This is a genomic window from Nocardioides jejuensis (genome assembly GCF_004337475.1).
Classification (GTDB): Bacteria; Actinomycetota; Actinomycetes; order Propionibacteriales; family Nocardioidaceae; genus Nocardioides; species Nocardioides jejuensis.
On sequence record NZ_SJZJ01000002.1, the window covers coordinates 164425 to 219634 of the forward strand.

Annotated in this window: 55 protein-coding genes (2 of these 55 running past the window's edge); 17 read left to right on the plus strand and 38 right to left on the minus strand. The window is 70.6% G+C overall.

Features of this window, described 5'->3' with window-relative positions; all coding sequences use genetic code 11:
* The 4 genes from EPD65_RS02255 to EPD65_RS02270 form a co-directional block, all read left to right on the plus strand.
* Positions 1-338 carry the final stretch of a DNA gyrase/topoisomerase IV subunit A gene (locus EPD65_RS02255; RefSeq protein ID WP_131581528.1) on the plus strand. 2143 nt of this gene lie to the left of the window's left edge, so the window shows 338 of its 2481 coding nt (coding positions 2144-2481); the start codon falls outside the window, past its left edge; its stop codon occupies positions 336-338.
* 4 nt (positions 339-342) lie between these two features.
* Positions 343-1038: an LppX_LprAFG lipoprotein gene (locus EPD65_RS02260; RefSeq protein WP_131581529.1), complete on the plus strand. Its 696-nt coding sequence runs from the start codon at positions 343-345 to the stop codon at positions 1036-1038.
* Positions 1035-2726, plus strand: a complete 1692-nt coding sequence (locus EPD65_RS02265) for an MFS transporter (RefSeq protein WP_131581530.1) — start codon at positions 1035-1037, stop codon at positions 2724-2726. The genes EPD65_RS02260 and EPD65_RS02265 overlap by 4 nt, the downstream gene beginning before the upstream one ends.
* A 94-nt stretch (positions 2727-2820) precedes the next feature.
* Complete coding sequence (locus EPD65_RS02270) at positions 2821-3984, plus strand: hypothetical protein (protein ID WP_131581531.1); 1164 nt, start codon at positions 2821-2823, stop codon at positions 3982-3984.
* 16 nt (positions 3985-4000) lie between these two features.
* Here EPD65_RS02270 and EPD65_RS02275 read toward each other — a convergent pair whose 3' ends face one another.
* The 3 genes from EPD65_RS02275 to EPD65_RS02285 are packed head-to-tail and all read right to left on the minus strand — an operon-like array spanning position 4001 to position 8273.
* The gene (locus EPD65_RS02275) at positions 4001-4792 is read right to left on the minus strand and encodes an alpha/beta hydrolase-fold protein (RefSeq protein WP_131581532.1); all 792 of its coding nucleotides are present in this window, start codon (positions 4790-4792) and stop codon (positions 4001-4003) included.
* Positions 4789-7029: a glycosyltransferase family 4 protein gene (locus tag EPD65_RS02280; RefSeq protein ID WP_131581533.1), complete on the minus strand. Its 2241-nt coding sequence runs from the start codon at positions 7027-7029 to the stop codon at positions 4789-4791. The genes EPD65_RS02275 and EPD65_RS02280 overlap by 4 nt, the downstream gene beginning before the upstream one ends.
* Positions 7026-8273 (minus strand): lipopolysaccharide biosynthesis protein, encoded by a 1248-nt coding sequence (locus tag EPD65_RS02285; RefSeq protein ID WP_131581534.1) that lies wholly within the window; start codon positions 8271-8273, stop codon positions 7026-7028. Before EPD65_RS02285 ends, EPD65_RS02280 begins: the two co-directional genes overlap by 4 nt.
* 248 nt (positions 8274-8521) lie before the next feature.
* Here EPD65_RS02285 and EPD65_RS02290 point away from each other — a divergent pair, with 248 nt between their 5' ends.
* Both EPD65_RS02290 and EPD65_RS02295 read left to right on the plus strand, forming a co-directional pair.
* Positions 8522-10456 (plus strand): LamG-like jellyroll fold domain-containing protein, encoded by a 1935-nt coding sequence (locus tag EPD65_RS02290; RefSeq protein ID WP_131581535.1) that lies wholly within the window; start codon positions 8522-8524, stop codon positions 10454-10456.
* 95 nt (positions 10457-10551) lie between these two features.
* A complete protein-coding gene (locus EPD65_RS02295; protein WP_131581536.1) occupies positions 10552-11691 on the plus strand; it encodes a glycoside hydrolase 5 family protein in 1140 nt (379 codons plus the stop codon).
* Positions 11692-11709: 18 nt separating this feature from the next.
* On the opposite strand, the gene EPD65_RS02300 is transcribed toward EPD65_RS02295, so the two are convergent.
* Genes EPD65_RS02300 through EPD65_RS02315 form a run of 4 tightly spaced genes read right to left on the minus strand, consistent with a single transcriptional unit; the run spans position 11710 to position 16791 of the window.
* Complete coding sequence (locus tag EPD65_RS02300) at positions 11710-14094, minus strand: DUF2206 domain-containing protein (RefSeq protein ID WP_131581537.1); 2385 nt, start codon at positions 14092-14094, stop codon at positions 11710-11712.
* Complete coding sequence (locus EPD65_RS02305) at positions 14091-15290, minus strand: hypothetical protein (protein WP_131581538.1); 1200 nt, start codon at positions 15288-15290, stop codon at positions 14091-14093. The genes EPD65_RS02300 and EPD65_RS02305 overlap by 4 nt, the downstream gene beginning before the upstream one ends.
* Entirely contained in the window at positions 15287-15775 is a 489-nt protein-coding gene (locus EPD65_RS02310; protein WP_131581539.1) for a hypothetical protein, read from the minus strand. The genes EPD65_RS02305 and EPD65_RS02310 overlap by 4 nt, the downstream gene beginning before the upstream one ends.
* Positions 15772-16791, minus strand: a complete 1020-nt coding sequence (locus tag EPD65_RS02315) for a glycosyltransferase (RefSeq protein WP_131581540.1) — start codon at positions 16789-16791, stop codon at positions 15772-15774. Before EPD65_RS02315 ends, EPD65_RS02310 begins: the two co-directional genes overlap by 4 nt.
* Before the next feature lie 340 nt (positions 16792-17131).
* On the opposite strand from EPD65_RS02315, the gene EPD65_RS02320 reads away from it, so the two are divergent.
* A complete protein-coding gene (locus EPD65_RS02320) occupies positions 17132-17626 on the plus strand; it encodes a beta-class carbonic anhydrase (RefSeq protein ID WP_131581541.1) in 495 nt (164 codons plus the stop codon).
* Positions 17627-17705: 79 nt separating this feature from the next.
* Here the strand turns inward: EPD65_RS02320 and EPD65_RS02325 are convergent, their stop codons facing one another.
* The 4 genes from EPD65_RS02325 to EPD65_RS02340 all read right to left on the minus strand — a co-directional run bounded on the left by EPD65_RS02325 (position 17706) and on the right by EPD65_RS02340 (position 20664).
* Entirely contained in the window at positions 17706-18875 is a 1170-nt protein-coding gene (locus tag EPD65_RS02325) for an RtcB family protein (protein WP_131581542.1), read from the minus strand.
* 95 nt (positions 18876-18970) lie between these two features.
* On the minus strand, positions 18971-19207 hold the full coding sequence (locus tag EPD65_RS02330; protein WP_131581543.1) for a hypothetical protein: 237 nt from the start codon (positions 19205-19207) through the stop codon (positions 18971-18973).
* 15 nt (positions 19208-19222) lie between these two features.
* Positions 19223-20431 carry a formate-dependent phosphoribosylglycinamide formyltransferase gene (gene purT, locus EPD65_RS02335; RefSeq protein ID WP_131581544.1) on the minus strand — a complete coding sequence of 403 codons (1209 nt, stop codon included), beginning with the start codon at positions 20429-20431 and terminating at the stop codon, positions 19223-19225.
* Positions 20428-20664 (minus strand): hypothetical protein, encoded by a 237-nt coding sequence (locus EPD65_RS02340; protein WP_131581545.1) that lies wholly within the window; start codon positions 20662-20664, stop codon positions 20428-20430. Before EPD65_RS02340 ends, purT begins: the two co-directional genes overlap by 4 nt.
* Positions 20665-20699: 35 nt before the next feature.
* Here EPD65_RS02340 and EPD65_RS02345 point away from each other — a divergent pair, with 35 nt between their 5' ends.
* Positions 20700-21245, plus strand: a complete 546-nt coding sequence (locus EPD65_RS02345; RefSeq protein WP_131581546.1) for a DUF1697 domain-containing protein — start codon at positions 20700-20702, stop codon at positions 21243-21245.
* On the opposite strand, the gene EPD65_RS02350 is transcribed toward EPD65_RS02345, so the two are convergent.
* From EPD65_RS02350 to EPD65_RS02365, 4 genes are read right to left on the minus strand one after another with little or no spacing between them, the layout of a single operon-like run.
* Complete coding sequence (locus tag EPD65_RS02350; RefSeq protein ID WP_131581547.1) at positions 21232-21468, minus strand: hypothetical protein; 237 nt, start codon at positions 21466-21468, stop codon at positions 21232-21234. The two genes, EPD65_RS02345 and EPD65_RS02350, sit on opposite strands and share 14 nt — an antisense overlap.
* A gap of 47 nt (positions 21469-21515) precedes the next feature.
* Positions 21516-21977, minus strand: a complete 462-nt coding sequence (locus tag EPD65_RS02355; protein WP_131581548.1) for a PaaI family thioesterase — start codon at positions 21975-21977, stop codon at positions 21516-21518.
* Complete coding sequence (locus EPD65_RS02360; protein ID WP_131581549.1) at positions 21974-22333, minus strand: hypothetical protein; 360 nt, start codon at positions 22331-22333, stop codon at positions 21974-21976. The genes EPD65_RS02355 and EPD65_RS02360 overlap by 4 nt, the downstream gene beginning before the upstream one ends.
* Entirely contained in the window at positions 22330-24414 is a 2085-nt protein-coding gene (locus EPD65_RS02365) for a DNA gyrase/topoisomerase IV subunit B (RefSeq protein WP_131581550.1), read from the minus strand. The genes EPD65_RS02360 and EPD65_RS02365 overlap by 4 nt, the downstream gene beginning before the upstream one ends.
* Before the next feature lie 220 nt (positions 24415-24634).
* Between EPD65_RS02365 and EPD65_RS02370 the strand changes: the two genes are divergently transcribed.
* The 3 genes from EPD65_RS02370 to EPD65_RS02380 all read left to right on the plus strand — a co-directional run bounded on the left by EPD65_RS02370 (position 24635) and on the right by EPD65_RS02380 (position 26229).
* On the plus strand, positions 24635-24835 hold the full coding sequence (locus EPD65_RS02370) for a DUF7455 domain-containing protein (protein WP_131581551.1): 201 nt from the start codon (positions 24635-24637) through the stop codon (positions 24833-24835).
* 78 nt (positions 24836-24913) lie between these two features.
* Entirely contained in the window at positions 24914-25393 is a 480-nt protein-coding gene (locus EPD65_RS02375; RefSeq protein WP_131581552.1) for a DUF456 domain-containing protein, read from the plus strand.
* Positions 25393-26229, plus strand: coding sequence for an EamA family transporter (locus tag EPD65_RS02380; protein ID WP_131581553.1), 837 nt, complete (start codon positions 25393-25395; stop codon positions 26227-26229). The genes EPD65_RS02375 and EPD65_RS02380 overlap by 1 nt, the downstream gene beginning before the upstream one ends.
* Positions 26230-26231: 2 nt before the next feature.
* On the opposite strand, the gene EPD65_RS02385 is transcribed toward EPD65_RS02380, so the two are convergent.
* The 8 genes from EPD65_RS02385 to EPD65_RS02420 all read right to left on the minus strand — a co-directional run bounded on the left by EPD65_RS02385 (position 26232) and on the right by EPD65_RS02420 (position 35800).
* Entirely contained in the window at positions 26232-28241 is a 2010-nt protein-coding gene (locus EPD65_RS02385) for a hypothetical protein (RefSeq protein ID WP_131581554.1), read from the minus strand.
* Positions 28242-28465: 224 nt separating this feature from the next.
* Positions 28466-28849 (minus strand): DUF1304 domain-containing protein, encoded by a 384-nt coding sequence (locus tag EPD65_RS02390; protein WP_131581555.1) that lies wholly within the window; start codon positions 28847-28849, stop codon positions 28466-28468.
* A gap of 90 nt (positions 28850-28939) precedes the next feature.
* Positions 28940-30235, minus strand: a complete 1296-nt coding sequence (locus EPD65_RS02395; protein WP_424450232.1) for an RNA polymerase sigma factor — start codon at positions 30233-30235, stop codon at positions 28940-28942.
* Positions 30236-30643: 408 nt separating this feature from the next.
* On the minus strand, positions 30644-31198 hold the full coding sequence (locus EPD65_RS02400) for an HhH-GPD-type base excision DNA repair protein (RefSeq protein WP_131581557.1): 555 nt from the start codon (positions 31196-31198) through the stop codon (positions 30644-30646).
* A gap of 60 nt (positions 31199-31258) precedes the next feature.
* Positions 31259-31672 (minus strand): hypothetical protein, encoded by a 414-nt coding sequence (locus EPD65_RS02405; protein ID WP_131581558.1) that lies wholly within the window; start codon positions 31670-31672, stop codon positions 31259-31261.
* Between the two features lie 169 nt (positions 31673-31841).
* Positions 31842-32579: a PIG-L family deacetylase gene (locus EPD65_RS02410; protein WP_131581559.1), complete on the minus strand. Its 738-nt coding sequence runs from the start codon at positions 32577-32579 to the stop codon at positions 31842-31844.
* Between the two features lie 6 nt (positions 32580-32585).
* Positions 32586-34766: a glycosyltransferase gene (locus EPD65_RS02415; protein ID WP_131581560.1), complete on the minus strand. Its 2181-nt coding sequence runs from the start codon at positions 34764-34766 to the stop codon at positions 32586-32588.
* Positions 34763-35800, minus strand: a complete 1038-nt coding sequence (locus tag EPD65_RS02420; protein WP_243640397.1) for a phosphatase PAP2 family protein — start codon at positions 35798-35800, stop codon at positions 34763-34765. Before EPD65_RS02420 ends, EPD65_RS02415 begins: the two co-directional genes overlap by 4 nt.
* Positions 35801-35929: 129 nt before the next feature.
* Here EPD65_RS02420 and EPD65_RS02425 point away from each other — a divergent pair, with 129 nt between their 5' ends.
* On the plus strand, positions 35930-36361 hold the full coding sequence (locus EPD65_RS02425) for a hypothetical protein (protein ID WP_131581561.1): 432 nt from the start codon (positions 35930-35932) through the stop codon (positions 36359-36361).
* On the opposite strand, the gene EPD65_RS02430 is transcribed toward EPD65_RS02425, so the two are convergent.
* Positions 36323-37288 carry a DUF4192 domain-containing protein gene (locus tag EPD65_RS02430; RefSeq protein ID WP_165872852.1) on the minus strand — a complete coding sequence of 322 codons (966 nt, stop codon included), beginning with the start codon at positions 37286-37288 and terminating at the stop codon, positions 36323-36325. The genes EPD65_RS02425 and EPD65_RS02430 overlap by 39 nt on opposite strands.
* 129 nt (positions 37289-37417) lie before the next feature.
* On the opposite strand from EPD65_RS02430, the gene EPD65_RS02435 reads away from it, so the two are divergent.
* Positions 37418-38713: a DNA polymerase IV gene (locus tag EPD65_RS02435; protein ID WP_131581563.1), complete on the plus strand. Its 1296-nt coding sequence runs from the start codon at positions 37418-37420 to the stop codon at positions 38711-38713.
* Here the strand turns inward: EPD65_RS02435 and EPD65_RS02440 are convergent.
* The 6 genes from EPD65_RS02440 to EPD65_RS02465 all read right to left on the minus strand — a co-directional run bounded on the left by EPD65_RS02440 (position 38706) and on the right by EPD65_RS02465 (position 42846).
* Entirely contained in the window at positions 38706-39632 is a 927-nt protein-coding gene (locus EPD65_RS02440) for an alkaline phosphatase family protein (protein WP_243640398.1), read from the minus strand. The genes EPD65_RS02435 and EPD65_RS02440 overlap by 8 nt on opposite strands.
* 83 nt (positions 39633-39715) lie before the next feature.
* Positions 39716-40072 (minus strand): DoxX family protein, encoded by a 357-nt coding sequence (locus EPD65_RS02445; RefSeq protein WP_131581564.1) that lies wholly within the window; start codon positions 40070-40072, stop codon positions 39716-39718.
* Positions 40069-40668: a TetR/AcrR family transcriptional regulator gene (locus tag EPD65_RS02450; protein ID WP_131581565.1), complete on the minus strand. Its 600-nt coding sequence runs from the start codon at positions 40666-40668 to the stop codon at positions 40069-40071. Before EPD65_RS02450 ends, EPD65_RS02445 begins: the two co-directional genes overlap by 4 nt.
* A gap of 23 nt (positions 40669-40691) precedes the next feature.
* Positions 40692-41543, minus strand: a complete 852-nt coding sequence (locus EPD65_RS02455) for a 5-oxoprolinase subunit C family protein (RefSeq protein WP_131581566.1) — start codon at positions 41541-41543, stop codon at positions 40692-40694.
* Positions 41540-42154, minus strand: a complete 615-nt coding sequence (locus EPD65_RS02460) for a 5-oxoprolinase subunit B family protein (protein ID WP_131581567.1) — start codon at positions 42152-42154, stop codon at positions 41540-41542. The genes EPD65_RS02455 and EPD65_RS02460 overlap by 4 nt, the downstream gene beginning before the upstream one ends.
* Positions 42151-42846, minus strand: coding sequence for a 5-oxoprolinase subunit PxpA (locus tag EPD65_RS02465; RefSeq protein ID WP_131581568.1), 696 nt, complete (start codon positions 42844-42846; stop codon positions 42151-42153). The genes EPD65_RS02460 and EPD65_RS02465 overlap by 4 nt, the downstream gene beginning before the upstream one ends.
* 32 nt (positions 42847-42878) lie before the next feature.
* Here EPD65_RS02465 and EPD65_RS02470 point away from each other — a divergent pair, with 32 nt between their 5' ends.
* On the plus strand, positions 42879-45020 hold the full coding sequence (locus tag EPD65_RS02470; protein WP_131581569.1) for a S9 family peptidase: 2142 nt from the start codon (positions 42879-42881) through the stop codon (positions 45018-45020).
* Here EPD65_RS02470 and EPD65_RS02475 read toward each other — a convergent pair.
* Both EPD65_RS02475 and EPD65_RS02480 read right to left on the minus strand, forming a co-directional pair.
* Positions 45017-46288, minus strand: coding sequence for a Kelch repeat-containing protein (locus tag EPD65_RS02475; RefSeq protein ID WP_131581570.1), 1272 nt, complete (start codon positions 46286-46288; stop codon positions 45017-45019). The genes EPD65_RS02470 and EPD65_RS02475 overlap by 4 nt on opposite strands.
* Complete coding sequence (locus EPD65_RS02480; RefSeq protein ID WP_131581571.1) at positions 46285-46788, minus strand: SigE family RNA polymerase sigma factor; 504 nt, start codon at positions 46786-46788, stop codon at positions 46285-46287. The genes EPD65_RS02475 and EPD65_RS02480 overlap by 4 nt, the downstream gene beginning before the upstream one ends.
* Before the next feature lie 300 nt (positions 46789-47088).
* On the opposite strand from EPD65_RS02480, the gene EPD65_RS02485 reads away from it, so the two are divergent.
* The gene (locus EPD65_RS02485) at positions 47089-48033 is read left to right on the plus strand and encodes a sigma-70 family RNA polymerase sigma factor (protein WP_131581572.1); all 945 of its coding nucleotides are present in this window, start codon (positions 47089-47091) and stop codon (positions 48031-48033) included.
* A gap of 43 nt (positions 48034-48076) precedes the next feature.
* Here the strand turns inward: EPD65_RS02485 and EPD65_RS02490 are convergent, their stop codons facing one another.
* From EPD65_RS02490 to EPD65_RS02500, 3 genes are read right to left on the minus strand one after another with little or no spacing between them, the layout of a single operon-like run.
* Positions 48077-49414 (minus strand): glycoside hydrolase family 3 N-terminal domain-containing protein, encoded by a 1338-nt coding sequence (locus tag EPD65_RS02490; protein ID WP_131581573.1) that lies wholly within the window; start codon positions 49412-49414, stop codon positions 48077-48079.
* Positions 49415-49419: 5 nt separating this feature from the next.
* Positions 49420-50016 carry a dephospho-CoA kinase gene (gene coaE / locus EPD65_RS02495; protein ID WP_131581574.1) on the minus strand — a complete coding sequence of 199 codons (597 nt, stop codon included), beginning with the start codon at positions 50014-50016 and terminating at the stop codon, positions 49420-49422.
* Between the two features lie 17 nt (positions 50017-50033).
* Entirely contained in the window at positions 50034-50693 is a 660-nt protein-coding gene (locus EPD65_RS02500) for an SIMPL domain-containing protein (protein ID WP_131581575.1), read from the minus strand.
* Between the two features lie 49 nt (positions 50694-50742).
* Here EPD65_RS02500 and EPD65_RS02505 point away from each other — a divergent pair, with 49 nt between their 5' ends.
* Positions 50743-51996, plus strand: coding sequence for a class I adenylate-forming enzyme family protein (locus tag EPD65_RS02505; RefSeq protein WP_131581576.1), 1254 nt, complete (start codon positions 50743-50745; stop codon positions 51994-51996).
* A 3-nt stretch (positions 51997-51999) separates the two neighbouring features.
* On the opposite strand, the gene EPD65_RS02510 is transcribed toward EPD65_RS02505, so the two are convergent.
* Together EPD65_RS02510 and EPD65_RS02515 are read right to left on the minus strand one after the other, a co-directional pair.
* Positions 52000-52893 (minus strand): prolyl oligopeptidase family serine peptidase, encoded by an 894-nt coding sequence (locus tag EPD65_RS02510; RefSeq protein WP_131581577.1) that lies wholly within the window; start codon positions 52891-52893, stop codon positions 52000-52002.
* 22 nt (positions 52894-52915) lie between these two features.
* Positions 52916-53875, minus strand: a complete 960-nt coding sequence (locus EPD65_RS02515; RefSeq protein WP_131581578.1) for a helix-turn-helix domain-containing protein — start codon at positions 53873-53875, stop codon at positions 52916-52918.
* A 93-nt stretch (positions 53876-53968) separates the two neighbouring features.
* Here EPD65_RS02515 and EPD65_RS16150 point away from each other — a divergent pair, with 93 nt between their 5' ends.
* Positions 53969-54127 (plus strand): hypothetical protein, encoded by a 159-nt coding sequence (locus tag EPD65_RS16150; protein WP_165872853.1) that lies wholly within the window; start codon positions 53969-53971, stop codon positions 54125-54127.
* A gap of 60 nt (positions 54128-54187) precedes the next feature.
* Here EPD65_RS16150 and rpsA read toward each other — a convergent pair whose 3' ends face one another.
* Positions 54188-55210 carry the 3' portion of a 30S ribosomal protein S1 gene (gene rpsA, locus EPD65_RS02520; RefSeq protein ID WP_131581579.1) on the minus strand. The gene runs 438 nt beyond the window's last position, so the window shows 1023 of its 1461 coding nt (coding positions 439-1461); its start codon lies beyond the right edge, outside the window; it ends in the stop codon at positions 54188-54190.

Below are 55210 nucleotides of genomic sequence, written 5' to 3' on the forward strand. Positions count from 1 at the left end.
TCGTCGTGACTGCCTCCGGGTCCAGCACCGCCCTCCCGGGCACCGAGGCCGGGTCGGTCAAGGTCACCCCGTTCACCGAGTACCCGCCGAAGGGTCGCGGCACCGGCGGCGTCCGCTGCCACCGCATGCTCAAGGGCGAGGACACGCTGGTCTTCGCCTGGGCCGGCGAGCCGCCCGCCCGCGCCGCGGCAGCGAGCGGCGCCCCCGTCGACCTCCCGGAGCTCGACCTGCGGCGCGACGGCTCCGGCGTACCGGTGGCGCAGCCGATCGTCGCGTGCTCCACGTCAGTCACCTTGCAGCTCGGCACCCCGGGCGCCGCAGGCCCTGTGGCAGGCTGACGGCATGCGCGTCCTGACGGCGGCGGTTGCCGCGTCCCTGCTCCTGCTGCCCGCCTGTTCGTCCGACACCCCGAAGCCGGCCGGCGCCTCGCCGGAGAAGGTCCTGGCAGCGGCCGCAAAGAAGCTCGACGCGACCTCCGGCGTCGAGCTGACGCTCAGCTCGGCCGGCCTCCCCGACCAGGGCAACGGCTTCGTCCTGGTCGGCGGCGACGGCACCGCGGTCAAGCCCGATGCCTTCGAAGGCGCGCTGCAGATCAAGGCGCTCGGCCTCAGCACCTCCGCCCGGGTCATCGCGACCGGCGGCAAGGTCTGGATCCAGAACGACCTGCTCGGCGACGGCTTCAAGAAGATCGACCCCGAGCAGTACGGCGTTCCTGACCCGGGTGCCCTGCTGGCGGCCGACGGCGGTGTCAGCGACCTTCTCGCCGAGACGACCCAGCTCGACGAGGGTGACAGCGTGCGCGGCGGCACGGACAACAAGGACGTCCTGACCGAGTACACCGGCGTTCTGACCGGCACGCAGATCCACCACGTGCTCGGCATGGGTGCCGGCGACTTCAAGGTCCGCTACGAGGTCGACTCCGACGGCTACCTGCGCACCGTCGACCTCACGGGTGCCTTCTACGCCGGCGAGCCGGACGCGACGTACACCGTATCCCTCACCAAGTACGACGTCACCAAGCAGATCACCGCCCCGTGACCGCACGCCGTCGTCCGTCGGCGCTCCTCGCGCTGGCGGCCGCCGCGGTGGCCTTCGCCGCCGCTGACACCTACGTCGTCGTCCTCGCCCTGCCGGACATGATGGCGACGCACCAGATCCCGGTGACCGAGCTCCAGCGCGCGGCGCCGATCATCTCCGGTTTCCTGCTCGGGTACGTCGCGATGCTGCCGCTGATCGGCCGTCTGGCCGACCTGCGCGGACGTCTTCCGGTACTCATCCTCTGCCTCGGCATCTTCGCCGTCGGCTCGTTCATGACCGCGTTCTCCGGCGACTTCGGCTCGATGGTGGCCGGCCGCTTCGTGCAGGGCGTCGGCGGCGGCGGGCTGGTCCCGGCGACGCTCGCGCTGGTCGCCGACCTCTATCCGCCCTCCCGGCGGGCCGTGCCGCTCGGCGTCGTGTCCGCCGTCCAGGAGGTCGGCAGCGTGCTCGGACCGCTCTTCGGTGCGGTCGTGCTGGCGCTGTGGTTCTGGCAGGCGATCTTCCTGATCAACGTCGTCGTCGCCGTCACCCTGCTCGCCCTCCTCAAGCTCGCCGAAACCCGGGTTTTGACGCGCCGAGACCCGGGTTTTGACGCGCCGAGTCGCGGGTTTTGGCGGGTGGACTGGCTCGGCCTCGCTGCGCTCGGCCTTGCTGGCGCCTCGTACGTCCTGCTCGTCCTCCGGCCGTCGTCGGTGCAGCGCGACCTCTTCTGGGGCCAGCTCTTCATCCCGTACGCCGGCGACTCCAGCTGGACCACTCCCCTCGGCCTGACGGTGGTCGGCGCCCTCATCGCACTGCTGCTGCGGTGCTGGTTCGCGCGGCGTCCCCTGGTCGACGTACAGGCGTGGGTGGGGGCACTTCGGCAGGCCGACGTCGTGGGCGCGCTGCTGCTCGCCACGGTGCTGGGCGGGATCGTGCTGGCGTTCGCGACAGCCGAACCGGCAGTGCAGCTCTTCGCGCCGCAGGGTCACTGGTACCTCCTCGGAGCCGGCGTCGCGCTGGTCGCGCTCGCCGTCCACCTCCGTCGTTCGCAGCGACCGCTCGTCGATCCGCGCAGCCTGCGCGAGCGGCCCGCGTGGGGTGCGCTGGTGGTCAGCTTCCTCGTCGGCGCCGCGCTGATCGCAGCACTCGTCGACATCCCGATCTTCGCGCGCACGACGCGCTATCCGGAGTCGCAGCTGATGGCGGCCCTGGTCCTGGTGCGCTTCCTCGCCGCGCTGCCCCTCGGTGCCTGGCTCGGTGGTGTCGCGACGCGCCGTTTCGGTGCCGCCTGGGTTGCCGCGACAGGTCTGGTCGCATCGGCCTGCGGGTTCGCGCTGATGGCCCGCTGGGACGACTCGACGCTCACTGGCATCGCCGCTCCGACCGCAGCGCTGGTGCTGGCCGGCCTCGGGTTCGGCCTGGCGCTCGCGCCGGTCACGGCCTCGCTCCTGGCCCACACCCCCGCGGACACGCACGGGGTGAGTGCCGCCCTCGCCGTTGTGGCCCGGATGGTCGGCATGCTCGTCGGACTCTCGGCGCTGACGGCGATCGGCCTCCACCGGTTCCACCTGGCGGTCGAGGCCGGTCGCTCCGCCGCGGAGGCTGCGCTCGTGCAGGAGCAGACGGTCTTCACCGGTGCGGCGGTCTGCTGCGTGGCGGCGGCCGTCACAGCGCTGCTCGTCCTGCGCGACCGACAGCGCGCCTGAAGCGGACATTTCATACGACTGCAACACGGAGAAACGCCCCCCAGCGCCGTCGCCCGCCTAGCATGCAGGTGCCGCCGACTCCTGGAGAGTGACGATGTCCGTACGACGCCGCATCCTTCGCACCGCCGCTGCCCTGCTGCCCGCCGCCCCGCTCCTGCTCATGCCGGGAGCCCACGCCGCGTCGACTCCGGTCTTCGGCTACTCGATCCACATGCAGGCCGACAACCCGGCGTACTTCGCGCTGGCCGCACAGGGCGGGTCGCGCTCCGTCCGCACCGATGTCTCCTGGGCGCAGGCCGAGCCGGTGAAGGGCGTCTACGCGTGGTCCGAGTCCGACACGTTCGTGCGCAACGCAGCCATGGCCGGACAGAAGCCGCTCCTGATCATCGACCAGGCGCCGCTGTGGGCCACCGGTCTCACCCTCTCGACTCCCCTGGCCGGGTGGTATCCGCCGAAGGACCCCGCCGACTACGGCAACTTCGTCCGCCAGGTTGCGGCACGCTACGGATCCAACGGCACCTTCTGGAAGGCCAACCCCTCGGTCCCGAAGGTCCTCCCCGCCGGCATCGAGGTCTGGAACGAGCCGAACACGGCCTTCTTCTGGCGCTCCGGCCCCGACCCCGTCGCGTACACCCGCCTCGTGCAGGCCGCCTGGAAGGGGGCCAAGGCGGCCGACCGGACGATGACGGTGCTCGCCGGCGCCCTCGCCGGCCAGGGTGCGTACGACGATGGCGACTGCTCAGGCACGGCGGACGGCGGCGTCACCACCACCGCGACCAACCCGGTGAACTTCCTGCAGGCGATGTACCAGGCGGGTGCGCGCGGCTACTTCACCGGCGTCTCGGTCCACCCCTACCGCTTCTGGAAGGGCGCCACCGCCGCGCAGATGCTCGCCTACGACGGGTGCTCGGCGTGGTCGCAGATCGCCCAGACCCCGACCAGCATCCGGAGCGTGATGACCGCCGCCGGCGACTCCGCACGCACGGTCTGGATCACCGAGGCGGGCGCGCCGACCTGCGTCACCGGTGCGCTCTTCGCATGCGTCTCCGAGGCCGAGCAGGCCAACCTCGCAGGTGCTGAGGTGAGCGCCTTCCGCAGCCAGAGCTGGGCGGGTGGCTACTACTGGTACGACCTGCGCGATGACACCAATCTCGGCACCAAGGTGCTCGAGGACCTCGAGCAGCACTTCGGGGCCGTGCGGGGCGACAACACTCCCAAGCCGTCGTACGCCGCCCTGCGCACCGCCTGGGTCGGCTGACGCTGGCCGACTGAGGTCAGACGTGCCGGTCGAGCCACGCGAGCTGGGCCGGCAGCACCCGCTTCCAGTACGACGCGTCATGCGCGCCGGGTCGCCAGTGCACCTGTGCTGACGGCAGCTCGCGCTGCAGCTCGTGCACGCCCGGCACGAACGGGTCGCTCTCGCCGCAGTCGACCCGCACCGCGATCCGCGAGAGCTCGGCGATACGCCGGCTGTTGCCGAGCACGCTCCAGCGGGCGAAGTCGGCCTCGTCGTCGTACGCACCGGGTGCGGCGTCGGCGTACCGCGACCACAGCGCGGGGCTCGTCGCCACGACCGGACCGGACCGCTCGACCTCGGTCGCGAGCACGAGCGCGCCGTAGCCGCCCATCGACCAGCCGAACCAGGCCGGGCGTGACACGTCCAGGCCCTGCTTCGCGAGGAACGGCAGGAAGTGGTCGAGCACGAGGCCGCGCGGATCGCGGCCGACCGCCCGCGGGTGCCAGTAGTCGTGGACACCCCCGTCGATGCCCGCGATCGCGAAGCGTGCACCCGAGTCGGCGTGCGCCGCGTCGAGCGCGATCTTGCGCCGCCACTGGTCGGCGTCGTTGTAGGCGCCGTGCAGGGCGATCACCACGGGCACGTGATCTCCCGCGCCAGCGGGCCGGCTGAGCCACCAACCGGCTCCCCGGAGTGTGCCGTGCTCGACGGTGTGCCGCGAGAGTAAGGGCACCCGGTCGCTCTCGACGAGCGCGCCAGCACCGGCGGCGACCGCCACCCCGGCAACACCCGCGACGAGCGCTCCCCGTCGGGTCAGTCGAGCGGTCATGCACCCCGCCCGGCAGCGGCGCGGAGCACGGTCTGCGTCGCCTCGTTGCGCGCGGCGAGATCGAAGCGGGACACCGCCACCTCACGCGCCTGCTCGCCGAGGCGACGGGCGAGGTCGGGGTCCTCGAGGATCCGGACGAGCGCGTCGGCAAGAGCCTGCGGATCGCCCGGCGACACGAGGAACCCGTTGACCCCGTCGCTGATGTTGCCCGGGATCCCGCCCACGGTGGATCCGACGACGGGGGTGCCGCACGCCATCGCTTCGACGATCACCGTGCCGAACGCCTCGGCGTCCGTCAGCGACGGCAGCACCGCCACCGTCGTACTGGCGAGGTGCCGGGCGACGGCGTCGTGCGGCAGCGCTCCGCGCCAGTCGATCAGGTCCGCGACGCCGAGCCGCGTGGCCTGCTCCCCGAGCACCGCGACGTCGTCGCCGTCGCCCACCATCTCCAGTCGTACGCCGGCAACGCGCTGCGCAACCAGGGGCAGCGCGTCGACGAGCACCTGCAGTCCCTTCCACCGGGAGGCGGCTTCGATGCGTCCCACGTAGGTGATGGTCAGCGGCCGCGGCCAGGAGCCCGGGAGGAACGCCGACGTGTCGACGCTCGGCGGGATCACGGTCGCCCGACCGGTGTCGTGCGCCAGCGACGTCGTGGAGCAGGCGATCAGCGCTGCCGATCGCCGGAACGCACGCGGCAGCACCCACCTCTCCCACGAGCGGAGCAGGACGTTCATCCACGGAGGGGCGTCGTCGCCCTTGACCATAGATCCGGAGTGATAGGTCATCACCACCGGCACATCGCCCGAGCGGAAGGAAGCCGTCTCCGCGAGGCCGGGGCCGGGCGAGTGCGCATTGACGACGTCGACCTGCCGCCGGCGGAAGAGGCGCGGCAGGGCGAGGGCCCACCAGGGGTTGAGCAGCGTCTCCCCCAGCTGGAGCGGAGCGGGCAACCGGATCACCTCGACGCCGTCGACGGTCTCGGTCCGGCGCCGCCAGCCACGGTGGGTGGTGACCACCAGCACCTCGACGTCGGGTGCGTCCCGGAAGGCAACGGCGAGCTGCTCGACGTACTTCTCGACGCCGCCGGTGTGCGGTACGTAGCGCGGGGTCAGCAGCGCGACGCGCAGCACCTCGGGCCCCGCGACCGCCTCCGCGAGCAGCGCCTCCAGACGCTCGACCTGGGCAGCACGCGAGTGGTGCCCGGCGATCTCCGCCCGGGCAGCCGCGCCGAGCGCGGCGGTGTCCTGCGCCAGCACGTCCGTGATCGCGGCTCGCAGCGCCTCCGGGGACATGGCGATGTAGCGGGCGCCCGCGGTCAGGTCGAGTGCCCGCAGGAACGGGTCGTCGTTGATGATCGCCGTGATGCCTGAGCTCATCGCCTCCTGGACCGTCAGCGGCGCCTCTCCGACGCTCGCACAGATGAAGACGTCCGCGGCCCGGTAGATCTCGGCGACCTCGTCGACGCTCCGCGACCCCAGGTGGATCGGGCCGCCCGGCTCGTTGGGGCCATCGACACCGACGAAGACCAGCCGGAATCCGTCCCCGCCCGCGGCGGCCACGATGTGGTGCCCCTTCTTCGGCACCGGACGCCCCACGAAGAGCACCAGCGGCTCGTCGGCAGGCAGGCCGTAGCGCGCCCGGATCTCGGCGCGCTCGCCGGGCACGGCCGGCCGGAAGAACTCCTGGTCGACGCCGTTGGGCAGCAGGACCGTGCGCGTCGATGGCGCCGCCGTCCGGAGCTGCTGCTCGATGATCTCCGTGATCGGATGCAGCTGCGCCGCGCCCGAGAGGACGAGCTGCCCAAGGGTGCGATGGACGATGCGCTGGACGGCGAGGACGAGTCGGCTCGGGTGATCGACGATCCCCACGTGACAGGTCACGACGTACGGCGTCCGGCGGATCCGGCAGAACAAGGCGGCGACCCACGAGCTGATGTAGAGCATGTCGTGGATCTGCACGACGTCGGCACGCCCGATCGCCTTCCACGCGGCCACCAGGAACGACGGCAGGAACAGCGGGAAGGGGACGGCGAACCGCTCGAAGGGGTTCAGCGCACGCATCCGGTGCACACGTACGCCGCCCTCGTCGATGGTGCCCGGCGAGGCACCGAGTGCCGAGGTGAGGACCTCGACGTCGTGCCCCCGCTCCTGCAGGCCGTGCGCGACCTCGAAGACCACGCGCTCCAGCCCGCCGATGTGCGGCGGGTAGTAGTGCGACACCTGCAGCACCGTGCTCATGCGCGCCCCTTTCGCGAGGTGGCCAGGAACAGTCCGACGAGGGCTCCACTGCTGTGCCCGGCCAGCCACGCCACAGCTGTCGCATCGGCACCGCCGCCGGCGAGCAGGAAGGCCAGGCCGGTCGCGCTGCCTGCCGACACGATCGCCACGGCGACGCTCGCGCGAAGCCTGCGTCGGATGCGGAGTGCGGTGATCGCCCAGAACGCAGTGGCCATGGCCACCGACCCCAGGGCGAGCAGTCGCAGCGTCGGCACACCCTGGTCGGCGTACGCGCTGCCGAAGACGAGCAGCAGGAGGCGGGCGAGCACGATCACGGCGACGGTGCCGGCGCCGATCACGACAGCCATGACCTTCGCGCTGTGCCGGATCACCTCCTCGGCCCGCTCCGGGCGCCGGGATGCCTCGGCGAAGGCCGCATTGCCGATGACGTACGCCGAGGCGTTGAGCATCAGCACGATCTGGAAGCCGATGAAGAAGATCGCGTTCTGCGCTGCGCCCGCGGCGTTCACGAGGATGACCGGCAGCAACAGCATCGGGACGAAGTCGACCATGTTCGCCAGCCAGGCGGATGCGCCGAGCCGCAGTTCGGAGCGGAAGAGCGCCGAGTGGCGCAGAGGCTGCGGCCGTGGCAGGCGGCGCATGATCACCACGACGCAGCACAGCGCGGCGATCACCGTCGACAGGCCGACCGAGGCCACGAGCCCGAAGGCTCCCGACCCGGCAAGCAGGAACGGCAGGCCGCACTTCAACAGGCCCATGCCGATGCCGGTGATGACGAAGTTGTCGATCACACGTCGCATCGACAGGAACGCCGCGTCCGTCGTGAGGTTGACGGCGGCACCCGCCACAAGGACCCCGAAGACGAAGGGGTGGGCGCCGGCGAGCGCGGGCCCGGTCGCGGGAGCGACGTGCGGGAGGACCAGGCCGAAGGCGGTGCCGAGGACGCAGCCCGCGGTGCCCGAGGTGAGCACGGCGAGCAGGAAGTCGGAACCGGGGCGGTCACTGTGCGGCATGGCAGCGAGCAGCGTGCGGTCCACGCCGAACTGCGCAGCGAAGCAGAGCACCATGATCGAGGAGAAGAGTGTGCCGGCGACCCCGACCTCGTGGGTGTTCTGCAAGTGGCCTGCGATCACCCAGAACAGCCCGCCGAAGCCGGCCAGGGCCACGGTCAGGGCGGTCATCAGCAGCGCATCGGCGGTGACCGGATCCCGTGTCGTGCGCTCGCTCGTGCCGGCGGCCCCCATGGCGTCCCCCGTCGTCGGCCGGTGACTGAGCGCCCATCATGGCACCCGCTTGTTGCGGGGAAGTGTCAATCAGGAAAGGGATTTTTCGACCCGATCGGAGGACAGCGTGGGCGGGATCACACGTGTCACGATTCATTGGAGAGCAACGCTCCCTTTTAGCCTTATAGCGTTCTTCGTCCGTTTCCTCCCGATGGCCGGAGACCCATCCAGGTCTCATCGTCGCGACCACCGAGTAGAGAGCGGACCCCATGAACACGTCTGCACGACGCGTGCTCCTGCGCGCGCTCGCAGTCGGTCTCGTGGCGCTCGGCCTGCACGCCGCACCGGCCGGAGCCGTCGTCGCCGACACCGGCGCGACCAGCGGCACCACCACGACGGCGTACGACCTCATCGACTCGGTCGGCGTCAACGTGCACATGCACTTCAGCGACACGACGTACGCCGACAGCGACCGCGTCCTGACCGCGCTCCAGGACCTCGGCGTCCGCCACGTCCGTGACGGCCTCGCCGGCAAGCGGCCCGACGAGGTGGCCGCCCTGGCCACGCTCGGCGCCCACGGCATCACCTCCGTCCTCCACCTGAGCGGCGTCCGCAGCGGCGCCACGCTCAGCGTCGACCCGGAGCAGATCAGCGAGCTCCGCCAGCTCGCGCCGTACGTCGATGCGGTCGAGCCGGTCAACGAGTTCGACTGCACCGGCCCGTCGTCGTGGGCCGCTCCCCTGCGGAGCTACACCACGGCGCTCCAGACAGCCGTCCGCGGCGATGCCGCCACGGCCAACCTGCCGCTCCTGGCCCCGTCGTTCTGCCGTCCCGAGTCGGTGGCCACCTACGGCTCCGTGACCGACGCCGCCACCCTCGGCAACGCCCACACCTACGCGATCGGCAAGGGACCCGAGCTCCCCGCGGAGAGCCGCCTGCCGGCGTTCGCCCAGGCGCAGGGCACCTCGCTCCCCCAGTACGTCACCGAGTCGGGCTACACCAACCTCGGCACCGCCAGCTACCCGTACGCCGCCACCGAGGCCGCCGCCGCCGACTACGTCGTGCGCACCCTGCTCGACCACAAGCGGATCGGCGTCGCCCACACCTACCTCTACGAGCTGCTGGACGAGAAGAAGGACGGTCTCAAGACCGACCCCGAGCAGCACTTCGGCCTGGTCCGCTACGACAACAGCCGCAAGCCGGCGTTCACGGCGATCCGGAACCTGCTGGGCGACCTCGCCGGCGGCGCCCCGTCCTCCGTCCAGGCGGGGAGCCGCGCAAGCGCGCCGTACACGACGAAGCTGGTCGGCGGCGGCAGCCTGCTGCGCTCGCTCACGATCACCGACCCGCATGGCGGCGGCCAGACGGTCGCCCTGTGGCTGGCTGCTCCGTCGGGCGTCGGCGCGGGCAAGGTGCGGATGACCGTCACCGGCTCCGCCACCATGACCACGCGCCAGCCCTCGCGGGGCAATGCGGTCACGACCCTCGGCACAGGCACCACCTTCGACATCCCGGTCAACGGAGCGGTGACGCTGGTCCACCTCGGCGCCCCGACCTCGGGCGGGGCCCAGGCCTGCACCGCGTCCGCTGACTACACGACCCTCGCCTCCACGCTCGGCGCGACCGCGTCGTCCACGCTCAGCCCGACCGGCTGGAGCGGTGCACCGGCGGCTGCCTCCGGCGTCCCTTCGTGGCTCACCGGCGGCAGCCAGGTCGGCAGCGACGCACAGAAGGTGACGGTCCCCGTTCCGGGCAACCCGACCACCTGGTCGATCGGCGTGTGGGCCCGGATGAACAGCGCATCGGCCGACTACGCGACGTTCCTCCACGCCGCGGGCGTTTCCGGCGGCACCCTGACGACGTACAACCTGACCGTCGACGCCCCGTCGCACGCGCAGGTCGCCGGCTACGGACCGCCGCCCACGGGCGGCACGTGGGGCTCGGAGATCGCCGCCAACGCCGCGACGGGCACCTGGCACTACTTCGCCCTCGTCGCCGACGGTGCGGCGAAGAAGACCACCCTGTACGTCGACGGCGTCGCCTCCGGCTCGAAGGCCTCGAAGGCCGCTGCGCTGACGGGCGTCGAGGTCGGCTCGCTGACGTCCGGGTTCCGCGGCGCGGTGAGCAACCTGGCGGTCTTCCCCAAGGCCCTCACCGCGGCACAGCAGCTCGCTCTCGCCACGAGCGCGCGCCGCACCTGCTGATCCACCCGGAACCACTACCTTCGGCGCACAAGTGCGTCATGGTTGGCGCCGGTGACCGTCACACGGTCAACACGCGGATCCCGGGGGTAGCGAACATGAGCGCACGCGACGACTCGGTCCGACGGTCGATGCTGGTCGTCCTGATCGCCGTTGCGCTGCTCGCGGCGGCGTTCGTCGCTGTCCTCGTCTTCGACGGCAAGGCCCCCGGACGCAAGCCGGCCGCTGACCCGTCGACGTCGCACACGGCCCACCCGCGCCGCGTCCTGCCGGTCGGCCTCAACACCGGCAGCTCGCTGCTCGGGCTCGACCGCGCCGACCTCGACGCCGCGGTGTCGGAGATCGCCGCCACCGGCATCACCTGGATCCGGGTCGACTTCTCCTGGACCGAGATCCAGCCGACGTCCGCCGACGCCTGGGTGTGGGGGCCGACGGATCGGGTCGTCGACGCCGCGCGGAAGCACGGGATCCACGTGCTGGGCCTCGTGACCTACACGCCCGCGTGGGCCCGCGTGCGCGGGTGCTCCAGCTTCACGTGCCCGCCTGCTCAGGCCGCTGCGTTCGGCCGGTTCGTCGGGGAGGTGGGCGAGCGCTACGTCCCGCGCGGCGTACGCACGTTCCAGGTGTGGAACGAGCCCAACCTCGACATGTTCTGGAAGAGCCCCAACCCTGCGGCGTACGGCGATGTCGTGCGTCGCGCAGCCGCCGCCCTCCGCGACGGCCACCGCGGTCGCGTGCAGGTCATCTTCGGCTCCCTCGCCGTGCCCGACCACGCTGCCGATGGCATCGACCCGGCCGTGTTCGTCCGGGCTGCCTGCGTGGCCCGGTGCAAGGTCGACGCGGTCGGCTTCGACCCGTACACCTTCCCTGCGCTGCCGTCCGCGACGAGCCGGCCGGCGACCGCCTGGTACGGGCTGACGCCGGAGGGTGGCCTGCGCCAGGCGATCAATCGCGCCATCGGTCCCACCACGCCAATCTGGGTCACGCAGTTCGGTGCACCGGTGGCCGAGGGCAGCGTGCGCGCGCCGTTCGTGGACGAGCGGCAGCAGACGGCGATCATCCTCGCCGGTCTCCGCCTGGCCCGGCAGCAGCCCACGGTCGGCGGCTACTTCGTCAACACCTGGCGCGACGTCGCCGGGGCGTCGGACTACCGGGGCCGCTTCGGCCTCTGGGAGTCCGACGGAACGCCGCGGCCCGTGGTCGGAGCCCTGCGCCGCGCGCTGCACGCCGGGCGGTAGCTCGCCCGGCCAGCGACCTCAGCGGTAGATCTCCGTGTCGCCCGTCGAGTAGATCAGGCTCAACCGCCGCTCCAGGAAGTCACGCGGGTAGGCGTAGGTCAGCAGGTCACCGGTGTGGAAGACCGTCGCGCGTCCATAGCTGACCGACTCCGGTGAGGCGACGACGTACGCCCCGCGCTGGAGGAGCAGGGGCAGGAAGTTGTCGAGGACCGTTGCCGACTCGGGGAGCAGCGTCTCCATGCGCGTCATCACCACCGTGCCGTTGGTGGTGACGAACTGCGGGCCGGTGCCCCGCAGGTGGGCACCGAGCCACTGCTCGGCAACCATCTCGCGCTGGTCGACGTACAGCATCTGGAAGTACTGGCCGCCGTTGGCCTGCGCGATGCTCCCCGGGTAGTCGCCCAGGGCGGCGGACTGCGCCCCGGTGAGCACCACGCCCAGCACGGCGATGGTGAGCGCGCCGGCACGTGCAGCTCCTCGGCCGAGCCAGTCGACGATGCTCCACAGACCGACGCCGACCAGCGGCGCGACCAGGATCAGGGTCTGCTGGAACGCGCGCAGCACGCCGTAGTCCGCCGAGAGACCGGGAACGACGACGATCGCGGCGAGCGCGACGAGGCTGCCCAGCATCAGCCAGAACTGCTCCCGGCCCACGACGCGCGTCGAGCGCGCGCGGAGCACGAGCCCGAGCACACCGAGCATCAGCAGGAGCTCCAGCACGACGCCGGCCAGCGTCCGCGCGATCGCGTTGACGGCTGCGGGGTCGACACCGACATCGGCGACGTCGCGGCCCATTGCGGTAGGCGGCACGGACGCGGGGTCGAGCAGCTCGGGCTCGGCGGCATCGACCGAGTCGGGTGGTACGACGTACTCCCCCTTCTCGGCGTCGCGGAGCTCGCGGGCCGCCGCGTAGTAGTCCGAGAAGCGGTCCTCGGCCGACGGGCCACCGCCGCCGATGAACTTGAGGTCCGACGAGCCGGCGACGAGCTTGCCCTCGACCAGCGCCCCGGAGAGGTTGCTGACCACATCCACCAGGTGTCCGCCGGAGTGCGTGATCGGCGTGGACCAGCCCCACGCGCTGATGATCAGGCCGAGCACGACGCCGGGCGCCGCGAGTGACCACGAGAGTCGGGGACGCGCGGCCCGGTAGCGCCCGCGCAGCGCCCAGCTGCGACCGTGCGCAGCTGCCCGCTCACGGCGCCAGCGCTCGAGCAGCGGCAGGCCCCGGGACGCGATGAGCGTGAAGGTCAGCATGATGATCAGCAGGTACGTCGTGGAGTAGTGCGACACCACGACTCCGACGCCGAAGGCGAAGGTCAGCAGCTGCCGCGTCCGGGGCCGGACGTCATCGAGGCAGGTGGCGAGCACGGCCAGGGCGACGAAGAGGAACGCCAGCTCCTGCCGTGTCAGGTACGCCATGTCGGTCGTGAACGTCGGGAAGAGCATGAACACCGCTGCACCGAAGAACGCCACGCGTGGGATGAAGAGCCGCCGGCCGGTCACGTAGACGGTCACGGGCACCAACGCGAAGAGCAGCTGCGCGACGACCTTGAAGACCGCCACCGCGGGGATCCCGAGGAACGTCGAGAAGACCTGCGGGAGGAGGTTCACGCTCAGGCACGCGTGGTACGCCGACGGGAAGTCGGCCATCGACCAGTGCTGGTGCCGCGCCGTGATCACCCACGAGAGGTACTCGAGGTTGATGTCGTGGCCGGTGATGAACCACCCGCGCAACGACGTGCCGAGGAGCAGGGCAACCGCGGCGAGGTAGATCGTCCACTGGTGCCGGTGGCGGCGCGGTGGCCGCAGGAAGGACACGGCGAGCGCTGCCACGGCCATCACGTGCGCGGCCACTGCCATCCAGCCGTCGGCGCCGTTGTTGAGCCTGATCGCGCCGCCGACCGCCAGGACGAGCGCCAGGGCCGCGAGCGTGATGTCCGGGCTGAAACGAGCGCGGAGCGAGCGGCGTAGCCAGCGGCCCACCTCGGAGCGCCCGGGCCCCCGTCGACCTGCTCCGGCCAGGAGCGAGATGTCCGCGATCGTCGAGACGGTCACGAAGGCCGGGAGCTGCAGCGGGCGGGCGATGCCCAGGAACGGCAGGAGCGTGTTCAGCAGCAGCGTGCCCAGCAGGATCCCGAGCAGCGTCGTGCCGAGAGCGAAGAGCCGCGCCGCCACACGGTCCCGGAAGTGCCAGAACGACCAGCGCGCCAGCACGAACGTCGGAACGCCGACGAGCACCGCCGCCCCGACCAGCGGGCGCACCACGGGGATGTCGATGTCGGCAAGGACGAAGCCCTCGCCGGCAAGGACGGCGAGGATCGCCAGCACCGGTACGCCGATGGGGTCGCGCGTCGCCTCGTCCCGCTCAGCCGTCGTCGACTCGCCCGCGAAGAAGACGCTCATCCCTGCCCCCCGCTGAGGAACCGGCGTACGCCCGCCGCCACGCGGTCGGGCTCCCACGCTTCCGGGAAGAAGGCCGTCGAGACCACGAGTCGCCCCGCCGTCTCGACGATCTGGAACGTGATGGTGTCGAGCCCGTTGGGCACCGTGTCGGTGACCACCAGGGTCTGACCGGGGACGAATCCGGGTGCCGCCGCGAGGCCCCGGTCGGTCATGTACGACACGGTCAGCCGCGGTCGACCTTCGGCAATGACGCCGCGCGGCCCCTCGCTACGGCCCGCACGACGAGCAGCCGCACGTGTCGCGGCCAGCGCGTACGACGCGACCCCGCGCGAGCGCGCCTCGGCCAGCGTGGCGCCGATGCTCGAGGGATCGTCGTCATCGGTCGGCTCCAGGTAGACGCCTGCCGACCAGTTGCCCCACGCGGTCAGGCCGCCACGATCCCGCGCACGCGTGTTGAAGAGGCACTCGAACCCCGGTCGGGGCTCGCCGAGCTCGGCGGCGATGCCAGCCCGGAGTCCCGCGATGGCGACCGCAGCAGCCGAAGCACCCGGATGGTGCTCGTCCCGCCGCTTGCGGATCCCGGCCATGAAGTCCGCGTCACTCACATCGACGATGAGCCGGTGGGGCTCCGTCGGCTCCATCGGTCCATAGCTGCCGCCCGCGAGCGCCTGACGGTGGTCGAGCACCCAGCGGACCGAGCCGATGTTGCGGGCCACGCCGGCCGCGACGCGCGCGTCCCGGCGTACCGGGCCCAGACGCTGCCAGTGCAGCGGAACGGTCGCACCGGAGGCCGCTTGCAGCAGCAGCTGGACGAGGAGCAGGTCAGCGGTCTGCCCGTCACCGAGGCCGTGGTCGGCAGCCAGCGCCAGCCAGTCCGTGCCGACGAGGACGTGGAACCGGCTGGTCAACGCCGCCTCACGCGCGCGGGCAAGGATCTGGTCCGTGCCGGTGTTGCTGTCGTCGACCGCCGTCACGACGGAGGCGGACCACGCCGCCAGATCGTCGTCCGCGACCGCTCGCCACGATCCGTCCGGCGCATAGTGCCGAGCGACCACGGGATCGAGTCGCGCGACCGTCACCAGCGCCGCCCGCAGGTCGGCGAGCGGCGGCACCTCGAGGCCGACGCAGGCGCGGGTGTAGCGGATCCCGCTCCAGGCGCGGTCGATGGCGTCAGCCCGTCCTTTGCGCCGCGTCATGACGTTCCCCCCTCGCCGCACTGGAGCACCAGGTGTTCGGGTCGGCCGGTCAGGTTGATCGTGACGGTGTAGGAACGCCCGGGAGCGGCGTACCTGACGGTGGCGTCGACGGTCTCCCCCGGCCGCGTGTCCAGGTCGCCATGCGGTGCGGGACCGCGGCCCACGGAGCGTCCCGCGCTCACCGTCGCCGTCCAGTGGAGCATCGCCGGCGCATCGAGGTGGCTACGGACAGCGATAACGAATCCGGATCCCTGCGACGTGTGGAGGCAGGCGCGGGCCAGGGTCTCGTCCGCGAAGGAGAGCTCGACGAACTGCGGGTCGACACGGGTCGTCGACAGCGCCACCTGATGGCGCAGGTCCGGCGAGGCCGCGACGGCCCCGGCACCGACCACCACCAGCAGCGGTGTCACGACCCAGACGCGCTTCCACCAGGGCGCGGGAGCACGCCAGTTGCCGTGGCCGGCGTCTTCCCACCCGTCTGTCACAGGGTGACCGTAACGACCGTCCCGTCGTGGCGGGCCAGGTCGTCCGGCGCGTCGTCGTCCCGGTCGATCGTCACCGCCGACGCCTCGAGGCAGTACGGCGCCGGTTGCTGCATGTAGACCAGGTGCGCGTTGTCGTGGCGGGCCCGCGCCTGGGTGTCGTCGATCATGCTGATCGTCACCATCAGGCAGAACAGCGCGACCACGAGGAACGCCGAGAAGTGCGGCAGCGGAAGGCCGGGCAGCACCTCCTCGAGGAGCGCCGGGACCCCGATGACCAGGAACCCGAGCAGGCCGAGCGCGCCATAGAACCGCGCGGGCCGCTCGTAGCGGAAGAGCCGCAGGATCGTCGAGAGGATGCGGAAGCCGTCCCGGAAGGTGTTGAGCTTCGACTCGCTGCCTTCGTGGCGATCCCGGAAGCCGACCGGCACCGACGCGCAGGGCACGCGCAGGGTCAAGCAGTGCACCGTCAGCTCGGTCTCGATCTCGAAGCCACGCGACGATGCCGGGAAGCTCTTCACGAAGCGGCGGCTCATCACCCGGTAACCGCTGAGCATGTCCGTGACGTGCTCGCCGAAGAGCCGCGCCACCGCCGCGTTGATGATCCGGTTGCCGAACTGGTGACCGTGCCGGTACGCCTCGGTCGCGCTCTCCGGCGCACGGATCCCCAGGACGTGGTCGTACGGCCCCTCGAGGAGCGTGCCGATGAGGGCCGGAGCCGCGGCCGCGTCGTAGGTGTCGTCGCCGTCGATCATCAGGTAGACGTCGGCGTCGATGTCGGCGAAGGCCCGGCGGACGACGTTGCCCTTGCCCGGATGGCTCTCGCTGCGGACGTGTGCGCCCGCGGCCCTGGCGACCTCGGCGGTGCGGTCGCTGCTGTTGTTGTCGTAGACGTAGACCTCGATGCCAGGCACGGCTTGCTGCAGCCCCCGGACGACGTCCGCAACAGCGGCCTCTTCGTTGTAGCACGGCACGATGGCCGCGATCGACACGTTGGGGAAGAGCGGCTCGCTCGACATCCCCTCAACCAGTTCGAACCTGTGCAGGACCCGCATCTGCTCCCCCAATGCTCGTGAGGACCAGGCCAGACAGCGTGCTCTCGCCGTACGACCCGCGCCTCCCGAGCGGCGAGCCTCATCCAGTACTCACAACTGCGTCACCCCCACCAACGGGGCTCGGATCCAGGGGTCACGAAAATAGATAGTGATACTTGCCACAAGGTCTGACGCAGTTGCAGAGGCGTACGAAAAGGCAGGCTCTCCCCGAAGCATGTGAATCACTCTTCACATGGTCAGGTCGACGTACCACGGTGCGGGCGCGGCAATGCCGCCGAAATCCGCACTCCGTTACGTTCCTCCCATGGGTGACTTCGACGATCTTCTGGCAGCAAACAAGGAGTACGCCGCGGACTTCGGCCTGGCCGGGTTCGACGGTGTCGCGAAGGCGGGCGTTGCCATCGTGACCTGCATGGACTCCCGCATCGACCCGCTGGGTCTGCTCGGCCTGGCGCCGGGCGACGCGAAGATCTTCCGCAACCCGGGTGGCCGCGTCTACGAGCAGGCCATGGAGGCCCTCGTGCTCGGTGTCCACCTCCTCGGCGTCCAGCGCATCCTCGTCATCCCGCACACCTCGTGCGCCATGACGAAGTTCAGCGAGGCCGAGCTCCAGGCCAAGGTCGGCGCGTCCGCCGGCGTCGATGCCTCGTGGCACGCCTTCCACCCGATCGCCGACCAGCTCGCCGCCCTCGAGGCCGACGTGCGCAAGGTCAAGGCGCACCCGCTCATCCCGGAGTCAGTCAGCGTCGGCGGCTTCATCTACGACGTCGAGACGGGTCTGCTCGAGCAGAAGTTCTGAGCGCTGTCCCCCAGCACAAGGGGTGGACTTCTCGTCACATGCTGACGAGAAGTCCACCCCTTTCTGCTGCGCGAGCGGCTCAGTCACCCTTCACGTTCACCAGCTGGCGGAGCGTGTGCCGCACCTCCACGAGATCGGCGGCATCCTCCATCACCTGATCGATGTCCTTGTACGCAGCCGGGATCTCGTCGATGAACGCGTCTGTGTCGCGATACTCGATGCCCACCATGGCCGCACGCAGCTGGTCGTGCGTGAAGGTACGCCGTGCCGCCGTGCGCGAGTAGGTCCGGCCCGCGCCGTGCGGCGCCGAGTCGAACGACGCCGGGTTGCCCAGCCCCCGCACGACGTACGACGCCGTGCCCATCGAGCCAGGAATCAGACCATCGCGACCCGCGGCCGCGTTGATCGCACCCTTCCGGGTCAGCCAGACATCGCGACCGAGGTGGTGCTCACGCTCGGTGTAGTTGTGGTGGCAGTTGATCTCCTCGAGCCGCTCGACGTCGCCGCCGACCCAATCCGAGAACTGCCGGACCACGCGATCCATCATCTCCTCGCGGTTGAGCAGCGCGTAGTGCTGCGCCCACTGCATCTGGCCGATGTAGGCATCGAACTCGGCAGTGCCCTCGACCAGGTACGCCAGGTCACGGTCGGGCAGTTCCACGAAGTGCCGGCGGCAGTACTCCTGCGCGACCTTGATGTGCCGCTGCGCGATCCGGTTGCCGACGCCCCGCGAACCCGAGTGCAGGAAGAGCCAGACCCGGCCGAGCTCGTCGGCAGTCACCTCGATGAAGTGGTTGCCCGAGCCGAGCGTGCCCAGCTGCAGCTCCCAGCGCGCGGCGTACGTCGACGGGTCGAAGCCGGCCTGCTCGGCGCGCTCCGTCAGATCCTTGAGCCGCTGCTCCGTGTGGTCGCGGCTGACCGTGCGGTTGGCCGCACCGGCGCTCAGCGGGACGGCCCGCTCGATCGCCTCCCGCACCGGCCGCCGGTCGGTCGGCAGGTCGCTGACGTCGTACTGCGTACGCACCGCGATCATGCCGCAGCCGATGTCGACGCCGACCGCTGCCGGCATGATCGCGCCGACCGTCGGGATCACCGAACCGACCGTCGCACCCAGACCCAGGTGCGCGTCCGGCATCAGCGCCAGGTGCGGCTCCACGAACGGCATCGTCGCCGTCCGCTCCGCCTGCTCCCGCGTGTTGTCCTCGAGGAGCGAAGCCCAGTTCAGCAGCTTCGCGTTGATCTTCTCCATGGTCCTTTCACCTTCTCGTTCCGGCGTACGACGTTGTACGCCGCGGCGAAGGTAGGCGGACGGAATCCCCTTGCGCAGCAGATTTTCGGTGTGCCTCAGCGGGCGTCGGGCTCGCGCGCCTCGTGCTCGGCGATCCGCGCCTTGATCTCGTCGTGCGTCAGGTTGGCGTACGGACGCTGGCTGTTGCGGCGACGCCGACCCTCCCGGATCTCGTCGGCCTCGAGCATTCCGTTGCGGACGGCCGCCTTCACGATCATGTAGAAGACCCAGGCGCTCAGGACCCAGAGCATCACGGTGAACAGGACGACTTCGGAACCACCGAGATCAAACATGGTTCGACCCTAGCCTCAGCGCAGCTCGACGGTGAGTGCATCTGCGGCAGCCTGTGCGAGCGCGCGTGCCTCGTCGGCAGAGGCTCCGCGCGCGAGAGTGACCGCGACCCGGCGTTCGCCATCGACCCGCGGCTTGCCGAAGAGACGGAGCTGGATCGACGGATCGACCGCGTAGGCCTCGGGCAGGCCGGAGAACTCCGGGATGCCCTCGCCGTGCACCTTCACCGGCCAGCTGGCACACCCACCCGGCCAGCGGGTGACGGCGACCGGCAGGCCGAGGACGGCGCGCGCGTGCAGGCCGAACTCCGACACGTCCTGACCGACCAGCGTCACCAGACCCGTGTCGTGCGGCCGCGGGCTGACCTCGCTGAAGACGACCTGGTCACCGGCGATGAAGAGCTCGACGCCGAAGATGCCCCAGCCACCGAGCGCGCCGGTGACAGCACCGGCCACCTCCTGCGCCGCGGCCAGCCACGGCCAGGTGGCGTCCGACGGCTCCTGCCACGACTCGGCGTAGTCGCCGTCGACCTGGCGGTGGAAGATCGGGTCGAGGTACGTCGTGCCACCGGCATGACGCACGGTCAGCAGCGTGATCTCGGTGTCGAAGTCCACGAAGCCTTCGACGATGCAGCGCGTCGTCTGCGAGCCACGACCACCGGTCTGCGCGAACTCCCACGCCGCCGGCAGGTCCTCCGGTGCGCGGACGACGGACTGGCCGTGGCCGCTCGACGACATGACGGGCTTGATGACGACCGGCCAGCCGAGGTGCGAGGCCTCGGCCTCCAGCTCCTCGTAGGTGTCCACGAAGGCGTACGGCGAGGTCGGCAGGCCGAGCTCCTCGGCCGCCAGCCGGCGGATGCCCTCACGGTTCATCGTGAGCACCGTGGCGCGGGCGGTCGGCGCGACGCGCAGCGCCCACTCCTGAGCCGCCTCGAGCTCCGCCAGCACGCCGGTGGCTATCGCCTCGATCTCGGGGATGACGACGTCCGGCTGCTCGTCGAGGAGCAGCTCGCGCAGCGCCGAGGCGTCCTGCATGTCGATGACGTGCGAGCGGTGAGCGACCTGCATGGCCGGGGCGTCGGCGTACCGGTCGACGGCGATGGTCTCGACGCCGAGCCGCTGCAGCTCGATCACGACCTCCTTGCCGAGCTCGCCGCTGCCGAGGAGCAGCGCACGCTTGGCGGAACCGGAGAGCGGGGTGCCGATGATCGGCGAGTCAGTCATGGCCGCATTCTGGCAGCCCGGCGGCGCCGGACGAACACCTCTCCGCCGATGGCAGCCCCCACGAGCGCGAGGACGAACGCCGGCGGCGCGGCCAGCCAGCCGAGTCCGCACAGGCCGCCGTCCCCACCGGTCGGGGCGTAGTCGTTGACGCAGTCGGCCGTGGCCCACGAACCCACGACCCAGGCCACGAACAGCGCGACGCCGAGGTAGCCCAGAGCACGAATGATGACCATGGAGCCGACGCTAGGACCCTCGGTAGCCTCGCCACATGAGCCGCACTACTCAGCGCTACGTCGCCCTGCTCCGCGGCATCAACGTCGGCGGCAACAACAAGATCGTGATGAAGGAGCTCGCCGAAGCCTTCCGTCAGGCCGGGTACGCCGACGTGTCGACGTACATCAACAGCGGCAACCTGTTCTTCTCCGCCGATGCGCCTCCGACGCCAGAGGCGGTGGAGGCGGTGATCGCCGAGGCGTTCGGTCTGGACATCGCGGTGCTCATCCGCAGCCGCGACGAGATCGCCGAGGTGATCGAGCGGGCGCCGAAGGAGCTCGACGACCCGGCGGTGCGACCGGACGTGTGGTTCCTGCGCCCGTCCCTCTCCCCCGAGTCGGCGCTGGCCGCCATGCCGGAGCCGCACCCCGAGGTCGACCGGATCTGGACCGGGCCGGGTGTCCTCTACACGACCCGCGTCGCGGAGCTCGCGTCGAAGAGCCGGCTCACCAAGGCGGTCGGCACGAAGGTCTACAAGGAGATGTCGGTGCGCAACTGGAACACGACCCGCAAGCTCCTGGCCCTGCTCACCACGCCCTGATGTCGCTCACGAGGACTTTCGCCCGCCAGAAGACGAGCCACCCGCCGAGCGCAGCCCACAGTGCTCCGAGCCCTCGGCCCCACCAAGGCACCTCTCCACTGGTCGCAATCATGACGCCGACCCAGCCCATTGAGCCGACAAGCCCTATCACCGCGAGGGTGGCGAGTATCCCGATGACCCGCAGCACTGGACCGGGCTCGTAGCGCTTGTCGACGCGGGGCATAGCAGCAATCCTGCCGCACATCACGCCTCCGGGTGCTCGGACGGGCATCAGGCGCGCGGGCGCCAGCGCTTCCAGAGGGCGTCGGCCTCGGCGCGCACCTTGCCGTCGTGCTCGAGGCGTACGCCGACGCTCATCTGGTCCTCGGACGCCTCACGCACCTCGGCAACCAGATCCACCGTCGCATCGAGCGGAGCCGGCCGCAGGTAACGCACGTTGATGCCGGCCGTGACGTAGGCGAACGCAGCACCGGGCAGCGGACCCCAGCCCCGCAGCTCCGCGTGGTGGAACGCCGCGGCGCCACTGTGGCAGTCGAGAAGCGTCGCGATGATGCCGCCGTTGAGGAAGCCGACGCCGTTGTCGTGCTGCGGCCACGGCGTGAACCGCGCCGTCACGACGAGGTCGGAGGCGGGATAGCTCTTGATCCGCAGGCCGTCCTCGTTGGCCGGACCGCATCCGAAGCAGCGAACGTCGGGGAAGAGCCGGTCCTGGATCGCGGGGTCCTCGGTCACAGGATCTCCTTCAGGGCCTTGTCCACAAGTACGCCGGGCAGGTCAGCGAGCCGCTGTCGCAACGCGCCGACCGAGTCGATGCCCAAGACGAGGTCGACCAGCAGATCGGCATCGACCGCCGGGTCTGCTGCCGGCCAGTCGAAGAGCAGCGGACAGTCGACCGCGCCACCCTCCGGCTCGCCGCCCAGCGCGGGCAACCAGCACCCGGTCTCGATGACGAGGGAGCCGCCGGACAGCCGCGGGTCGACGTACCAGAAGAGGTCGCCGACCTGGAGCCGCAACTGACCCTTGCGGGGCTTCGCTCCGCGGGCCTTGAGCTGTTTGACGGCGGCGGTGCGGGCCTGAGCGGGGTTCACGCGTCGAGTGTATTGGCGTCGATCTCGTAGGCGCCCTGGACGATGAACTCCTTGCGCGGAGCGACGTCAGAGCCCATCAGCAGCTCGAAGATCTGGGCAGCGCCTTCGGCGTCGTCGACGGTGATCCGGCGCAGCGTGCGGTGGCGCGGGTCCATCGTCGTCTCGGCCAGCTGGTCGGCATCCATCTCGCCGAGACCCTTGTAGCGCTGGACCGGGTCCTTGACCCGCATGCCCTTCTTCTTCAGCTCGGCGAGCTTCCGCTGGAGCTCGTCGTCGGAGTACGTGTAGACGTACTTCTCCTGACCCTTCTTGGGCTGCATGACCTCGATCCGGTGCAGCGGCGGAACGGCGGAGTAGACCCGGCCCTCGCGCAGCAGCTCGGGCATGTACTTCATGAACAGCGTCGCCAGCAGGCAGCGGATGTGCGAGCCGTCGGAGTCGGCGTCGGCCATGAAGATGATCCGGCCGTAGCGCGCCGCCTCGAGGTCGAACGTGCGCCCGGAGCCCGCACCGACGACCTGGATGATCGAGGCGCACTCGGTGTTCTTGAGCATGTCCGCGACCGAGGCCTTCTGGACGTTGAGGATCTTGCCGCGGATCGGCAGCAGCGCCTGGAACTCCGAGTTGCGCGCGAGCTTCGCGGTGCCGAGGGCGGAGTCACCCTCGACGATGAAGAGCTCGGTGCGGTCGTTGTCGTTGCTGCGGCAGTCGGCCAGCTTGGCCGGCAGCGCGGAGGATTCCAGCGCGTTCTTGCGGCGCTGCGTCTCCTTGTGGGTGCGCGCAGCGATGCGGGTCTTGGCCGCGCCGGCGACCTTCTCCATGACCAGCTTGGACTGGCGCTTGTCGGCGGCCTTCGTCGACGAGAGGAACGCCGACAGCTCGCGCAGCACGACCTTGCGGACGATCGTGCGCGCCGCCGGCGTACCGAGGATCTCCTTGGTCTGGCCCTCGAACTGCGGCTCCGCCAGGCGGACGGTCACGACCGCGGTGAGGCCCTCGAGCACGTCGTCCTTGACCACGTCGGTGTCGTTGACCTTGAGCACCTTGGAGGACCGCATGACGTCGTTGAACGCCTTCGTCACTGCGTTCTCGAAGCCGCTGACGTGCGTGCCGCCCTTGGGCGTCGCGATGACGTTGACGTACGACCGAAGCTCGGTGTCGTAGTTGTTGGACCAGCGCAGCGCGACGTCGACGAAGAGGTCGCGGTCGACGTCCTGCGGCGTCATGTGCCCGGCGTCGTCGAGCATCGGCACGGTCTCGGTGAAGGTCTCGGTGCCCTGCAGGCGGAGCACCTCGGTGACCGGCTCACCCGACGACAGGAACTCCGCGAACTCCGCGATGCCGCCGTCGTGCTTGAAGCTCTCCGTCACCGGCTCGCTGCCGCGCAGGTCGCTGATCACCAGCTCAAGCCCCGGCACGATGTACGACGTCTGGCGGGCGCGCGTGACGAGCTCGTCGTAGACGAAGTCGGCGTCCTTGGTGAAGATCTGCCGGTCCGGCCAGAAGCGGACGCGGGTGCCGGTCTTGTCCTTGGCGACGCGCTTGCCCTTGCGGGAGAGCCCGGCGCCCGGGGTGAAGGCCGCGGTCGGCTTGTCACCGTCGAAGACACCCGGGACGCCACGGCGGAACGAGATGCCCTGCTGCGACGGCGAGCGGTCGACGTCGATGTCCATGCGGCTCGAGAGCGCGTTGACGACGGAGAGGCCGACGCCGTGCAGGCCACCGGTGGCGTTGTACGAGCCGCCGCCGAACTTGCCGCCCGCGTGCAGCTTGGTCGCGACGACCTCGACACCGGTCAGGCCCGTGCGGGGCTCCTTGTCGGTGGGGATGCCGCGACCGTCGTCGTAGACCTCGACCGAACCGTCACCATGGAGCGTGACATCGACCCGGCGGGCGTGGCCGGCGAGGGCCTCGTCGACGCCGTTGTCGATGATCTCCCACACGCAGTGCATGAGACCGCGGGTGTCGGTGGAGCCGATGTACATGCCGGGGCGCTTGCGCACCGCCTCCAGGCCCTCGAGGACCAGGAGGTGCGCGGCGTTGTACGAGTTGTCGATCTCGGTGTCCTTCACAGCAGTCATCTCGAGCGTGAATCTACCGGCGACACGCCGCAGGGCCCCGGAGGCACGCCTGCGCGTAAATGGCTTGCCCGACTTTGTATGTTGGCCGGACACCAGCACTCATCAGGCGCAGACTGTTGTCCAGCTGGTGAGGATGTGGCCGGAGCCACGAGAGGTTCGGGGAATCATCTTCCTCGACCGCTCGTTGAGCCGGGCACCACGGAAGAAAGAAGGGCCGATTGTGACTACTGCAGTTGCTCCCGCCAGCACCCTGTCCGCCACCGACCGCTGTGACCGCTGCGGCGCCCAGGCCTACCTCAAGGTCGAGCTCGCCTCCGGTTTCGAGCTGCTCTTCTGCGCTCACCACGCCCGCGAGCACGAGACGAAGCTCCGCGAGGTCGCCGTCAACGTCGTCGACGAGACCGCCAAGCTTTCTTCCTGACCCAGACCCTGTGACCCGGCCCCGGCGTCGCCCCTGTGGCGGCCCGGGGCCGGTCGCGTCTTCTGAGAGAGTCATCCCGTGGACTTCCTGTACGACCTGATCTTCCTGCTGGTCGCCGCCGTCGGTCTGGTCGGCATCCTCGTCCCGGTCCTGCCGGGCACCCTGGTCATCCTCGCCTCGACGCTCGTGTGGGCGATCGTGCTCGGCGAACCCGCCGGCTGGGCGGTGCTGGCCGTCGTCGCGGTCCTGTCGGGCCTCGGCATGTTCCTCCAGTACGCCGTCCCCGGGCGTCGGCTCAAGGCCGCCGGAGTGCCCGGCACGACGCTGCTGCTCGGCGCTGTCGTCGGCATCGTCGGCTTCTTCGTCGTCCCCGTGATCGGACTGCCGCTCGGCTTCGTCCTCGGCGTCTTCCTCGCCGAGTCACGGCGCCTCGGCCCGAATGCTGCCCGCTCGAGCACGTGGAGCGCCCTCAAGGCGGTCGGCCTGTCGATGCTGATCGAGTTCAGCTTCGCGCTCGTCTCGGTCACGGCGCTGGTCGTGGGCACGGTCACCACCTGATGCTCGTCGTACTCCTCGCGCTCGGCGGTGCCGCGGCGTACGGCGTCGCGGACTTCGTCGGCGGCCTCCTCTCCCGGCGTACGTCGGCATGGGCGGTCGCCTTCACTGCCGCGCTCGGCGCGGGCCTGATCACGCTGGCCGTCGCTCCCCTGCTGCCCGGCTCCCCCGCCACGGCGGACCTGTGGTGGGGCGCGGCCGGCGGCATCGGCGCTGGCGTCGGCACGGGCTTCCTCTACCGAGGCCTCGCGGCCGGCCGCATGGGCGTCGTCGCCCCCATCTCCGGCGTCGGCGCCGCGGTGGTGCCGGTCCTCGTCGCGCTGACGCTCGGCGAGCGGCCCGACGTCCTCGTGTGGGTCGGCGTCGCGTGCGCGCTGCCGGGCATCTGGCTGGTCGCCCGCGACCCACGCGGCGCCGCCGGCGCCGGATCAGCAGCGGGCGTACTGGACGGGCTGCTGGCCGGGCTGGGTTTCGGCGGGCAGTTCGCGGCGCTCAGCCAGATCCAGGACAGCGCCGGCTACCTCCCGCTGGGCGTGAACCAGCTGGTGGGCGGGGCCGTCGTCGCCGCCCTAGCCACCGCGGTGCGGGCCGCGTGGGTGCCGCGTGACCGCTCGGCGTACGGCGGGGTGGTGTCGGGCCTGCTGGGCCTCGGTGCGACGGGTGCGTTCATGGTGGCGGCGCAGCACGGCTCGCTGACGGTCTCGGCGATCCTGACGTCGCTCTACCCGGCGTTCACGATCCTCCTGGCGGCGTTCGTGCTCCGCGAGCGCATCCTGCGCGACCAGGCCGCAGGGCTGGTGCTCTGCGGCCTGGCCGTGGTGCTGGTTGCTGCTGGCTGACGTCAGCCGCTGTGCGCGGTGCCGCCGTTGTCGATCGTCACCGACGAGGCCTCGAGGCAGGTCGCCCCGATGCTGCGGTGTGCACCGTTGGTGCTGGTGAAGTCGACCTTCCAGGAGATCGTCGAGGAGGTGCTGAAGGTCGTCGTGTTGGTCGTACCGACGGTCTGCGGCGAGGCTCCGGAGACGTTGACGGTCTGGTCCACGATCGGCGTACCCGAGCAGTCGTTGCTCTCATACCCGAGGAAGTGGACCGAGCCGGCCAGGTTGCCGCCACCGGATGCATCCGCAGAGACCGTCACCCGGTCGTTGGGCAGGTACCGCTGTGCCGACGTCAGCGAGGTCGGGATGGTGTTGACCACGACCGTCTCGTCCGTGTCGTCACAGCTGCCGTTGTGGGTGCTGCCGAGGTTGTTCGGGTCGGCCGATGCCGGTGTGTAGACCGCCTTCCAGTGATAGGTGCCGGTTGCGTCCGGCGTGAAGCTCACGGGCCCGTAGCTCGCGTTGTCCCCGCTGACGCTGACCGACTGCGGGTTCGTGCCGGTGCCCGTGGCGAGGGTGCTGCAGTCCGCCTTGAGGAGGGTGAACTGGATCGTCCCTCCGGCAGCCGGTCCGGCCGCGCCGTTGATCACCGTCGTGCCCGGCTGGGTCGCGGTGCCCGTCAGGCTCGCTGTGTCGCTGACGGCATGCCCGAGTACGACGTCGTCACCTGCCGAGGTGTCGAGTGCCGGTGTCACGGGGTCGACCGTGAAGCACTCGTTGGTCCCATCGTCGACCGCATCCGGGACACCCTGCGTGGACGAGTCGAACGCTGCCGACCAGCAGTACTGGCCGACCGACGACACGGTCGCGGCCGCGGAGGTGATCGGGAACGACGTCGCCTGGGTCACGGGCACCGCCGATCCGACATTGACGGTGGTGGCCGTCGGACCGACCGGGCCGTGGAGGCTGAACTGGACGGTGCCACCCCACGTCGCCTTGCCGGTGACGCTGATGGTCGCGCGGTCCTTGGCCGACGCCAGGCCGGTGCCGATCGAGACGGACGTGAGGTCGGCGCTGTCGGCGGCGTTGCGAGCCTGGGTGGTCAGGGACGACCCGCAGTTGCCGAAGCCTCCCATCACGAAGTCCTTCAAGGTCGCCGTTGTCGAGGTCGAGGATCTGGTCTCACTCGAGAACGCCGAGAAGCACCTGTCGCCAAGACCGATGTCGCTCAGGTTGATGCCACCTTCGTAGAACTCGCCCTGGGCGAACGACGTGTTGCCGCTCTTGTCCTTGAACGACCACGGCGACGCCGTGCCGTTCGTCGGGTTCACCAGGCCGCAGAAGGAGTCGTTCGCTCCCGCCGAGGCACAGTTGGCCGCGTTGCTGGTCTCCTGCAGGCGGAGGTTGACGTCACCGCAGTCGCCAGCCTTGGGCTTCGCGGCCGCCTTCGCGCAGCCCGAGTCCCACGTGTAGACGGAGATCGTCGAGGTCGCGCCACCGTTGCTGAAGTCGCTGACCACGAGGACGTCGCCGTTCATGTGCAAGCCGGTGAAACCGAAGGCAGAACCCTTCGGTCCGCTGGTCGCGACGGCGTCCTGGAAGAACCAGAAGCCGGTCTGCGCGTCACCGCTGTTGTCGTAGCGGTCGGAGCCGAAGTAGATGACGTCGTCGCCCGCGACGCTGTAGCGGGCGGCATAGGCGTGCAGCAGGTTGTCCTTGTCGGGCAGACCGCCCGCCTCGTCCTTCCACAGCCAGCTGCTGATGTTCTGGGGGTCCTTGGACCCGCCACCGGTGAAGATCGAGGAGTTGAGGACCGGCTCGGAGACCCAGCCGACTGCCGAGGCGCCGTTGGTGCCGACGTTGGTGCCGCAGGTCGCGGCACTGCCCGTCTTCTGGAAACAGACCTCGTTCCAGTCGTCACTGACCGTGCGCGTGGCGTTGCCGTCGAGCTCGAAGACGCTGGTGTCGTGGACGGCGTTCGCCGCCGGCATTCCCTGGAAGAACGCGAGGCCGAGGATCGACGCACAGCCCACGGTGAGAGCCCGTACGCGGGCACGTGTTGCAGATCGAACGAACATGGCAGACCATCCGGATGACTAGGCGCCCCCGAGCAGCCACATGGCAGGGCCGGCGCATCCGTTCACTCTTCTCCGCACCGCAGCGCGACGACATCGCCCCTGAGGACCAGCCTGACCGGATGCCTCCAGCCGGTACCCCAGCCCGGGGACCCGGGCAGTGGGCCGAGGCCGGGGTCGCGTCAGCGCGTCAGCGCGTCGATGCCGAGCAGCACCAGCGCGATCGCCGGGAACGTGCCCTGGATCAGCGCGCCGCGGAGCATCTTGCGGTCGGTGGCGATCAGGACCACCGCAGCGGCGAACATCGAGCCCACGCCGAACACGATCAGCGCCCGTCCGGCGACACAGTCTCCGAGGGTCAGGCCGACGCCGACGAACGTGCCGATGGCCAGGAACAGGTTGTAGTAGCCCTGGTTGAGTGCCCACGGCCGGACGATCTCCGCATCGGCGGCCGAGATGCCGAACGCCTTGCGGCCCTTGCCCATGAAGGTCACCGACTCGAGGGTCCAGATGTAGACGTGGAGGAGCGCAGCAAGGGCGGCGAACACCGCGGCAGCAGTCAGCATGCCCTCATCGTGCCGTACGCCGCCGCATACAGCGGGGAAATGCAACGACGCCCCCGACCGCAGCGGCCGGGGGCGTCGTACGCGAAGAAATCAGTCGAGGTAGTCGCGGAGGACCTGCGAGCGCGACGGGTGGCGCAGCTTCGACATCGTCTTGGACTCGATCTGGCGGATGCGCTCACGCGTCACGCCGTAGACCTTGCCGATCTCGTCGAGGGTCTTCGGCTGGCCGTCGGTGAGGCCGAAGCGCATCGAGACGACGCCCGCCTCACGCTCGGAGAGCGTGTCGAGGACGGCGTGCAGCTGCTCCTGGAGCAGCGTGAACGAGACCGCGTCGGCCGGGACGATCGCCTCGGAGTCCTCGATCAGGTCACCGAACTCCGAGTCGCCGTCCTCACCGAGGGGCGTGTGGAGCGAGATCGGCTCGCGGCCGTACTTCTGGACCTCGATGACCTTCTCGGGGGTCATGTCGAGCTCCTTGGCCAGCTCCTCCGGGGTGGGCTCACGGCCCAGGTCCTGGAGCATCTGGCGCTGGACGCGCGCGAGCTTGTTGATGACCTCGACCATGTGCACCGGGATACGGATGGTGCGGGCCTGGTCGGCCATGGCGCGGGTGATGGCCTGGCGGATCCACCACGTGGCGTACGTCGAGAACTTGTAGCCCTTGGTGTAGTCGAACTTCTCGACGGCGCGGATCAGACCGAGGTTGCCCTCCTGGATCAGGTCCAGGAAGAGCATGCCGCGGCCGGTGTAGCGCTTGGCGAGCGAGACGACGAGACGCAGGTTGGCCTCGAGCAGGTGGTTCTTGGCGCGGCCACCGTCAGCGGTGATCCACTCGAGCTCGTCGAGGAGCTTCGGGGTGATCTTGCCGCCCTTGGCGAGCTTCTCCGAGGCGAAGAGGCCGGCCTCGATGCGCTTGGCCAGCTCCACCTCCATCTCGGCGTTGAGGAGCGGGACCTTGCCGATCTGCTTCAGGTAGTCCTTGACCGGGTCGGCGGTCGCGCCAGCGACCATGACCTGCTGGACGGGCTCGTCGGTGTCGTCGCTGGAGGAGATGACGAAGGACTCGGACTCCTTCTCGACTTCCTTGATCTCCTCGGAGTCCTTCTCCTTCTCGAACACGTCGTCCGAGACGTCCGCGAGGACCTTCTTGCCGTCCGGGCCGACCACGGCAGCGGCGGGCAGCTCGACCTCGACGATCTCCTCCGCGGCGGCAGCCTCGGCGCGCTTCTGCGCGGCGGTCTTGCGCGGGGCGGTGGCCTTCTTCGCAGCCGGAGCGGCAGCGGCGGTCTTCACCGGCGCCGCGGCAGCCTTCTTCGCCGGCGCCTTGGCGGTGGCGGTCTTGCGCGGCGTGGTGGCGGCGACGGCCTTGTGGTCGTCGGCGTTCATCACGACGGTGATGCCCTCGGCGGCGAGGTGCACGAGCAGCGCCTTGAGGTGCTTGGGCTCGATCGCCGCGGCCTCAGCGGCCTTGCGGACCTGCTCCGGCGTGACGGTGCCGGTCGGCTCGGCGATGGTCACCAGCCCGACGATCTCGGGGTGGGACAGGACCTCGGCCGGAAGCAGGTTGCGCGACACGAACACCTCTTGGGAGAAATCTGGGTTTGGGGCGCGGCAAGGCCCGCTGTCGTCAAGAGCCGCGCGCACAGTCTGCCACGGCCACCCAATGTTTTCCGCCACGGGGTGGCACGGGGCGTGTCCGGGGCCGATCAGCCCTTCGCGGCAGCCTGCTCGCTGCGCTCGCGGCTCCCGCGCTCGCGCTCCGCGCTCAAGCTCGTACCTCGCTTGCGCGGCCGCTCACTTGGTCGCCTTCTTCGCCTGCTTGTACTCCCGCACCTTGAGCAGCGACGCCCCGTCGACGACGTCCGCGACGGACCGGTGGCCCTCCAGCGCGTAGTCACCGACGACGGCCTCCCACCCCACCGGCCGTACGCCGACCTGCTTGGCTAGCAGCGCGATGAAGATCTGCGCCTTCTGCTTGCCGAAGCCCGGCAGCGCGGTCATCCGCTTGAGGAGCTCCTTGCCGTCCTTCGCCTCGTTCCAGAGACGCGCGGTGTCGCCGTCGTACTCGTCGACGATGAGCTGGGCGAGGGCCTGGAGCTTGCCGGCCATCGAGCCCGGGAAGCGGTGGATCGCCGGAGTCGTCGCGCAGAGCGCTGCGAAGGCCTCGGGGTCGGCGGCGGCGATGTCGCGCGGGTCGATGCTCCCGAAGCGGTCGAGGATCTTGGCCGGCCCACGGAACGCGTGCTCCATCGGGTACTGCTGGTCGAGAGCCATGCCCGCGAGGAGGGCGAAGGAGCTGTCGGTCAGCACCGCGTCAGCGGCAGGGTCCTGGGCGATCTGGAAGGCCATGGCCCCATGGTGCACCACGGTCCCCGCCGGCCTGACCCGCGGGGACGGAGTGGTGATGTGTCAGAGGGTCATCGACACGTCGTGCTCGGTGTCGGTGATGGTGATCGGGCTCCAGACCACGGTCATCGGCGGCGTGCAGTTGGGCTGGAACGACGCGGTGCCCGTCAGCGTGAACTCCGCGCGACCGTTCTGCACCGGGAAGTCGCCCGCAACGGTGATCGCGGCCTTGTTGGCGGCCTTGGGGTGGTGGCTCCCGGGGTTGATGCACGAGGCGGTTGCCGTGAGGACGATGTGGACCTGGGTCTCGTCGCCCAGACCCGCTTCCTTGCCGGAGACGGTGATGGTGTTTCCGCTGATGCTGACCGAGGTCGCACTCTTCACGAAGTGCGCGCTGCCGGCCCACGCAGGACCGGTGACCAGGGCCGAGAGCAGGAGCACCGGGAGCACCAGGACCCGGGCGATCCATCTGGACATGAGAAGACTCCCCTTTCGGATTGGGTTGATCTCCCCAGCCTGCGCTGACGGGCTCCTCGCGGCATGACACAGGCGGGGCACCTTCAAGGTCTGGCACCCCTGCCCGGGACCCCGCCGGTACACCCCTGTCCCGACCGGACGAGCCACCGGGACACTCCCTCAGCGCACGTCAGGGCACTTCGACGAACCACTCGCGACCGAGCACCCGACGGGCGAGCGGGCCCGGCAGGGCCAGCAGGATCCGCACCGTCCGCACTCCCCCGGTCGCCTGGCTGGCGTGCGCCGCAAGGGCCGCGCGCTTGGCCTCCACGGCGTCGCGCACGTCCAGCCGTACGACGGACGCCGGGTCGGCGTAGATGTCGTCGGACGGCAGCGTGAGGCCGGGCAGGAACCGCGCCAGCGGACGGACGACGCGGAGCAGGCGCACCAGACCCGTGCGGTCACGCGTCGCCTCGAGCAGCAGCGGCCGGCGCTCCGCCAGGGCCTGCGCGGCACGGGCGACATGGTGCACCGCCACGTGGTCAGGGTGGCCGTAACCGCCGTTGGCGTCGTAGCCGGTCAGCACGACGGCGTTCTCGGCGTCGAGCACGTCGGCAACGGCACGCGCGGCGTCGGCCACGGGGACATCGACGAAGCGACCCGGACCGCGCGTCGGCGACGCAGCCATGCCGGAGTCGGCGTGGCCCAGCCAGATGACCCGGGCCGCCCCGAGCGCACGAGCCGACGCCTCGCCCTCGCCGCGGCGGACCGCTCCGAGCGGGCCTTCGACGTCACTGAGCCCGGCGTCGCCGTCCGTCGCGAAGACGAGGACGACGCGGTCACCGCTGCGGGCACGCTGGGCCAGCCAGCCACCGGTCAGCAGCGCCTCGTCGTCCGGGTGGGCGTGCAACGAGACGATCGTCGCCACGAGGCGTCAGGCCTCCTCGGCCAGCAACGGAACGACGTCGGCGACAGATACCGCGGTGACCCCGGCACGCGCGGCGGCGACGGCGTACAGGTCATCGGTCTGGGCGAGGATGTCGGTCCAGTCGAACGGCGGAGCGACGTCGCGGTTGTGGGTCGTGATCCGGGCCCGCAGGTCCGGGTCGGAGACGAGCCGCACGAGCGCGCGGGTCATCTCGACATCACCCGCGACGAGCAGGCCGTCCTCCTGGTGACGGACGAACTCCCCCACCCCGCTGGCCCTGCTCGCGACGATCGGCAGGCCGGCACACCGCGCCTCGAGGGCGGCGATGCCGAACGACTCCTTGGGCGCTGGTGCGACGTAGATCGACGCGGCCCGCAGCTCCGCCAGCACGTCCTCACGGGGAAGGCGCCCCGTGAGCCGCACGACGTCAGCGATCCCGGCGCGCCGGATCCGGCGTTCCATCCGACGCCGGAGGGGGCCGTCACCGACCACGACCAGGCGCACGTCCGCGCCCGTCGCCGCGCGCACGGACTCGAAGAGCCGCACCAGGTGGACGGGGCGCTTGCGCGGCATCATCCGCATCACCGAGATCAGGGTGACAGGCCCGCGGGACGTCGGCAGCCCCGAGGATGCCTCGGCGAGCACCGTCGCGGGCGGACGCCAGTCCTCGACGTCGATGGCGTTGGGCAGGACCGCGACCTCCGCGTCGCCCAGCGAACGCCGGAACGTGTCGGCCGCCGCGCCGCTCACGGCCGACCAGGCGACCGGCCAGCGCCGGAGGCCCGCCAGCGCGGCGAGACGGATGACGCCGCCCGCACCGGCCCACATCGAGTGGACGGTGATCAGCGTCGGCAGCCCGGCTGCAATGGCAGCCCGGGCGACACCGACGCCGTACGGGGACCACATCGAGACGTGCACGTGCACGACGTCGTACTCGCCGATGAGTGCGCGGGCACGGCCGGCGGGCATCCGGCGTACCCAGGTCGGGTCGGGGTCGCGACCGCCCGGCGTCGGGGTGAGGACATCGGCGTCGAGGCCGGCGGCGCGCTGGTGCCGGACCAGGTCGTCGACGTGGGTCTCGATGCCGCCGAGGCGGGGCAGGAAGACATCGGTGACGTGGGCGATGCGGCGGGTCTCCCCCGGCACCCGCACGCGCGGCGGGGCGTTGCGGGCTTTGAGGCGCTGGCCGAGCAGCCACAGGCCGAGCGTGCCGCCGCCCACCGGGATCTCGGCGGCGAAGACGAAGCCGCGGTAGAGGACTGCCGCGGCCGTGACGCCAGCCGGGTCGCCGCCCAGCGCCAGGAGTACGCCGACCAGGCCGAGGTCGGCGACGCCCACGCCGCCCGGGGTGATCGGGAGGACGGTCAGCATGCGCTCCACCGCGAAGCCCGCGAGGACGTCGACCCAGGTCACGTTGGCGCCGGTCAGCTGGAGGCAGATGCCGAGCAGGAGGCACTGGAGCGCGACGTACCCGGTGATGCCGAGCGACATCCGCAGCCACCCCGTGGCGACGAGCTGCGCGCACTCACGGCGCGTCTCGAGCAGCGCATGCACGACGTCGGGCTCGTGCCGGCCCAGGGCCGAGAAGAACGGGTGCAGGATCCGCTGGATGATCCGGCCGAGCACGGTTGCCCAGCGCACGCTGCCGAGCAGCATCACGGCGAGGCCGGCCACGACGGCGAACGCGACCGCGCCGATGATGAACGCCCACTTCAGCGGGCCGGTGACGGTCTCGTCGGTCCGGCTGAGCACACCGACCGCGATGATCGGCAGCATCAGCTTGGACAGGACGTCCCACAGGTTTGTGAGGAACGTGTAGCCGGCGAACGAGTGCGACTCGATCCCCCAGCCGCGCATCATCCGGCGGTTGAGCTCGACGCCGGCGGCACCACCGAGCGGCACGACGTTGGAGACCGCACTGCCGGTCACGTTGAGCGTGAGCGCCCGCCGGTGGGTGAGGCTGGGCGCCGCGGCTGTCAGCACGAACGTGTGCACCACCAGCCCGAGGAACCAGATCGCCACGAGCGCAGCGAGCGCCGGCCAGTGCAGGGACTTCAGGACCGGGACGACGCCGTGCCACGAGACGTCGACGGCCTTCGGGAGACCGATGCCGACGAGCGCGAGAGCGAGCGTCCACGAGACCAGGAAGCGGACGCGCGTCCAGAGCCGCTTGGTCGGCTCGCTCATGAGGAGCGCACCGGCCGACGTCGTACGCCGACGGTCGGCGGGCCGAGGATCCAGGCGAGCGCCGCGATGGCGAGGCCGGCCAGGTCGTCGACGAAGAAGTGCCAGCCGAGGTAGACGGTCGCGACCATGGTGCCCGCCACGAAGATCGTCATCGCGATCGTCGCCAGGCGCATCCGGTGCCACCAGACGACACCGAGGATGACGGCAGCGACCCCCACGTGCAGGCTCGCGAACGCCGCGACCTGGGCGAAGGCGTCGTGGGCGTGCGGGTCGGCGCGGAGGTTCTCCCACTGGCCCATGTAGCGCGCCTGGGTGTCCTGGATCGGCATGTGCGGCAGACCCGAGAACTCCTGCGGAGCGGAGTGGAAGGGGCCGAGGCTGGGGATCAGGTAGTACGTCCCGGTGCCGAGCATCCAGACCCACACGAACGCCGCGATGCAGACGTAGGCGTCCTTCACGCGCTTCGCGAGGGCGACGCAGGCCGGGAAGGCCACGACGACCAGCGTCGGGAACGTCTCGTACCAGACGAAGAGAATCCACGCGGCGACGTGCTCGCCGAGCAGGTCATGGATGAGGACGGCCGGACTGTGCCCGAAGAAGAGGGCCCGGTCCCAGTCGAGGAGCATCCCGTCGCGCGGGGTGCGGAGGTCGTTCCAGCTCTTCAGGTTGTGATAGGTCAGGTAGGTCGCGTGATAGGCCAGCAGGGCGCCCCAGGAGTAGACGAGGCGACCGACGGTCCACTTCTCCCGGATCACGCTCCACACGCGGGCCGGCGAGAGCGGCAGGCCTGCGCGCACGATCCCCTCGAGCAGGACGCAGCCGACGAAGATCGACGCGGTCAGCTCGACACGACTCCACCAGTACGCGCCGTGCGGGTCGCGGAAGGGCACGTCCACCTGCACCGAGCGGATCACCCCGAGAAGGACAAACGTGCCGACCACGGCCCACAACCCGATAGGGCCTGCGAGCCAGAGGCGGGAGGTCGTCGCCGGAGAAGAAGTCGGCGTGCTCTCGCGCGCAATCAGCTGGTCCACCCTTGCATCTTGCCAACAGATGCCTTAACCGGACATGAAGACACGGAATCCCGGGACGGGACGATCCCCACACGAGGCCCTGTGGAAGGCTCCGAACGGTTGTCGGTGGCGTCCGGCAGGCTCTCCTGCGTGGCTCCCGCTCCCCTCGACTCCGACACCGTGGCCGCGCTGCGTCTGCTGGTCTTCGGCCTGCGGCGCGGCACCCGCGCGCGGACCTTTGCTCCGCGCATCCACGTCGGCGTGCCGGGCGGTGAGGTGTTCGTCGCGCCCGCGGCCGACCCCGACCATGCGCTGCGCACCGACCTGGTGCTGACCCTGCTCGCCATGCACCACGCCGACGCGCGGCCGGGCGTCTGGCTGACCCGCACGGGTCTGCCGGACGAGCACGACCTCGATCTCGCGTGGCTGGCCGCGGCACGGGCCGGCTTCGCTGAGTCGGATGCCCAGCTGCCGTGGTTCGTGGTGGTGACCAAGCAGGGATGGTGCCGGCCCGTCACCGGCGAAGGGCGGCGCTGGCAACGGCTACGCCTGCGGGGCGCCAGCCGACCCGCGGATGGCTGACCACGCCGTGGGCGGCACCGCGGCCTGGAGCAGGTCCGCGACGAGGACCGCGAGCGAGCAGTCCGGGTCGGAGACCCGTGCCCGGTCGACCGCACACCACGCAAGCGCTCCGTGGCCGGCGAGCCAGGCCGCGAAGGCCAGCACCGCAGCAACACCAGCGACCAGCTCGTCGGGCGTGCGCACGACCACCGACCGCCAGAGCTCGACGTGCTCCTCGACCGTCTCGCGGACCAGTCCGCACCACGCAGCGTCACGGACGCCGGGCACGAGACAGGCGCGCGCGAGGCGGGCCACGTCGGCGTCGGTCAGGCCGGATCCGCCAGCCAGGCCGCGCGCCACCAGGGCGCGCACCTCCCGCTGGCCGGGAGCCCGTGCCGAGTCCGACTCCGAGGCCGCGAGCACCCGGGCTGCCGCGTCGGGATCTGCCGCGACGGAGGAGACGAGCTCCTCGCGTGACCCCAGCGTCACCCGCCCCTCGAGCACGGACCGGGCGGTCAGCGTGTGGGTGGTGACGTCATACGCGTGCGGCTCCGCGGCCTCGGGATCCGCATCACGCTCGACGTGGCACCACGACGTGCCGTCGCTCCGCAGCGGCGCGATCACGGCGAATCCGTGCTCGTCGAAGACGTCGCTTGCGTGCAGGGCCGTCGTCGCGGCCCGTCGGGCATCCCGCGAGTACGCGATGAAGAGCACCTTCTCCGGGCGCTGCCGCAGCGCCGGAGCCAGCAGTGTGTCGACCACGGGGCCGATGTCCGCCTCGCACTCTGGGAGGTCGACGCGCGCATGGAAGGCCCGCCGCCCACCGAAGGTGAGCATCACCAGCGACTCCTCCGGATGGAAGCCGAGCACCGCAGGCACGACGGCCAGCAGGTCCTCGGGTGTGCGGGCCGTGAAGACGGCCCCGGCCTTGGTGATCTCGGTGGTCATGCAGCGACGGTGCTCCGCCGACGCGCCCCCGCGGGTCTCGCCCGAGGAGCGCGGTGGAGGACTGGCACCTCCGCACGCCTGTGAGCAGAAAGAGGGCTCCGGTAGGTTCCGCCCCATGGGAGCGGCGAGATGAGGCAGGACGCCTCGATCCTGCACCTCGACCTCGACGCCTTCTATGCCTCCGTCGAGCAGCGCGACAAGCCGTCGCTACGCGGCAAGCCGGTGATCGTCGGCGGCACGGGCGGTCGCGGTGTGGTCGCCACCTGTTCCTACGAGGCCCGCGCCTTCGGCGTACGGTCCGCGATGTCGACGCGCGAGGCGCGGGCGCGGTGCCCGCACGCTGCCTTCCTCGGCGGCCGCTTCCCGGCGTACGGCGAGGCGTCGCGCGTCGTGATGGGCCTGCTCCGGGAGGTCTCGCCGCTGGTCGAGCCGCTGAGCCTGGACGAGGCGTTCGTCGACCTCGCGGCTGGCGGTCTGACCGACTTCAGCCTTGAGGCGCTGACGGAGTTCGCGGAGGACCTGCGGGCGCGCGTCTCCGAGGCGACGGGCGGCCTGACCGCCAGCGTCGGCATCGGCACGTCGAAGTTCATGGCCAAGGTGGCCAGTGACCTGCAGAAGCCCGACGGACTCGTCATCGTGGAGCCCGGTCGCGAGCAGCAACTGCTCCGTCCGATGGCCGTGAAGGTCATCCCCGGCGTCGGCCCCGCGACGGCCGAGCGGCTCCGTCGCGCCGGCATCCACAGCGTCGCCGACCTCGAGCAGCGTTCAGAAGAAGAGCTCGTCCTCGAGCTCGGCCAGTCCCACGGATCCGGCCTGTGGCGCCTCGCTCGTGCGCTTGACGACCGGCCGGTCGTGGCCGAGCGCGAGGCGAAGTCGGTGAGCGTCGAGGGCACCTACGAGGACGACCTCACGGACCGTCGGCTGATGGAGGCGCTCCTCACGCGCCAGGCGAGCAGCGTCGCCGGGCGCCTGACGAAGCACGGGCTGTCCGGCCGCACGATCAGCATCAAGGTGCGACTCCACGACTTCACGACGCTGTCACGCTCGACGACGCTCCCCAGCCCGACCGACAGCGCAGCGGCGATCGCGCGCGTCGCCCGCGCCCTGCTCGCCGACCTCGACACGAGCGGCGGCGTACGCCTGCTGGGGGTGGGGGTCTCCGGCCTCGCGGACTGGGTCCAGGACGACCTCTTCGGCGCGGTGGCCGAAGCCGAGCCCGAGGAGGAGCTGCCCGAGGTCCCCTCCCGGATGCGTGCGCAGTGGTGGCCTGGTCAGGACGTCGAGCATGCCGAGATGGGCCGCGGCTGGGTCTGGGGAGCGGGACGCGGCGTCGTGACCGTCCGCTTCGAGACCGCGGAGACCGGGCCGGGCCCGGTGCGTTCCTACCCGGCCGACGACCCCGACCTCTCCCCCGTGGTCAGCTGACCTTCACACCGAACGCCGCACGCATGTCCGGCGCCGTCGACGCGTGGCGCAGCAGCGGCACGTGCAGGACCTGCTCGATGAACCGCGTCAGCGAGTAGTGGTTGAGGTGGGTCGTGACCACCTTCTTCTGCTGGTACTTCGACGCCACGACGGTCAGCACCCGGTTGCCCGACTTCTTGTCGTCCTCGTCGGCGGTGATGACGACCGCGAGCCGCCCGGCGGCCCAGTCCTTGCCTGCCGTGAGGGTCGCGATCCGGTCGGAGATCCACGTGTCGGCCTGGGCGAGCGTGCCGTCGTGCGCGTCGTGGACGAGGTTCGGGATCAGGAACCCGACGTTCGGCAGGGTGCCGTTGGCGGCGTCCGTGGCGAGGCGCTTCACGCTCGTGTCGTACTTGGTGCAGCCGGTGCGGCTGTCGACGAAATAGGTCCACGGGTTGTGCCGGACGGCGTAGTCGCCGGCGTTGCTCAGGTAGCAGTTCGAGGGCATCGAGTCGGCGTACGTCCGCGCGGTCTTGCCGTTGCGGAGCGCCTGGCTGAACACGCTGCGTCCCTTCAGCCGATGCGCCGACGGTCCCTTGTCGTCGGTGATGCCGTACGTCGACCCCGACGCGATCGCGATGTAGTTGGGCAGCGAGGGGTGCGTGATCGCGGTGTAGTCGGTCGCATAGGCGTACTTCGACGCGAAGGCGAACGTCTTCGGCATGCCGGTCTTCATCTGCTCGAGCGAGTGGTTCTCGACCATGATCACCAGCACCTTGGTGACCTTCGGTGTCGTCGTCGCGGCCGGAGCGATCGTGCCGTCTGCGGACGGCGACTTGGCACCCCCGTGTCCGCGTACGACGCCGAGCAGCACCGCCGCGGCGAGCACGGTGGCGACGAGCGTGGTCAGGGCAACGGCGGTCCGGGCAGCACGATTCACCTCGTCATCACAACACAGGTGGTCGGCCACCACGGAACGTCGCGGTGACGCGACGGCAAACCCGGGCCAGGCCTGCGCATCAGTCAGGCGAAGGCAAGGGCGAGCGCCCCCACAGACAGACCGAGCATGCCGAGGCAGTTGACCCAGAACTCCTGCTTGAGGAAGTCGGCGCGCACGTGGGCGTAACAGGCGCAGAGGAAGTAGCCGATCACCGCGACGTTGGTGGTGAACGCCATGCCCGCGTAGTGCAATCCGAGCAGGAGGCCCGCAGCTGCAGCGCTCTTGATCACGATCAGGGTCCACCACCAGTCCTCGGGGAACTTCACTCCCCGCAGGCAGTTGCGGATAAAGAGCGGCGGTCGGACCGACAGGGCGGCGTCGCCGGCGAGAGCGAGTGCTAGCAGTGCGGTGGGCCACCACAGGTGCGGCGTGCTGGTCATGCGTGATCTCCGTTGCTGTCGATGGCGAACTGGACACTGGATCGGAACTGCTGGACGGCGGCATCGTGGTCGAGGGCGCCGCTCGACGCCGCCATGAGGACGCCGAGGTAGAGGTAATAGAGGGCCCCCGCCCCGCGGGCCGCTCGCTCGGCATCGAGACCAGCCCGTTCGAGCGTCTGGGCGAGCTCGCCGACCAGGTGCAGGGCGAGCTCGGTGAAGACGGCGGAGTCATGCGTGCCGCGGACGAGCACCGACGCGTACTCGCGAGCCAGGCCGAGGTCGGTCGTGAAGTAGGAGACGAAGGGCTCCACCAGCGCGACGACCTCGTCGACGACGGATCCCCAGGTGCCTGCCGGTGCCGCGGCGCGCTCCTCGTGGATGGTGCGGATCCGGCCGTCGAAGATGTGGATCAGCAGTCTCGCCTTGTCGCCGACGGACATGACTGTGCCGGCGCTGACCCCTGCAGCGGCGGCGATCGCCCGCACGGTGGTCGCCTCGTATCCCTGCTCACGGAAGAGTCGGTCGGCCGCGGCCAGCACCTGGGTCTCAGTCGACGCCCGCTGCTCCGCACGCGACTGAACGTGTTCACTGAACATGTTCAGAACATAGCACGCGCTACTCAGACGCGCGAGAACCGCACCGTCTCTCCCGGCCTCAGCTGGGCGCACATCCAGAGGTCGTCGGGATGGACGACGGCCGCCACCGGGTAGCCGCCGGTCACCGGATGGTCCGCGAGGAACACCACCGGCTGGCCCGACGGCGGGACCTGGACGGCGCCGAGCACCATGCCTTCGCTCGCCAGCTCCCTCCCGTCGTACGCCGGGGCGCGGCGCAGCGCCGGACCTTCCAGCCGCAGACCCACCCGGTTGGAAGCGGCACCGACCGACCACTTCGCCCCGACGAGCAGCGCGACCGGATCACCTGCGAACCAGTCCGCCCGCGGTCCGGGCAACAGGCGCAGTGCGGCTGGCGTCGGCGGACGCGGCGTGTCGAGAGGGTGCAACTCGCCCGCGGCCTCGCCGAGCGGGAGCGTCTGTCCCGGCGCGACGACCGGCGGCCCGACCCAGGCCAGCGTGTCCGTGGAGCGCGATCCGAGCACGGGATCGACAGCGAAGCCGCCGGCTGCTGCGGCGTACGTGCGCACTCCCGAGGGCGGTGCACCGAGGCGCAGCACCGCGCCGGCCGGCACCCGCGCTGCTTCGCTGAAGGCAACGGCCTGGCCGTCGATCGACACCGTGCAGGGCGCTCCGGTGATGGCCACCCACACGGGCGAGTCGGCCCGCAGGGACAACGTCCCGAGTGTCACCTCGAGGACGGCTGCCGATGCGTCGTTGCCGACGAGCCGGTTGGCGAGCAGGGCGGCCGGTTCGTCGAGCCAGCCAGCGCGCGGGACTCCGAGGTGCGCGTAGCCCGGACGTCCGGCGTCCTGCACCGTCACCAGCCCGGCGACCTCCACCACGGTCAGCGTCATCGCTCACCCTCCAGCCGGTCCACGGCACGGAACCGCACCCGCGTGCCCGGGGCCAGCAGCGCGGGCGACTCCCGCGTCGGGTCCCAGAGCGCGACGTCGGTCCGCCCGATCAGCTGCCAGCCACCCGGCGACGCCGAGGGATAGACACCGGTCCAGGTGCCCGCCAGGCCGACGGATCCCGGCTCCACCCGAGCGCGCGGTGAGGCGAGACGGGGCACGTCCCACGGCGAGCCCTGGAGATAGCCGAATCCAGGCGCGAAGCCGCAGAACGCCACCACGTGCTCGATCGCGGTGTGCTGCGCGACGAGCCCCGCGACCGACAGGTCCAGCCGTCCGGCAAGGCTGGGCAGGTCCGGTCCGTCGTAGACGACCGGGATCTCCACGAGCCGACCGGTCACGGTGTCCGACTCCCCCGTCCAGTGGCCCACCACCGCGTGCACATCAGCCGCCGTGCAACCGTCGATGAGCACCGTCGACGCAGCGGGCACGATGTCGACGGCCGCGATCCGCTCCCGCAGCCACAGCGACAGGGCGAGCGCGCTGGCAGCGTCGGCCACCTCGACCAGTGCGGCCGCGGCCCCGAAAGGACGCACCGACAGCGCCGGGCTCATCGGGTGAACGGCTCCAGGGTCCAGCCGGCGCCCTCGAGCGCGGCCCGGACCGCCACCGCAGCAGACACCGCAGAAGCCGAGTCGCCGTGGACGCAGACCGAGTCGACGTTCTGGGCGAGGCGCACCGCGTTGGCGGCGACGTCGGCCACCTCGTGCACGAGCGCCCCCGGCTGGTCGCGGGGCACGAGCCTGCCCTCCGCCGTGTAGCCCCGGTCGGGGAAGCCCTCGCGCCACACCTGACGGTTGCCGAGAGCAGCCATCTCCAGCAGCACCCCGCCGGGCAGCCCGAGCACCGGCAGATCACCGGAACCGGCGAGCACGGCCGACGCCTGCTCGACGTCGTCGACGACCCGGTTGTACAGCGCGCCGTGCGGCTTGACGTAGGTCACCGCGACACCCGACGAGCGTGCGATCGACATCAGCAGACCGACCTGCTCCGCGACCTGTGCAGCCAGTACGTCCGCCGCGACGTCGGTGCGCAGCCGGCCGAAGTTCTCCCGGTCCAGGTACGACACCTGCGCGCCGATCGCGACACCCAGCTCCGCGGCCCGATCGCACACGAAGCGCATCGTCTCCGGCGTACCCGCGTGGAAGCCGCAGGCGACGTTGGCGGAGGTGACGACCGCGAGCAGCGCGGCGTCGTCGGTGATCTCCTCGCCGAGGTCAGCATTGAGGTCGATCACGCGCGTCATGGCGCCTATCTTGCCCCGATAGGCTCCCCGTCATGCTCGAGCAGTCCCCCGCGCCTGTCGCGAAGAAGGTCCCTGTCACCACCACGCACCACGGCGACACCTTCGTCGACGACTACGAGTGGCTGCGCGCCAAGGAGGACCCCGAGGTCATCGCCCACCTCGAGGCCGAGAACGCGTACACGCAGGAGCGCACCGAGCATCTCGCGGACCTGCGCCAGCAGCTCTTCGATGAGATCAAGGCCCGCACCCGCGAGACCGACCTGTCGGTGCCGTACCGGATCCGCGGTCACTGGTACTACTCGCGCAGCTTCGCCGGCAAGGAGTACGGCGCGAGCTGCCGCGTGCCAGTCGCCGGCCCCGATGACTGGACCCCGCCGCGTCCCGCCGAGGACTGCGCTCCGGACCAGCCGGCGCTCCCCGGCGAGCAGGTCCTGCTCGACCTCAACGAGCTGGCCGACGGTCACGACTTCTTCTCCCTGGGCGGCTCGTCGATCGCCCGCGACGAGCGGCTGCTCGCCTACGCGACCGACGTCGTCGGCGACGAGCGCTACACGATCCGCGTCAAGGACCTCGCCACCGGTGAGCTGCTCGCCGACGAGATCACCGGTGTCATGGGTGGTGCCACCTGGGACGCGGACGGCACGGCGTTCTACTACGCCACGGTCGACGAGTCGTGGCGCCCGGACAAGATCTGGCGCCACACGCTCGGCTCCGCCCAGGCGGACGACGAGGTCGTCTACACCGAGGACGACGCCCGCTTCTGGCTCGGCATCGGACGCTCGCGCAGCGACCGCTTCCTGATGATCGCGAGCGGCTCGAAGACCACCTCGGCGTACCGCGTGCTCGACACGCAGGACCGCGAGAAGGGGTGGCAGGAGTGGCCGCGCGTCGAGGGTGTCGAGTACTCCCTCGAGCACGCCGTCATCGGCGGCGAGGACCTTTTCCTCGTCATGCACAACGCCACCGACCCCGACTTCGAGCTGGCCACCGCGCCGATCACGCCGACCGCCGTCGATGCGTGGAAGCCGCTCATCCCGCACACCGAGGGCCTCCGCCTCGAGGACGTCGACGCGTTCGCCGGGCACCTCGTCGTCCACCAGCGCTCGGAGGGCCTGACGCGGCTGCGGATCCTGCCTCTCGACGACGCGGGCATCGCGGACGACTTCCTCGTGGAGTTCGACGACGAGGTCTACACGATCGGCTCGGGCAGCAACCCGGAGTTCGCCCAGCCCGTCGTCCGGCTCGGCTACACGACCATGGCCCGTCCCGGCTCGGTCTACTCCTTCGACGTCGCCACCCGCGCGCTCACCGTCCTCAAGGAGAGCGAGGTGCTCCCCGCCCCCGACGGCCGCCCGTTCGACCCCGCGGCGTACGACGAGCACCGGATCTGGGCGACCGCATCCGACGGCACGAAGGTACCGATCTCGCTCGTCGTGCCGGCCGGCGCACCGCGCGACGGCTCGGTGCCGGTGCTGCTCTACGGCTACGGCTCCTACGAGTCCTCCATCGACCCATATTTCTCGGTGGCGCGGCTGAGCCTGCTCGACCGCGGCGTGGGCTTCGCGATCGCACACGTGCGCGGCGGCGGCGAGATGGGTCGCCACTGGTACGAGGACGGCAAGTTCCTGGCCAAGCCCAACACCTTCAGCGACTTCGTCGCGTGCGCGCGGCACCTGATCGCCGAGGGCTGGGCCTCGCCCGACCACCTCGTCGCCGAGGGTGGCTCGGCCGGCGGCCTGCTGATGGGCGCGGTCACCAACCTGGCTCCGGAACTATGGGCCGGCGTGGTCGCGCAGGTGCCGTTCGTCGACGCCCTGACGACCATGCTCGACGCCTCGCTCCCGCTCACGGTGATGGAGTACGAGGAGTGGGGCAACCCGACCGACGACCCCGCGACGTACGCCTGCATGCGCGGCTACGCGCCGTATCACAACGTCACCGCCGTGGACTATCCGCCGATCCTCGCGGAGACCTCCCTCAACGACACCCGCGTGCTGTACGTCGAGCCCGCCAAGTGGATCGCGAAGCTCCGCGACACCGCCGTCGGGCGTCGCGACTTCCTGCTCAAGACCGAGATGGCGGCCGGCCACGGCGGTGTCTCCGGGCGCTACCAGGCGTGGAAGGACCGCGCGTTCACGCTCGCCTGGATCCTCGACCAGATGGGCCGCGCCTAGTCCAGCGGGTAGATCCAGGCCTTGTTGGTGAGCTCGATGCTCGTGACCCGGGCGCCCGGATCCTGGCCTGACACCGGACGTTCCCCTCCCATCACGACGAGCGAGTGATCGGTCAGCGCGGCTGCTCCGTCGGTCCACGGCCCGGGTCCAGCGACACGGACGAACCTGCGCGTCGCGTCGTCGTAGAGGTATCCGCTGGCGTACACACGGCTCCCGTTCGTCGCATAGTCCCGGAATCCACCCGCCCCCGACAGACGCTGCGGAAGCCATGGCAGCGACGTCCAGGCATGCGTCACGGGGTCGAAGGCCCCGGCCGGGAGCGCGTCGGGCCGCTCACGACGCGCCTCGCGCTGGGTGATCCGGGTGCCGGAGATGATCCGATCACCGGTCCACACCCATTGGCTCCCACTCACGTCCGCCCGACTGTCGGAACTCGCGTAGCCCCGCCACCGCTGACCGTTCCAGATCACTGCCGCAGCACGGGTCATCCGACTCGACGTCGGGTAGACACCGGGGGTCAAGGAACCCATCACGATGAGGTCGGCGCCAGCCATCACCAGCTCCCGCATGCCGAGCCGCGCATCCAGGAGGGGGCTCGTCGGGAGTGCCGACCACTCCCCGGTGCGAAGGTCCAGGACGAGGACGGGCCCGCCCGTCACGGCATCGCTGGACGAGGTCGCGTACAGGTGGTCCGCATCAGCAGCGACGGACGGCTGGTCAAGGTGCATCGGCGGCACCGGCAGCCGCGACCAGGCGTTGTCCCCCACGTCGAACATGAGCCAGCCGCGGCGATTCTGGAGCGGGATGATCAAGCGGTCCCCGGACACGGCGAATGTGTACGCCTGGTTCCACAGCCCTGGCGGTGCATCCGGCATGCGCCGCCAGGTACGGCTCGCCGGATCGAGCACAGCACCGTCGAGCAGATTCGGGACGTTCATCGGGCCGCCCTCGAAGGTGCGGTCGCTGCCGCCGAGGATGACCACCTTGCCGTCGACGTACGCGCTGATCGGCTGCGACCGCGGCGAGAGCGGCGGCGTGGGCAGCTGCTGCCAGGTGCGCGCGGCAGGTGGCGAGGAGGGCCGCTCGGGTGCGGTCTTGGGCAGCGCCCAGACACCGGCGAGGACAGCAGCGACCGCGGCGGCGGCTGCGACCGGCGCCCACCAGACCGGAACCCTGCGGTGCCGTGTGGAGGTCATGGCGGCGATCGGCGGCGCCCCCACGCGTGCGTCGTCGACCAGGTCGTGCAGGAGCCTGCGGACGTCGTTCACGAGCGCTCTCCCCTCTCCTCCGTAGCGAGAACGGTCGCCAGCGCAGCCAGGCCCCGCGCCAGCCGACTCTTGACCGTGCCGGGTGGCACACCGAGGACATCAGCTGCCTGCCGCTCCGACAGGTCGAGGTAGTAGCGGAGGACGACGACGAGGCGCTGTTCGGCAGAGAGCGTCCCCAGAGCCCGCTCGATGTCGAGCCGGACCGCGTGGTCCACGTCGGCTGCCCGGCCGCTGTCCGGATCCGCGAGCAGCAGTTCGCCGGACGACCGGCGGCGTCCGCGATCGATCCAGCTGTTGACCAGCATCCGGTGGACGTAGGCGTCCGGGGACTCGGCCCGACGCACCCGCTCCCACTTCTCGAAGCACCGGGTCAGGGTCGTCTGGACCACGTCCTCGGCATCTGCCCGCGACCCGCCGAGAAGCATCACCGCGCGCACCAGAGCAGGCCAGCGGGCATTCACCATGGCGGTGAACTCCGCGACCTGATCGTGCCTCGTCATCCGTCCTCGTCCCGTTCGGCAGACACCTTCCACCCACCTTGACGCACCGGGACGGCGGTTCGGTTCCATGGCGCGACGGATCGTCGTTCCGGCGTTCTCCTGAGGATTTCCTGACGCCTGCGCGGGCGGTCCTGAAAAGTCCCTGAGATTCGTTTGCCGAGGCAACTTTCCCTCCGTTTCAGGCGTCAGGCTGGGTGAAGGCAACGCTCGGGTACGGAGGAATTCCGGACCCACTCGGGACGTTGCAGGTACGTGTGGCGGCACCACCCCGCTGCCACGCAGACGGGAAGGAGGGCTGCCATGACTGCAGTAACCCGTGAGATCGAGGGACGCGACAGCGTCGGCCTCTACCTGGACGAGATCGCCCGCTACCCGCTGCTGGATGCAGTGACGGAGGTCGAGCTCTCCAAGACCATCGAGGCGGGCCTGCTCGCCGAGAAGCTCCTGGCGGAGGGTCGCTACGCGACGCGCGGCAAGAACCGCGCTCCGGGCGGCGCCACCAAGGAGGAGCTCGAGTGGCTCGCGGCCGAGGGCCAGCGCGCCGTCGACCGGTTCATCACCGCGAACCTGCGTCTCGTCGTCTCCATCGCCCGCAAGTACGGCCGGGCCCAGATGCCGATGCTCGACCTGATCCAGGAGGGCAACACCGGCCTGATCCGTGCAGTCGAGAAGTTCGACTACACGAAGGGCTACAAGTTCTCGACGTACGCCACGTGGTGGGTGCGTCAGGCGATCACGCGCGGCATCGCGCAGCAGGCCCGCGTCGTGCGCCTCCCCGTGCACGTCGTCGAGGAGATCAACCAGATCGGCTCGGCCCGCCGCACGCTCGAGCGTCAGCTCGGTCGCGACCCGGAGCCGGCGGAGATCGCCGCCGAGCTCGGCTCGACGGTCGAGCGTGTCCTCGACCTGATGGCGTGGGGCCGCGAGCACGTCAGCCTCGATGCCCCGATCGACGACGACGGCGACACCTCGCTGGGTGACCTGATGGCGCAGGACTCCGCGCCGGGTCCCGACCTGGAGTTCCTCGACGTCGAGGCCCGCGACCGGCTCAACACCCTGGTCGAGCAGCTCGACGAGCGTGCCGCCGACATCATCCGGGCCCGCTACGGCCTGACCGATGGTCGCCAGCACAAGCTCGCCGACATCGGCGCCAAGCACGGCATCTCCGCCGAGCGGGTGCGCCAGCTCGAGCGCGAGGCCCTGCAGAAGCTTCGCCGGTTCGCCGACCCGGACCTCGCTGCCTGACCTCGCAGCCAGACCCTGTTCCCTCCCGGAAACAGCCCCCTCGTCAGCCCGCCTCATCGAGGCGGGCTGACGCCATTTCGGCCCGCTCCGTCACGTCGTCCGGCACAGGCACCTGGGCAGCCACGCGCGCCTGCCAGAGCTGCATCGCCACCACGGTCGCCGCTGCATCGAGGATGCGGGCCCGCGGGACGTCGCCGTCCTTGATGGCCTGGGTGAGGGTGGCATGGGCCAGCTCGGTGTCGGCCGGCATCAGCAGCAGGTCGGCACCGGCGTTGATCGCCTGGACGCCGGGCGCCGTACGTCCGATGACGGCACCCATGCCGAGCGAGTCCGTGATGACGAGGCCGTCGAAGCCGGTCTCCCGGGCGAGCAGGTCGTAGTCCTTGGACGACAACGAGGCAGGGACGCCGGGGTCGACCGCGTCGATCGCGATGTGGCTCATCATCACCGCCGTGGCGCCCGCGTCGACGCCGGCCCGGAACGGCAGCAGGTCGTCGCCACGCAGCTCCGCCAACGACTTGTCGAGGACGGGCATCTCCTCGTGACTGTCGGTCGCCACCGAGCCGTGGCCCACGAAGTGCTTCAGTGTCGAGACGACGCCCGCGTCGCGATACCCCTTCACGGACGCGCGGATCGCCCGCGCGGCGATCTCCGGGTCGTCCGAAGCAGCACGGCTCCGGATGATCGTGTCGACGTCGGAGGTGACGTCCGCATCAGGCGCGTTGACCCAGGTGAAGCCGAGGCTGCGCAGCTCGAGACCCGCGGCCTCTGCGGCCTCGCGGACGGTCTTGCGCCCAGCCTCCCGGTCGGCCTCGATCGCCGCGCCCGCGTCGGCGTACGCCGGGAAGGTGGTGGCGATGCCGACGAGGTGAGCAACGGTGCCGCCTTCCTGGTCCACGGTGATCACCGGCGGGAAGGCGCGGTCGTCAGCCTGCACCGCGTCGCGGATCGCCCCGGTCATCTCCCGGACCTGGTCGGCGTCCGTGACGTTCTCCGACTGGAGGCTGAGGCCGGCGAGGTGCAACTGCTTCACCATCTCGGCCGCGCCCTCGGGGTCGGTGCCGTGATAGCGCCCGACGATCACCTGCCCGGCCAGGCGCGACGGGCTCCAGGTGCGGACCATGGCCTGCGCCCTGGCCAGCTCGGAGGTCATCGGTCCCCACGGAAGCGCGCGGTCGGGCGCCGCCTCGGCCGGTGCCGCCAGGCCGGGGATCGGCAAGGGAATGGGGAGCGACGTGCCGCCCCTGCTTGCCAGCACGACCATCGCCACGACGACCACGCCGATGCCCGCGACCATCACCGCGATCCTCGTCGGCCAGTGCGCCTTCTGCTTGGGCGCGCGGTGCGCCCCGGGCCGGCGTTCGGTCGTCGCGGGGTCCACCGCGCTCAGGCCTGCCGGTGGAGCTGGGCCCACACCGCGTCGACCTGCGTGCGCAGGTCGTCGAGCGTGCCGGTGTTCTCGATGACGTACGTCGCGACGACGAGCCGCTGCTCGCGCGTCGCCTGGGCGCCGATGCGCGCGGTGGCTTCCTCGACGCTCATGCCGCGGTCGCGCACCATCCGCTCCACCTGCAGCTCCGTCGGTACGTCGACCACGACGACCGCATCGAAACGGTCCGCCTGGTTGGTCTCGACGAGCAGCGGGATGTCGTTGATGACGACGTCGTGCTCCCCCGCCGCCTCGTCGATCTCGATCGCCCGCAGGAAGACTCGCGGGTGGATCACCTGCTCCAGCACCTTGCGCTTCTCCGGATCCGCGAAGACGATCGCGCCGACCTTCGCGCGGTCCATCTCGCCGCTCTCGGTGAGCACGTCCTCGCCGAACGCCGCGACCACCTCGGCAAGCCCGTCGGTGCCCGGCGCCACGACCTCGCGCGCCAGCACGTCGGAGTCGATGATGATCGCGCCCAGGTCGGCGAACATCTGCGACACCGTGCTCTTGCCGCTCGCGATGCCGCCGGTCAGGCCCAGTCGGAGAGTCATGGGCCGGAGCCTAGCGATCAGTCGGCGACGAACCTCGCGTCGACGCCGACGGAGATCTCGATGTCGTCGGGACGGAACTCGACGGACGGACCATCAGCAGCCACCTCCGCGTGCATCGCCCGCATCCCGAGGTCGCGGACCGCGACACCCTGAAGCATCCCCGCGTCGGCGATCTCGATCGGACGGACCGCGGCGAGGCCGAGGGCTGCGGCGTACTCGGCGGCCTTCACCTGCGCGTCGTGGACGGCGGCCGCACGGGCGTCGCGCAGGGAGGCGCTGCGCGTGGCCTCGGTGACCTTCCACTCGATCTGGTCGATACTCACCCCGCTCCAGCCGTTGATCGCCCCGACCACCTCGCTGAGCCGCCCGAAGTCCGAGAAGCGTGCACGGACGTCGACCGCGGCGTCGTGGACCACGGGAAGCTGGCGGCCGTCCTGGCTCCACGGCCGGTGCGACCACGTACGGATCTGGCCGGAGTTCCAGCCGCGGACCGGACCGTTGTCCGGGTCGTGCAGGTCGGCGAGCAGCGCAGAGATCCGTCGATGCGTGTGCGCGGTGTCGGCGTACACCCGATCGGGGGCGGAGCCCTCGTGGGCGATGCTGACGTGCAGCAGCGCCCGCTCGGGCGGGAGCATGAGCACGTGCGTGCCGGAAACGGTGAAGACAACCTGAGCCACGCGCGAACGGTAACCGTTGCTCGCCAGCACGAACAGGGAAAATGCAGGTATGCCTCTCCAGCCCGGCGATCGCGTCGCCCTCCTCGTCCCCGGCTCGCGGACGTACGTCGACGTCGTGCTGTCGCTGCTGGCGGAGGGCGTCTTCCCGATCCCGCTCGACCCGCGGCTGACGGCGTACGAGCGCGAGCGGATCCTGGCCAACCTCGAGCCGGCGGCCGTGATCACCGATCCAGCCGAGCTCGCTCCGCTCAGGGCGACCAGCCGCGGCATCCCGCTCGGCCGCCCCATGCACGTCACCAGCGGCACCACGGGTACGCCGAAGGGCGTCTTCAGCGGCCTGCTCACGCGGGACGACGCGGCTGCTCTCGTGGCCGAGGAGCGCGACCTCTGGGGCTTCGCCAGCACCGACGTGAACCTCGTCCTCAGCCCGCTCTACCACTCGGCTCCCCTCCGCTTCGCGATGGGAACGCTGCTCGCAGGCGGCCGGATCACCGGCTTCGACGCGGACGGCAACCAGCCGGCGTTCGACCCGGCGCGGATCACCGCGACCATCGAGGAGGAGCGGCCGACGACGATGTTCTGCGTGCCGGCGCACCTCCAGCGGCTCTTCGTCCACTGGGACGAGCACGGCACGCCGGACCTGAGCTGTTTCCGGCTGGTCGCGCACGCCGGTGCGGCCTGCCCCGAGCCGGTGAAGAGGCGGCTGATCGAGACCTTCCCCGCGGGCAGTACGTGGGAGTTCTACGGGTCGACGGAAGGCCAGTTCACGGCCTGCCGGAGCGAGGACTGGCTGGAGCGACCCGGCACCGTGGGCCGCGCCCGCCCGGGCCGGACCTTGCACCTCGACGGCGATGGCCAGATCTGGTGCACGGTGCCGCCCTACGCGCGCTTCTCGTACTTCAACGACCCGGCCAAGACCGAAGCAGCGTGGCGCGAGACGGAGGCCGGACCGGCGTTCAGCGTGGGCGACCTGGGGCGTCTGGACGCTGACGGCTTCCTCTGGCTCGATGGCCGCCGCGAGGACCTGGTCATCACCGGCGGCGTCAACGTCTACCCGGCCGAGGTCGAGAGCACGCTGGCAGGTCACCCGGGCGTCAAGGACGTCGCGGTCTACGGTGTCGCGGACGACCGCTGGGGCCAGCGCGTCGTCGCGTCGTACGTCGGCAGCGCGACCGCCGAGGAGCTCGACGCCTGGGCGCGCGAACGGCTCGCGCCGCCGAAGCGCCCGAAGGAGTATCGCGCGATCGCGGAACTCCCCCGCACCCTCACCGGCAAGATACGCCGGCGCGAGCTCGCCGGCTGAGCCTCACTGGTCGAGGTGCTTGTCGAGCCAGACGAACATCTCCTGGAGGCGACCAGCCGGGGTCTCGAAGTGCGTGGCTCCCGGGATGATCGTCAGCTCGAAGTCCGAGCCCGGGGCGAGCCGACCCTTCAGCCAGTCCGCCGACGGGAAGTGCACGATGTGCCCGTCGAGGTTGAACGGCCCACCGTTGAGCTTCATCACCTCGTCGGCGTCGCCGTGCCAGTGGCCGATGACGACCGGTGCCTTGTCGCAGCGGCCCTTCCAGTTGGCCGCCCAGATCGCGATCGCCTTGAACGTCTCCGGCTGGGTGCAGATCGCCTTGGTCGCGAGCAGGCCGCCGTTGGAGGCACCGGCGATGCCGACCTTGTCCTTGTCGATCGCGGTCCGCTGCCCGGCGTCCTTCACGACTGCGTCGAGGTACGACAGCTCGTCGATGTGGCCGTCGAAGACGCAGCAGAGGTCGGCGTCCCACGCATGCCCGGCGCCCGACGTCACGCCGAAGACCGGGATCATGTCGCCGCCCGTGGCCTGCGCGGCAGTGCGCATGTTGTAGCCGGCATTGGCCGCCACCTCGGGCTGGCCGACGCCGTGCAGCCAGATCATCAGCTTGCGCGGGTAGCGCAGCCACGGCTTGCAGCTCTTCGAGCCCGTGCACGTCGGGATGGCGATCCAGTACGTGCGACCGCTCTCCAGCGTGTTGAGCTCGACCTTCCAGCCCGTCTTCGCGGTCGGCCCCAGCGTCGGCATCTGTCCTGCCGTCGGCGTGGGCGTCGGGGAGACCGACTGGATGGGGGCCGAGGTCGGCGGCGCCGGCGGCTCGCCTCCACCGCACGCGGTCAGGACGAAGGCGAGGACGAGGAGGACCGGTGCGAGGAACCGGCGCAGCTGGGTGGACACGACGGAAAGTGTTGCCTACCCGTCAAGCGGTGCCGACCGCGGGGCAGAACGTACGCCGGTACTGCTGCGGGCTCACCCCACGCGCCCGCAGGAAGTGATGGCGCAACGTCGCCGCGTTGCCGAAGCCGACCTGACCGGCGATCCACTCGACCGGCTGCTCGGTCGACTCGAGCAGCTCCTCGGCCGCCGCGATCCGCTGCCGCTGCACCCAGCTGTGCGGCGTCGCGCCGGTCTCGTCGCGAAAGCGCCGCGCGAAGGTGCGCGGCGACATCAGCGCACGCTTCGCCAGGGTCTCGACACTGTGGTCCTCGCGCAGGTTCTCCAGCACCCAGGTCAGCAGCGGGCCGAGGGTCTCCGCATCACACGCCGGGACGGCCCGCGCGATGAACTGGGCCTGCCCGCCGTCACGGTGCGGCGGGACGACCGCGCGCCGGGCGACCATGCTCGCGACGTTCGCGCCGTACTCCTGGCGCCAGATGTGCAGGGCGGCATCGAGGCCCGCCGCGCTGCCGGCGCTCGTGACGACCTGCCCGGCGTCGACGTACAGCACCTCGGGGACCACGCGCGCTGCAGGGAAGCGCTGCTGGAGCGCGTCGGTGTACATCCAGTGGGTCGTGCACTCCCGGCCGTCGAGCAGCCCTGCTTCGCCGAGCGCGAAGGCGCCGCTGCAGACCGACAGGATCCGGGCGCCGCGGGCGTGCGCCGCGTGGAGCTGCTCGAGCACCGGCTCCGGCGTACCACCCAGCGTGGGGGTCGCGGAGACCGCGACGAGATCGGCCTCGGCCACCCGCGCGAGGTCGTGCTCGGGCTGCATGGTGAGGCCCATCGACATCCGCACCGGGCCACCGCCGGGCGAGCACACGGCGAAGTCCAGCGTCGGTACGCCGTGCTGGCGGCGGTCGAGACCGAAGGCCTCGCACAGCACCCCGAGCTCGAACGGCGCAGCGCCGTCCCACACCATCACGGCCACGTTCGTCAGCATTCCGCCACTGTCGCATCCGCATGGCAGAAAATCAACGGAAGGCGGCAAGTCTGCCACTGGTGGCAGAATCACGACGAGAGGAGAGTTACTGCCATGACCAGCGCACTCGCCCTCCTCGTCCTGATCGCCGGGTTCACGCTCCTCGTGCACCTGACCCGCAACGACCGGTTCTCCGGCCCCCGTCCGCTCGACCACCTCCGCGACTCCGACGGCTTCCTGATCACCGAGATCGCGCGTCGACTCCCCCGCTGACCACCCCTGAAATGCCGAAACGGCGGCCACCCCGAAGGGTGACCGCCGTTGCGGAGTGGATCACTGACCGCCGGTCAGCTTCTCGCGAAGCGCCTGGAGCGCCTCGTCGGAAGCGAGCGAGCCGCCCTCCTGGGCCGGAGCCTCGGAGGAGTACGACGACGCCTCGCCGGCCTCGGCGTCGGCAGCCTTCGCCTCGGCCTGCTGCTTGACGTGCGCCTCCCAGCGAGCGTGCGCCTTGGCGTACTGCTCCTCCCAGGTCGCGCGCTGCTCGTCGAAGCCCTCGAGCCACTCGCCGGTCTCCGGGTCGAAGCCCTCGGGGTAGACGTAGTTGCCGGCCTCGTCGTAGGTGGCCGTCATGCCGTAGAGCGTCGGGTCGAACTCCTCGACGTTCGCAGCGGTGTCGGTCTCGTTGGCCTGCTTGAGGGACAGCGAGATCCGGCGACGCTCGAGGTCGATGTCGATGATCTTGACCATGACGTCGTCGTTGACCTGGACGACCTGCTCCGGGATCTCGACGTGGCGCTCGGCGAGCTCGGAGATGTGAACGAGACCCTCGATGCCCTCCTCGACGCGGACGAAGGAACCGAACGGAACGAGCTTGGTGACCTTACCCGGGACGATCTGGCCGATCTGGTGGGTCCGGGCGAAGTGCTGCCACGGGTCCTCCTGCGTCGCCTTCAGCGACAGGGAGACACGCTCGCGGTCCATGTCGACGTCGAGAACCTCGACGGTGACCTCGTCACCGACGGTGACGACCTCGGACGGGTGGTCGATGTGCTTCCAGGAGAGCTCCGAGACGTGGACGAGACCGTCGACGCCGCCGAGGTCCACGAACGCACCGAAGTTGACGATCGAGGAGACGACACCCTTGCGGATCTGACCCTTCTGGAGCTGCGTCAGGAAGCCCTGGCGAACCTCGGACTGGGTCTGCTCGAGCCAGGCGCGACGCGACAGGACCACGTTGTTGCGGTTCTTGTCGAGCTCGATGATCTTCGCCTCGAGGACCTGGCCGACGTACGGCTGCAGGTCGCGGACGCGACGCATCTCGACGAGCGACGCGGGCAGGAAGCCGCGGAGGCCGAT

Coding starts and splice junctions, on each gene's coding strand:
- EPD65_RS02260 (WP_131581529.1), top strand. CDS start 343: ATGCGCGTCCTGACGGCGGCGGTTGCCGCGTCCCTGCTCCTGCTGCCC.
- EPD65_RS02270 (WP_131581531.1), top strand. CDS start 2,821: ATGTCCGTACGACGCCGCATCCTTCGCACCGCCGCTGCCCTGCTGCCC.
- EPD65_RS02275 (WP_131581532.1), bottom strand. CDS start 4,792: ATGACCGCTCGACTGACCCGACGGGGAGCGCTCGTCGCGGGTGTTGCC.
- EPD65_RS02280 (WP_131581533.1), bottom strand. CDS start 7,029: ATGAGCACGGTGCTGCAGGTGTCGCACTACTACCCGCCGCACATCGGC.
- EPD65_RS02285 (WP_131581534.1), bottom strand. CDS start 8,273: ATGGGGGCCGCCGGCACGAGCGAGCGCACGACACGGGATCCGGTCACC.
- EPD65_RS02290 (WP_131581535.1), top strand. CDS start 8,522: ATGAACACGTCTGCACGACGCGTGCTCCTGCGCGCGCTCGCAGTCGGT.
- EPD65_RS02295 (WP_131581536.1), top strand. CDS start 10,552: ATGAGCGCACGCGACGACTCGGTCCGACGGTCGATGCTGGTCGTCCTG.
- EPD65_RS02300 (WP_131581537.1), bottom strand. CDS start 14,094: ATGAGCGTCTTCTTCGCGGGCGAGTCGACGACGGCTGAGCGGGACGAG.
- EPD65_RS02305 (WP_131581538.1), bottom strand. CDS start 15,290: ATGACGCGGCGCAAAGGACGGGCTGACGCCATCGACCGCGCCTGGAGC.
- EPD65_RS02315 (WP_131581540.1), bottom strand. CDS start 16,791: ATGTCGAGCGAGCCGCTCTTCCCCAACGTGTCGATCGCGGCCATCGTG.
- EPD65_RS02320 (WP_131581541.1), top strand. CDS start 17,132: ATGGGTGACTTCGACGATCTTCTGGCAGCAAACAAGGAGTACGCCGCG.
- EPD65_RS02325 (WP_131581542.1), bottom strand. CDS start 18,875: ATGGAGAAGATCAACGCGAAGCTGCTGAACTGGGCTTCGCTCCTCGAG.
- EPD65_RS02330 (WP_131581543.1), bottom strand. CDS start 19,207: ATGTTTGATCTCGGTGGTTCCGAAGTCGTCCTGTTCACCGTGATGCTC.
- purT (WP_131581544.1), bottom strand. CDS start 20,431: ATGACTGACTCGCCGATCATCGGCACCCCGCTCTCCGGTTCCGCCAAG.
- EPD65_RS02340 (WP_131581545.1), bottom strand. CDS start 20,664: ATGGTCATCATTCGTGCTCTGGGCTACCTCGGCGTCGCGCTGTTCGTG.
- EPD65_RS02345 (WP_131581546.1), top strand. CDS start 20,700: ATGAGCCGCACTACTCAGCGCTACGTCGCCCTGCTCCGCGGCATCAAC.
- EPD65_RS02350 (WP_131581547.1), bottom strand. CDS start 21,468: ATGCCCCGCGTCGACAAGCGCTACGAGCCCGGTCCAGTGCTGCGGGTC.
- EPD65_RS02365 (WP_131581550.1), bottom strand. CDS start 24,414: ATGACTGCTGTGAAGGACACCGAGATCGACAACTCGTACAACGCCGCG.
- EPD65_RS02380 (WP_131581553.1), top strand. CDS start 25,393: ATGCTCGTCGTACTCCTCGCGCTCGGCGGTGCCGCGGCGTACGGCGTC.
- EPD65_RS02390 (WP_131581555.1), bottom strand. CDS start 28,849: ATGCTGACTGCTGCCGCGGTGTTCGCCGCCCTTGCTGCGCTCCTCCAC.
- EPD65_RS02395 (WP_424450232.1), bottom strand. CDS start 30,235: ATGAACGCCGACGACCACAAGGCCGTCGCCGCCACCACGCCGCGCAAG.
- EPD65_RS02400 (WP_131581557.1), bottom strand. CDS start 31,198: ATGGCCTTCCAGATCGCCCAGGACCCTGCCGCTGACGCGGTGCTGACC.
- EPD65_RS02405 (WP_131581558.1), bottom strand. CDS start 31,672: ATGTCCAGATGGATCGCCCGGGTCCTGGTGCTCCCGGTGCTCCTGCTC.
- EPD65_RS02415 (WP_131581560.1), bottom strand. CDS start 34,766: ATGAGCGAGCCGACCAAGCGGCTCTGGACGCGCGTCCGCTTCCTGGTC.
- EPD65_RS02430 (WP_165872852.1), bottom strand. CDS start 37,288: ATGACCACCGAGATCACCAAGGCCGGGGCCGTCTTCACGGCCCGCACA.
- EPD65_RS02435 (WP_131581563.1), top strand. CDS start 37,418: ATGAGGCAGGACGCCTCGATCCTGCACCTCGACCTCGACGCCTTCTAT.
- EPD65_RS02445 (WP_131581564.1), bottom strand. CDS start 40,072: ATGACCAGCACGCCGCACCTGTGGTGGCCCACCGCACTGCTAGCACTC.
- EPD65_RS02450 (WP_131581565.1), bottom strand. CDS start 40,668: ATGTTCAGTGAACACGTTCAGTCGCGTGCGGAGCAGCGGGCGTCGACT.
- EPD65_RS02455 (WP_131581566.1), bottom strand. CDS start 41,543: ATGACGCTGACCGTGGTGGAGGTCGCCGGGCTGGTGACGGTGCAGGAC.
- EPD65_RS02460 (WP_131581567.1), bottom strand. CDS start 42,154: ATGAGCCCGGCGCTGTCGGTGCGTCCTTTCGGGGCCGCGGCCGCACTG.
- EPD65_RS02465 (WP_131581568.1), bottom strand. CDS start 42,846: ATGACGCGCGTGATCGACCTCAATGCTGACCTCGGCGAGGAGATCACC.
- EPD65_RS02470 (WP_131581569.1), top strand. CDS start 42,879: ATGCTCGAGCAGTCCCCCGCGCCTGTCGCGAAGAAGGTCCCTGTCACC.
- EPD65_RS02480 (WP_131581571.1), bottom strand. CDS start 46,788: ATGACGAGGCACGATCAGGTCGCGGAGTTCACCGCCATGGTGAATGCC.
- EPD65_RS02485 (WP_131581572.1), top strand. CDS start 47,089: ATGACTGCAGTAACCCGTGAGATCGAGGGACGCGACAGCGTCGGCCTC.
- coaE (WP_131581574.1), bottom strand. CDS start 50,016: ATGACTCTCCGACTGGGCCTGACCGGCGGCATCGCGAGCGGCAAGAGC.
- EPD65_RS02505 (WP_131581576.1), top strand. CDS start 50,743: ATGCCTCTCCAGCCCGGCGATCGCGTCGCCCTCCTCGTCCCCGGCTCG.
- EPD65_RS02515 (WP_131581578.1), bottom strand. CDS start 53,875: ATGCTGACGAACGTGGCCGTGATGGTGTGGGACGGCGCTGCGCCGTTC.
- EPD65_RS16150 (WP_165872853.1), top strand. CDS start 53,969: ATGACCAGCGCACTCGCCCTCCTCGTCCTGATCGCCGGGTTCACGCTC.